We start from the raw sequence: 56375 nt of genomic DNA, 5'->3' as shown, positions 1-56375 counted from the left end.
TCGCCATCACGGCGCGCGACGGTCTCTGGCTGATCGCCTCGATCCTCGTCGGCATCGCCTCGACGATCTTCCTTCTCAGCGTCTACGGCGCCGCGGCCCTGGCCGTGATGGGGCTGTTCTAGCCGCTCCACGCCGCGCCGGCCGCCGTGGCCGGGCCGCATCAGGACGCCTGTCCCCGCGCCCCGCGCCCCGCGCGCCCGATGTCGCAAACGGCATCGCGGCCCGTCGCGCCCGGCATATCCGCACCGTTTCCACCGGACCACAGTGGGGTCATCGGAGGTGGCGGATGGCAGAACTGCAGATCGTCTACTGGCGTGACATTCCCGCCCAGATCGTGGTGCGGCAGGGTCGCAAATCCGCCCGCCGCGAACTTCCTCCCCGCTTCATCGAGGCCATCGACCGCTGCGCCATGCGCGTCGGCGCGAAGGACAGCGACGCCTATCTCGCCGAATGGCGGCGGGGCTCGTCTCCGGCCGAGGTGAGCGACCTCGAAGCCGAAGCCGAACGGCTGACCCGCGATATCGAACAGAGCTACGACGGCGACCGTCTCAAGGCGCTCGTCGCGAACGAGGGGCGCGAACCATGAAGCCGATCGGATACGACATGCATGCCGGCCGCACGGCCATGCCCGCCTCCATCGAGATCGCCCCGCGCCAGGCGCTGGAATCGCGCGACCTGCCGGGGCTCTTTCCGCCTGGCACGAAGACCTATCTCTGCGATGTCGGCGTCGATGCGGTGAAGGATTTCGTCCGCGCCGTCCGGCGGGTCCGCGACCTCGGCTACGAACCGGTGCCGCACATTCCGGCGCGCCGCATGCGCAGCCATGCCGAATTGCGCGACCGCGTCCAGGCCTATGCCGAGGAAGGCGGCGCCAGCGACGTGCTGGTAATCGGCGGCGGGCTGACGCGACCGGCCGGGCCCTACAGCTCGACCATGGAGGTCCTCTCGACGGGCATCCTCGACCGCCACGGCTTTCGCGACATCGGGGTCGCCGGCCACCCGGAGGGCACGCCGGACTTTTCCGCCGCCACCGCCTCGGAAGCGCTGCGGCTGAAACGCGATTTCGCCCGGCGCAGCGATGCAAGGCTGCGGATCGTCACGCAGTTCGGCTTCGACGCGGCGGTCTATCTGAACTGGGCGGAGTCCGTCCGCGCGGCGGGCATCGACCTGCCGATCCATCTCGGCGTCGCCGGCCCCGCGAAGATCGCGACGCTGATCCGCTTCGCGGCCCTCTGCGGCATCGGCAATTCCGTGTCCGTCCTGAAGAAACGGCCGAGCGCCCTCACCGCGCTCGCCACCTCCCATTCGCCCGAATCCGTCGCCGGGCCGATCGAGCGCCACTGGGCCGAGACGCCAGATACCCCGGTCAGGCAGCTTCACGTCTTTCCCTTCGGCGGGCTCGCGGCCTCGGCGCAATGGCTCTACGGCCGCGGCTCCTGGATGGACGCGACGGCGATCCAGACGGCGGCGGGCGCCCGCCAGCACGCCTGACGCCACGTAGCGCGCGACGCCTTCACCGACCGGAGTTCGGCCATGACCCGCACCATCGTCGCATCCGCCAGCCGCGAGGTCGTGATCGGCTTCGACCAGCCCTTCTGCGTCATCGGCGAACGCATAAATCCGACCGGCCGCAAGATCCTCGCCGCCGAGATGGTCGCAGGCAATTTCGAGACGGTGACGCGCGATGTCCTCGCCCAGGTCGCCGCCGGCGCCACCATGCTCGACGTCAATGCCGGCGTCACCGCCGTCGACCCGAACATCTCCGAACCGCCGCTGCTGGTCGAGACCATCCGCCTCGTCCAGAGCCTCACCGACCTGCCGATCTCGATCGATTCCTCCGTCTCCCCGGCGCTGAGCGCCGCGCTGGCCGTCGCCAAGGGACGGCCGCTGGTCAATTCGGTCACCGGCGAGGTGGAAAAGCTCGAGGCGATCCTGCCGCTGATCAAGAAATACGACGTGCCGGTCGTTGCCATCTCCAACGACGAGACCGGCATCTCAGAGGACCCGGATGTGCGCTTCGAGGTGGCGAGGCGCATCGTTCGCCATGCCGCCGATTACGGCATCAGCGCCGCCGACATCGTCGTCGATCCGCTGGTCATGCCGATCGGCGCGATGGGCACCGCCGGCCGGCAGGTCTTCGCGCTGGTCCGCCGGCTGCGCGAGGAGCTCGGCGTGAACACCACCTGCGGTGCGTCGAACATCTCCTTCGGCCTGCCCCACCGTCACGCCGTCAACGCCGCCTTCCTGCCCATGGCGATTGCCGCCGGCATGACCTCGGCCATCATGAACCCCTGCCGCCCCCAGGAGATGGAGGCGGTGCGCGCAGCCAACGTGCTGATGGGCAACGATCCCTCCTGCGGCGAGTGGATCCGCCACTATCGCGACGTGGCGCCGGCAGGCGGCGCATCCGCTGCGGCCGCTGCTCCTGCTGCCGGAGCCGGCGGGCGGCGGCGTGGCGGGCGCGAAGGCCGGAGGGCGGCGTCGTGACAGGCCGGCCGTTTAAACTGCGGATCGTGTCGTTGCGGCGCTTTTTGCCGGTGCGAAATAAAGCTACGGATCGGGAGACCATTTCGCCATCTGGCGCGTTTGGTAGCAACTACCGAACAAGGAACACCCCGCATGAGCCGCAATCCGAACCCCGCGTCCTTCTTCCACGCACCCAAGACGGCGGCGGAACTCACGACGCTGATGCTGATGTCGCCCTTTGTCATCGGCACGCGCCTGACCCAGTTCTCGATGGCCGCCGCGTCGCCGCAGGCCAAGGATCGCGACGAAGTCTCCCGCATGCTGAGCGAAAAGTTGCAGGCGGCCGGCGAATCCATCGTGGCGATGAACCTCGCCACCATCGAGGCGATGACCTCTGTCGCCATGGCAACGGTGACCGGCACCGGTCGCGGCAGCAACCACGGCGACACGATCCTCTCGGCCGGTCTGAAGCCCTATTCCCAGCGCGTGCGCGCCAACCGCAAGCGTCTCGCCCAGTAAGCCTCAGCCAGAACGCGGCGCGCCGATGACGACGGCCGCCGATCCCCTCGTCCTGTTCATGCCGTCCGGCCGCCGCGGTCGCTTTCCCCGCGGCACGCCCGTCATTGATGCGGCGCGCACGCTCGGGGTCTATGTCGAAAGCGTCTGCGGCGGGCGCGGCATCTGCGGGCGTTGCCAGATCGAGGTCGCCGAAGGCGTCTTCGCCAAGCACAAGATCGTCTCGGCCGCCGACCATCTCTCCGCCTGGTCGGCGAAAGAAGCCCGCTACGCGGCCAAGCGGCCGTTCCCGCCGGGGCGCCGCCTGTCCTGCTCGGCGACCATCGAAGGCGATCTCGTCGTCGACCTGCCCACCGGCATGGCGGTCAATTCCGCCGTCGTGCGCAAGGCCGTCGATACCCGCGACTTTCCTCGCGATCCGGCCATCCGCCTCCTCTATATCGAGGTCGCCGAGCCCGACATGCACGCGCCGCTCGGCGATCTCGACCGGATCTTCGCGGCGCTGGAACGCGACTGGGACGTGGCGGCGCCGATCGTCGATCCGGCGATCCTGCCCGAGGTCCAGGCGATCCTGCGCCGTGGCGGCTGGAAGGTGACCTGCGCCATCGCGCTGGACCGCGACGACGAGCGTCCACGCCTCATGGGCCTCTATCCGGGTCTGAAGAACGAGGCCTATGGCATCGCGGTCGACATCGGCTCGACGACCATCGCGCTGCATCTCTCCTCGCTGCTGTCCGGCGCGACCATCGCCTCGGCCGGGGCCCCCAATCCGCAGATCCGCTTCGGCGAGGATCTGATGAGCCGGGTGTCCTACGTGATGATGAACCCGCAGGGCCGGCCGCAGATGACCGTGGCGGTCCGCGCGGCGATCCAGGCCCTGATCGAAGAGGTCGCGGCGGAGGCGCACATTGCCACCGCCGATATCATGGACTGCGTTTTCGTCGGCAATCCGATCATGCATCATCTGTTTCTCGGCATCGACCCGACCGAGCTCGGCCAGGCGCCCTTCGCGCTGGCGGTCTCGGGCGCCGTCGCCGTGCCGGCCAGCGACCTCGACCTGACGCTGCATCCGGCGGCGCGCGCCTATCTGCTGCCCTGCATCGCCGGCCATGTCGGCGCCGATGCTGCCGCCGTGACCCTGTCGGAGGGGCCGCACCGGCAGGACGAGACCATGCTGATCGTCGATGTGGGCACCAATGCCGAGATCGTCCTGGGCAACCGCAGCCGGCTGCTGGCGGCCTCCTCGCCCACCGGCCCGGCCTTCGAGGGCGCCGAGATTTCCAGCGGCCAGCGCGCGGCACCCGGCGCGATCGAACGCGTGCGGATCGATCCCGAGACGCTGGAGCCGCGCTTCAAGGTGATCGGCGTCGATACATGGTCGCACGAGCCGGGCTTCGCCGAGGCCGCGCAGGCCGTCGGCGTCACCGGCATCTGCGGCTCGGGCATCATCGAGGTCATCGCCGAGATGTTTCTTGCCGGGATCGTCACCGAGGACGGCGTCATCGACGGCGCGCTGGCCGCGCGTTCGCCGCGGATCGTGCGGGAGGGCCGCACCTTCGCCTATGTGCTGCACGAGACGGCCGACCAGACGATCCGCGTCCTGCAGACCGACATCCGCGCGATCCAGCTCGGCAAGGCGGCCCTTTACGCCGGCATCAAGCTGCTGATGGACCGGTTCGCGGTTCCGCCTGCACCCGCCGCGCCGGCGCCGCCCCCCGCACCCGCCGCCGCTTCGGACGATCTGCCGCTCGACCTCGACCCGGCCGAGGCCCGGCCCTCGCCGACGCGCTGTTTGCCGCGCAGGCCGGCCGGGCCGCCGAACCGGCCATCCCCCTGCCGCCGCCCCTTCCCGTGCCAGAGACCGCCGCGACGGCCGCGCCGATCCGCATCGACCGGATCGCGCTGGCCGGCGCCTTCGGCTCCTTCATCGAGCCGCGCTATGCGATGATCCTGGGACTGGTGCCCGATTGCGATCTTGCCAAATGCGGCTCCATCGGCAACGCCGCGGGCGCCGGCGCCCGCATGGCGCTGCTCAACCGCGCCTATCGCCGCGAGATCGAGGCGACGGTCACCCGCATCACCAAGATCGAGACCGCGCTGGAGCCCGACTTCCAGCGCCACTTCGTCGCCGCCATGGCCTTTCCCAACAAGCTCGACGCCTATCCCGAGCTCTGCCGGGTGCAGCCGCTGCCCAATCGCGGCGCGGACGGCAGCGTCGTCTCGAAGCGCCCCGACATTGGCGGCAGTCCCGTCGGCGACGGGCGCCGGCGCCGGGCTGGATCGCGGGCGCGCGAACGCCAGGCGTGAGCGCGAACGCGGCGGTGCTTTGCAACACAGGCTGCAGATTCGGCCCGTCAGGCCCAGAATTTCCGCCGAATCGGCGAGAAACGGTCGAAGTTTTGCCCGCCAACCGTTGCGCCGGGACGCGCGGAGGCCTATCCAACAGCATCCATAGCGATGACAGGCGACCCCGAAATCCGCGCAGGCATTGCGCGGCGCCGTACCGACGACCACTGGTGATGATTTGAAGCCCAAGGATACCGATTTCGCCGAACGCCGTAATGCGGCCCGCGACGCCAAGATGGCGCTGCTGCAGAAGGCCAAGGAGCGGCTGGACAGCCCCGAGGCCGAAAAGGCCCGGCAGGAACGCGCGGAGATCGCAGCGGCCCGTGAGGAGCGCCTCGCCAAGAAGCGTGCCGAGGACGAGGTGAAGGCCCGCGAGAAAGCCGAGCGCGACGCCGAGGCGGAAGCCGAGCGGCTCGCCGAGGAAGAGGCCCGCAAGGCCGAGAAGAACCGGCCGCTGGCGCAGATGGTCGCCGACGAGGCCGCCAAGAAGGCCGAGCGCGACGCCCGCTACGCCGCCCGCAAGGCGCGCAAGGGCAAGAAGTAATCCGCACCCGCCGATCGCCGCCGACTGTCTGACATCGGCGGCCGTTCCCGGCTTGCGAAACCCGTCATTCCACTCCACCTTGGGCCGCGCACGCGATGCGTGAATGGCCCTTGATGCGGAGCGGGCGGTATGGGTCCAGGAAATGCGGGCGGCCTGATCGACAAGCCCCGGCCCGGCGCGAGCGAGGGTCCGGGCTCCGGCCCGAAGCGGACCATCGTCTTCCTGCTCGTTCCGAATTTCTCGATGATCGCCTTCGCGACCGCCATCGAGCCATTGCGGATCGCCAATCGCGTCGTCGGCCGCGAAATCTATCGCTGGCGCCTCGCCTCGCCGAACGGCCAGCCGGTCCGCGCCTCCAATGGCGTCGAAGTGGCCGTCACCAGCTCGGTGGAGGCCGAACGCAAGGCGCTGCCGTCCGAGCACCGGCCCTCGATGGTGTTTGCCTGTTCCGGCGTCTTCGTCGAGGATTTCACCGACAAGACCAGCTTCTCCTATCTGCGCGAGAGCCACCAGCGCGGCATCAGCGTCGGCGGCCTCTGCACCGGGGCGTGGATTCTCGCCCGCGCCGGGCTTCTGGCCGACCGGCGCTGCGCCATCCATTGGGAGAACCTGCCGGGCTTCTCGGAAGCCTTCCCGCGGGTCGACGCCTATGCCGATCTCTACGAGATCGACCACAACATCTACACCTGCGCCGGCGGCACCGCCGCCCTCGACATGATGCTGACGCTGATCGGCGACGATCTCGGCGAGGACGTGGTGAACCGGGTCTGCGAGCAGGCTTTGACCGACCGGGTCCGCAGTTCACAGGATCGCCAGCGCCTGCCGCTGCGCGCCCGGCTCGGCGTGCAGCACTCCAAGGTGCTGCGGGTGATCGAGATCATGGAGGCCAATCTTGCCGACCCGCTGTCGCTGGTCGAGATCGCCGAGGATGTCGGCCTGTCACGCCGGCAGGTGGAGCGGCTGTTCCACCGGGAAATGGGCCGCTCGCCGGCGCGCTATTATCTGGAGATCCGGCTCGACCGGGCCCGCCACCTGCTGCTGCAGTCGCAATTGCCGATCGTCGAGATCGCGGTGGCCAGCGGCTTCGTCTCGGCCTCGCATTTTTCCAAATGCTACCGCGAACTCTATTCGCGCTCGCCCCAGCAGGAGCGCGCCACGCGTTCGGTCCTCGCCCCGGCCTGACGGGCGGCGCGTCACGGGCCTCTCCGAAGCCGCGGAGCTAGAAATCCTCCATCCAGCGGCGCTGCCGCTCCTGCCACTGACGCTCGCCGATCAGGCAGTCGCTGCTGGCCGTCTCCTGCACCGGCACCACGGCAGGCGCCTGCGGGGCGGGGTCGGGCCAGGCATCGGCCAGTTCCATCACCAGCTTGCGGCGGACGGCGGCCGGGAACTGGTCCCATTCGTTGACCGGGATCATGAACGCGCCGGGGCCGCCGATGACGCATTCGGCGTAGTAGCGGTCGAGATCGGGGATCGAGCCCCATGAGCTGAAGCCGCCGGTGGTCATCAGCGGCAGGCCGTTGATGACGATGCCGCGGGCGACCGCCGCATCGCGCGCTTCGGTCACTATCCGGCCCTGGTTGTTCGGCCCGTCGCCGGAAATATCGATGACCCGCCGCAGGCCGGCATAGCCATTGTCGTCGAAGAGGGTCGCGGCATAGTCGATGGCCGAGGAGATCGAGGTGCGCCGCTCGCGATCCGGCTCCTCCGTCTGCAGGCGATAGGCGAAGCCATCGGCGGCCTCGCGGGAATCGATCAGCGTCCAGGACACCACGACTGCCTGCGACAGGGTGCCGGCCCATTCGATATAGGCGACGGCGACCCGGCCATGCGGGCCACCGAGGATCGCCTTCTGCACATCCTCGCTGCGAAAGGCGGCGGCGTAGCCGGCCCGCTGGATCTCCTGCTCGCCGCGATCCATCGACCAGGAGACGTCGACGGCGAGAACCAGTTCGGCGTCGACCCTCATGCCGTCGTCGGGGCCGGCTCCGAGAGCGGAGCCAAGGTCGCGCAGGCCGCGCTGCTGGGCGCCGGCCGCCGCATGTCCGGTCAGCGCCGGCAGAAGCGCCAGCGCCGCCGACAGGAAGGCGAGGATCAGGGTGCGTTGTCCCATTATGGAAGCGTCACGCCGGATGGCCGGCCGCGCAATTCACAAAGGCGTCACCTCGACCCTCGCCTGCCAGCCAGGCCGATCAGGCCGCCAGTTCACCGCGGGTCGGGTAGCCCTTGTCGACGACGAAGCTCAGCCCGCCGAGGAGATCGTCGAGGCTCGGCCGCGTGAACGGCACCGTCTGCAGCCACATGGCGTAGATCGTGCCATCCGGGCGAACCGCCACCAGACCCGGCTCCGCAAAGCGGGCCGGCTCGGAATCCTGCGCCTTGGAGGAGATGTAGAGGCCCCATTCGCGGGCGCTCTCCTCGCTGAGGCCGTAGCCCACCGGCATGCCGGCGAGGTCCCATTCGGCCTTCTGGCGCTGGACGCGTGCCTCGTCGTCCATCGAGACGGCGTGGACGTTGAAGCCCTTGGCGCGGAATTCCTCGCGACGCTTCGCCAGTTCACCGATCTGCTTCTTGCAGATCGGGCAGTGAACGCCGCGATAGAAGAAGACCAGCGAGAAGTTCTCGGGATTGTCGTTTGCCAGATCGAGCTGGCCGCCGTCGCTCATCGCGACCTTGAGGGCCGGCGCCTTGTCGCCGGGCATGGGCGTCGTATGGGGCATGGGATCGTCCTTTCGATGATGAAAAACGCCGCCGGCGGCATGCGCGGGCGGCGGAAGCTGCGCCAGCAACGGGTGGCCGGGCGGCCCGTTCCATGTCAGCCGCGCAGGCGGACATTCTCCGGGTCGAAGGGACTTTCGCCGATCACCGTGGCCTCGTGGAGCGTGCCGAGGATGCGGATCGTCAGCCGCGTCCCCTCGCCGGCATGGGCCGGATCGAGCATCGCCAGGGCCAGGCTCTTGCCGACCCGCCAGCCGAAGCCGCCATTGGTGGCGCGGCCGACCAACACGCCGTCGGCATAGACCGGTTCGGAGCCGCGGGCGTCTGCGTCGGTGACGCCGTGCACCTCGAGGGTCGCAAACTGCCAGCGCGGGCCGTTCTCGCGCGCCGCTACCACCGCATCCCGTCCGACGAAATCGCCCTTGTTGGGATGAACGAACCTCTCAAGGCCCGACTCGAAGGCATTGTATTCGATCGACAGTTCGCGCGGGATCTGGCGGTAGGACTTCTCCAGCGCCATCGCCCCCATGGCGCGAATGCCGAAGGGGCGGATGCCGAATTCGGCGCCGGCCTCCATCAGGAGGTCGTAGAGCGCGTTCTGCATCTCGATCGGGTGGTGCAGTTCCCAGCCGAGTTCGCCGACGAAATTGACCCGAAGCGCGGTGCAGGCCACCGGGCCGACCGACAGGCGCTGTCCGGTCAGCCAGGGAAACGCTGCGTTCGACAGGTCCGTGCGGGTGAGCTTCGCCAGCACGTCGCGCGATTTCGGGCCGGCGACGACGAGGACGCCGAGCGCGTGGGTCACGGGCTGCATCGCCACGCTGCCGTCGCCCGGCAGCGCCTTCTGCAGGATGTCGTGGTCGATGCCCTCATAGGCACCGCCGGAGACCATATAGTAGCTCTCCGCGCCGGCCTTGTAGACGGTGAACTCCGAGCGCACGCCGCCGGCCGGGGTCAAGAGATGGCAGAGCGCCACGCGGCCCGGCGTTTTCGGAATACGGTTGGCGAGGAGGCCATCGAGCCAGGCGGCAGCGTTCGGCCCGCTGACATAGGCCTTGGCGAAGGGCGTCATGTCGAGGAGGCCGACGGCCTCGTGCACCGCCCGCACCTCGGCGCCGACATGCTCGAAATAGTTGGAGCGGCGGAAGGACCAGCGCTCGCGGATGCGGCCGGTGTGATCGGCCGGCGCATGGTTGTGCTTCATCAGGACGTCGGCGCCGACATCGAGTTCGGCTTCGGGCACCGCATAGCCATCGGGCGCGAACCAGTTGGCCCGCTCCCAGCCATAGACGGAGCCGAAAACGGCACCGAGCGCCTTCTGCCGCTCATAGGAGGGCGAGGTCTTCAGCGGGCGGGCGGCGGCGCGCTCCTCGTCGGGATAATGCACCGAGAAGACATTGGCATAGGCCTCCTCGTTCTTGGCGCGCAGATAGCCCTCGCCGGCATAGGGGCCGAAGCGGCGCGGATCGACGCCGGCCAGATCGACGGTGGGCTCGCCGTCGACGATCCATTCGGCGAGCTGCCAGCCGGCCCCGCCGGCCGCGGTGATGCCGAAGGAATGGCCCTCGTTGAGCCAGAAATTGGTGCGGCTCGGCGCCGGGCCGACAATGGGCGAGCCGTCGGGCGTATAGGCGATGGCGCCGTTATAGACCTTCTTGATGCCGACCTCGCCGAAGGCCGGCACGCGGGCGATGGCGGTCTCGATATGCGGCATCAGCCGGTCGAGATCCTCTTGGAAGAGCTCGTATTCGCTGTCTGCGTCCGGCCCGTCGAGATAGCAGCAGGGCGCGCCGATCTCGTAGGGGCCAAGCAGCAGGCCGCCATTCTCCTCGCGCATGTACCAGGAGGAGTCGCTTTCCCGCAGCACCCCCATTTCCGGCAGGCCCTGGCGGCGGCGCTCGACGATCGCCGGATGCGGTTCGGTGACGATGTACTGGTGCTCGACCGGGATCACCGGCACGTCCAGCCCGACCATCCGGCCGGTCCGCCGGGCGAAATTGCCGGTGGCCGAGACGACGTGGTCGCAGACGATCTCGCCCTTGTCGGTGACGATCTTCCACTCGCCGGAGGCGAGCTGCTCGATGGCGCTGACGGTGGTGTTGCGGTGGATGGTGGCGCCGCGATCGCGGGCGCCGCGGGCCAGCGCCTGGGTCAGGTCGGCGGGCTGAATGTAGCCGTCCTCGGGATGCTGGATCGCGCCGAGAATGCCGTCGGTCTCGCAGAGCGGCCAGATCTCCTTCAGCTCGGCAGGCGTCAGGAGCTTGACCGGCACGCCGATCGTCTCGGCGACGCCGGCATAATACATGTACTCGTCCCAGCGGTCCCTGGTGCGCGCCAGCCGGATGTTGGTGACGTTGGAGAAGCCGACATTCATGCCGGTCTCCTCCTGCAGCTCGCGATAGAAGCGCACGGAATAGCGGTGCAGCTGGCCGACGGCGTAGCTCATGTTGAACAGCGGCAGAAGGCCGGCGGCGTGCCAGGTGGAGCCGGAGGTGAGTTCGCGCCGCTCGATCAGGACGCTGTCGGTCCAGCCCTTGCGGGCCAGATGATAGAGCGTCGACACGCCGACCACGCCGCCGCCGATGACCACTGCCTGCGCCCGATCCTGCATGACCACCCCTCGTCTGCCAGACTGCCGTAGCGGCGTGTCGAGCCTAGTGGAGCGTTTGGCGCACGCGCAGTCTCTTTGCGACATCGGCTGTCGGGCGAACGGCGCAGCCTGGCCGCCGGCAGACCGGACCAACCTGCCGGGAGGGTTTTGTTAACCATGTTCGGGGAGGATACCGTTCCGAGACAGATCGCGATGGGACGGATCCGTGACGCTCATTTCCTCCGTTGACCGACAGGATGCCGGAACGGTGAAATCCGCCCTCACCTCGCCGCTCATCCTCCTCGCGCTGGTCTGCGCCGTCCTCGCCGCCCTCCTGACCCTGAAGCTGACGCTGCCGATCGGCGCCTTCTACTGGGACCTGTTCATCTATTTCGACGCGGCGAACCGCATCTGGAGCGGTCAGCTTCCCGGCGTCGACTTCTTCACGCCGGTCGGGCCGCTGGGCTACTGGCTCTTCGCCCTGTTCGTGAAGCTGTTTCCCGACGGCCAGCCGCTGCTGATCGCGCAATGGTCGCTGATGGCGGTCACCGCGCCGCTGCTGGCCTTGGTGCTGGCCGATGTCGACGGCCGTTCGCGGCTCGTCGCCCTGGCGCTGCTGGTGCCGTTCCTGGTCTTCCAGATCCTGCCGATCAATGTCGAGACCTATTACAGCTTTCCCGGCGTGGATGGCTTCGGCATCTACAACCGGCAGATGTGCCTGCTGCTCTACGTGCTGACGGCCGGGCTGGTCTTCGCCAAGGGCCGCACGACGCTGCTCATCACGATCACCGGCACGATGCTGGGGCTGTTTCTCGTCAAGATCACCGGTTTTGCTGGCGGCGCGCTGATCTGCGCCTTCGCCTTCGCCGCCGGACGCGTGTCCCTGCGTACCGCGATCGGGGCGCTTCTCGGCTTCCTCGCCGTGCTGGCGCTCCTGGAACTGACGACCGGTGTGGTCAGCGCCTATGTCGGCGACATCGCCGCGCTGGTGGCGCTGAACGAAGGCAGCATCCTGCCGCGCTTCCTGCAGGCGGCCTCGATCCATTTCATGGCCTTCGGGCCGCTGGCGATCCTGATCGCGGCGCTGGGGCTCATCGGGCTGCCCGACATTCTGCAAGCAACGACCACGCTTGTCCGCTCGCGGCGCGTCGCCGCTCTGGCGGCGCTCATCGACCGCGACGTCTTCTGGCTTGGCGTGGTGAGCTTCGCGGCGCTGTTCGTGGAAACCCAGAACACCGGCGGTCTCGCCTTCATCTTCGTCTGGCCGGTGCTCTTGCGCATCCTCGTGCGGGCCGGCGGCGCGCCGACATGGCGGCTGGCGCTGATCCTCAGCCTCGTCGCCGCCAGCGCCCTGCCGACCTTCGTGCAGGTGATCCATCGCGGCGCCCGCGCCCTTGTCGGGCAGATCGCCTATGTCGATCTCGACGCGCCCCGCCTCGGCACGCTCGCCGCCGTCTCGCAGCGGCCGGAGCTGATCCGCCGCGCCACGGTGATGCTGGACACCTACCAGCGCTTTCCCGAAGCCTTCGACCATCTGGCGGACGAGGAGCAGCTGCCGAGCTTCACCCTCTACAGCGAACCGGATTTCCACCTGACCTGGCTGATGGGGGTCGAGGAGGCGGTCGAGGCGATCGAGGCGCTGGAAGCGGCACGCGACGTGCGCTTCGAGACGATCATGAACCTCAATTTCGTCAATCCCTTCCCGTGGCTGCTCGACCGGCAGGCGCCGCGCGGCATCGCCATCGGCGCCGATCCGTTCCGCGCCGTGCCGGACCCGGACCAAGCCGTGCTGGCCTCGGTGAAGGAAACGGACCTGCTGCTCTACCCGCTCTGCCCGGTCACCGTGGCCAACCGCCTGCTGCGCGACCTCTACGCGCCGGGTCTGGCCGGTCACAGCCGCATCCAGCTCTCGCCCTGCTGGGACGCCTATGTCCGCAACGAGCTGCTGCCACCACAGTAGCAGCGGGAGCGCCGCGGCGGTCGCCGCCCGCAATCTGGACGTGGTTCTGACGCACACCCGATCGTGCGTTGAACGGGATCTTGTATCGAGACCGAACGGGTTTCGATAAGACGTCCGGATCTGCCGCTTTCACGCGTTGAGGAACAAGACATGATGGCAGGAAAGCCCAGCCTCGATATTGGAGAGCAGATGGCGACAGCCCTTTCTCATCGGACGCCCCATTGATCACGCGCGCCGAAACCGCAGACCATGAGCTGCTTTCCGCCCTTGGCTGGAGTTCGTTCTTTGCCGAACAGATCACGCCGGACGATGCGGATCTGCAGCCTGTTCGTATCGCGAGGGTCCACCGCTCGCGGCTCACGGCCCTGTCGCCACATGGGCCGGTCGAACCGGTCCTGACGTCCGACGTCACGACGAGCCATTTCGCCGTCGGCGACTTCGTTCTCATCGACCCCGCCACCCTCCTTCTCCAGCGCCGCCTCGAGCGACGCTCCGTCATCCAGCGTCGCGTTTCCGGCGGCACGGTTCCGCAGCTTGCCGGGGCCAACATCGACACGCTGTTCATCGTGACATCCTGCAACCTGGATTTCAGTCCGGCCCGGCTCGAACGCTATCTTGCCTGGGCCAACCAGGCAGGAATGGAGCCGGTCATCTTGTTGACGAAGGCCGATCTCACAGACGATCTCGCCTCATACGAGCATCAGGCCCGCGCACTGCAGCGCGGGCTCGAGGTGGTGATCGTCAATCCAAAATCGAGCGATGCGACAGCTTCCCTGGCGCAATGGTGCAAGCCCGGGCAAACGGTCGCGCTGGTCGGCTCATCCGGCGTCGGCAAATCGACCCTGGTGAACACGCTGGTCGGCGCGACCGAGGAACTGCAGCAGGAGACCGGCTCCATTCGGGAAGACGATGCGAAGGGGCGTCACACCACGACGGCCCGCTCCCTTCACCCGATTGCAGGCGGCGGTTGGGTGATCGACACGCCGGGGATCCGGACCTTGCAGGTCAGCGACGTCGCCGACGGCCTCGACATCTTGTTCGCCGAGATCACGGAACAGGCGGCGCAGTGCCGCTTTCGCGACTGCACTCACGCGCATGAGCCGGGATGCGCCGTCCAGGCGGCGGTGGCCGCAGGCGCCATCGATCGCGAAAGGCTCGAGCGCTGGCGCAAGCTGCAGGACGAGAACGCCGAGAGCGACCTCGCCAAGACCCCCTGGGCCGGCGGCACAGGCGGAAGGCGCAACAAGACGCGCTAGGACCAGGTTGCGCTAAGCCATCTGTGGAGAGAGCGAACCTCCACCGGCCGATCGCGAACAGGCCGTTTTCGACCCCGGGACAACGAAAGCTGCCGTTCCGTCGGCGACCGAATTCAATCCTATCAATACCGTGAAGCGTCCACCAAGCGGCGACTTTCCGTCGGGCGTGCTTCTCAAGGTTCGTGCCGAGCCGGATGCGGCACTCGTTCGGCGCGCAGGCCTTCGGCCATGACGCGAAAGGCCTCGATCGCCTTTGGCAGGACAGCATGGGATTCGTCGCTCGCGGCAACCCACAATGCGGCGTTCAAAGCGGCTCCGTTCAAGAGACGCGCCGCGGCCTCAACATCCACATGCTTGAGCGTGCCAGCGGCCATCAACTTGGAAACGATCTGTTTCGTCGCGCCCAGACAGGCGTTTTGGCTCGGCCAAAGCGAGGGGTCGCCGAGGAAGGCGGGACCGTCCAGGAGAACGATCCGCCGCACCTCTGGGTCGAGAGCCATCTCGATATAGGCAGTGCCTTCCGCGACGAGGCCCTCCCAATCATCGGTGGCGGTCGCAGCAGCCTCTTGTGCCCGCGCAGCCATCTCCCCGTCGATCTCGCTTACGACGGCGGCGAGCAGTCCCCTCTTGTCACCGAAGTTGTGATAAAGCGCGCCGCGCGTCAATCCGACTTCAGCCGTCAGATCGTCCATCGAGGAAGCGGCAAAGCCGTTCAGAGCGAAGGCTCGACGGCCAGCCGAAATAAGTTTGGCGCGGTTCTCCTCCATAGTCTGAGCACGGCGTTTGGCCTGCATGACAATCTCCCGCTCGACATACGTGCCGTATCTGTTTGAAATACGCTTCGTATGTGATATGTCTCACATACACTGCGTATACCTCTCTCGGAAGCGTGGATAAAGCCCGGTCGCAATCCGGTGCGTTCGACGCCGGTCCGGCAACAGGAGTCCAATCATGGCCAAACGCGACGCGATCTTCCCGACCAACCGCCATGCCCTTTACGAAGCCCACGGATATTCCGCCGCCATCCGCTCGGGCGATCTTCTGTTCGTGTCCGGTCAGGTAGGCAGTCATCCCGACGGTTCGACAGAGCCCGATCTTGCCAGGCAGGTGAGTCTGGCCTTCTCCAATCTCGAGAAGACCCTCGCTGCAGGCGGCTGCACCTTCGACGACATTGTAGACGTGACCACGTTCCACACGGATCCGGAAAGCCAGTTTCCTGCCGTGATGGAGGCGAAGAGCAAAGCTTTCCCCGAAGCGCCCTATCCGAACTGGACGGCAATCGGCGTCAATTGGCTTGCCGGGTTCGACTTCGAGATCAAGGTTATCGCTCGCATTCCGACAGGAAACGCACCGTCCCATTGATAGGCATCTGCCGTTCAAAGGGCGGCTTTCTCGCAAAACCAGTTGGAAAGCTGCCATTCCGCTCCAAACCCGACCTCGCTATTTCCCTGCGGCCCCAACCTCGCCCGTTCGGAAGCTCTTGCCACCTGAAGGTGCTTTGCTGCGTTCCCCGTCCGAAACGCATAAAGGCCGGGCGACTGCCCGGCCTTTTCGTGTTGGTCGCCCGGGGGGTGCCCGGCGGTCAGCCCATCTGGGAGCGGATGAAGTCCTTGACGATGGAGACGATGCCGCGGCCGAGCAGCGCGTCCAGCGCGTCGCAGAACTGGTCGACATGGCCCTCGTCGCAGATCAGCGGCGGCTCCAGCCGGATGACGTTGCGATTGTACTCGGTAAAGGCCACCAGCACGTCGTGATCGCGCAGCAGGAGCGCGCCGACGAAGCCGGACAGCGAGCCCTTCAGCTTGTCGTCGAGGATCGCCACCATCGGACGCAGCGCCATCGGCAGGGTCCGCGAGAAGTCGTGGAACTCGAGGCCGACCATTAGCCCCTGGCCGCGCACGTCCTTGACGATGGACGGGTATTTCGCCTGGATCGCCTGCAGGCGCTCCAGGAGATAGGCCCCGACCTCGGCGGAATTGCCGATCAGATCGTCGTCATAGAGGACGTTGAGGCCCTCGATGGCGGTGACGCAGGCCTCGCCGATGCCGCCGAAGGTCGCCTGGGCATGGATCATCGCCGTCTTCGGCGTGCCATATGCCTTCATGTAGACCTCGCGCCGGGCGATCATCGCCCCGACGGCGGCCTTGCCGGCGCCCAGCGATTTCGCCAGCGCGGTGACGTCCGGCACCACGCCGTGATGCTCGAAGGCGTAGAAGCGGCCGGTGCGCCCGTAGCCGCACTGCACCTCGTCGGCGACCCACAGCACGTTGTGCTTGTCGCAGAGCGCGCGCACGCCCTGCCAGTAATCCGTCGAGGCGGTGATGATGCCGCCGCCGCCCTGCACCGTCTCCAGCACCACGACGCCGATCTCCGGATCGCTGCGGATGGCATTGGTGAGAGCCTCGAGATCGCCGAAGGGCACCTTGCAGGTGTTGCCGACCAGCTTGAACTCGCCCTGATAGAGCGGCGAATCCGTCAGCGACAGGACGCCCTTGGTCTTGCCATGGAAGGAGTTCTCGGCATGGACGATCTTGCAGTTCTTGCGGCCGGAGGCACGCTCGGCGACCTTGATCGCCGCTTCCATGGCTTCCGAGCCGGAGGAGCCGAGAAAGACCATGTCGAGATCGCCGGGCGAGCAGGCCGCCAGGTTCTTGGCCAGCGCCGAGGCATATTGCGACAGGAAGGCGATGGCGATCTCGTGCCGGCGCTCGTCCTGGAAGCGCTGGCGCGCCTCGATGATGCGCGGATGGTTGTGGCCGAAGGCCAGCGAGCCGAAGCCGCCGAAGAAATCGAGGATCTTCCGGCCGTTCTGGTCGATGTAATACATCCCCTCGGCGCGTTCGACCTTCACCTTGTGAAAGCCGAGCAGCTTCATGAAATGAAACTGGCCGGGGTTGATGTAGTCCTTGAACAGGTCCGCCGTCGTCTTGACGTCGAGCGCCTTGGCGTCCTCGACGGTCAAAAGGTTCGGCTTGGCCGGCCCGCGACGATGGGTCGGGGCGAGGTCGGGGTTCGCAGCCATGGGACGGTCGAGCATCGTGTCTCTCCTCGCTAAGGGTCGGCTCACTCGGCCGGCTGCGGGTACGAACCGGCGGCGGGGGCATGGCCCTCGCGCTTGGCCCGGTATTCGGAATAGGCGGCGATCAGCATGTCCCCGTCACGGTACCGGGGCACCCAGCCGAGGTCGCGCTCGCCCTTGCCGACGTCCAGCACGCACATCTCGTCGGCGATGAGATATTGCTCGGGATCCATCAGCGGCATGTTGATCAGGTCGAGGAAGTCGAGCGTGCGCTTGACCGCCCAGCCGGGCGTCGGGATCAACAGCGACTTCGAGCCGGCATGTTTGACCAGGTCGCCGAGCAGCTTCTTCACCGGCGGCGGGTTCAAGGAGCCGAGATTGTAGGCCTCGTTGGGCACGCCCGCCTTCCAGGCCAGCCGCGCCGCCTCGGCGCAGTCGAAGACCGAGATGAACTGATACGGGTTGCGGCCCGAGCCGATCATCGGCACCGGCAGATTGGCGTCGATCAGCTTGAACAGCTTCTCCAGGATGCCGAGACGGCCGGGGCCGATGATCAGGCGGGGCCGGAACAGGGTGATGTCCATGCCGCGCTCGCGCCATTCGGCCGCCAGATGCTCGGTGTCGAGCTTGGACTGGCCGTATTCGCCGAGCGGCGAGACCGGGTGCTCCTCGGTCATCGGATAGACCTTGGTGTGGCCGTAGATCATGTCGGTGGTGAAGTGGACGAGCTTCGTCGCCCCCGCCTCGCCCATCGCTTCCATGATGTGCTTGGTGCCGTGATAGTTCACCGGATAGAAGAAATCGTGGCGCTTGGCCCGCGGCATGATCGGCGACAGCATCTTGGCCGACAGATTGTAGACCATGTCGTCCGCCGCGATCGGCACGGCGCGCACCGCGGCCGGATCGGTGACGTCGGTGTGCAGGAACTCGCACTGGGCGTAATGAGGCAGGTCGCTCTTGACGATGTCGGCGACGAGGACGCTCTCGCCGTCGGCGACGAGCTTCTGGGCCAGATGGCGGCCGACGAAACCGTCGCCGCCGAAGAGAACGTGCTTCATCGGGAAACCTCGTTTGCAGGAGCCTGGGCGACGTCGAGCGCGGGCTCCTCGCCGTGGATCGTGGTGCCGCCCTGGGCGATCAGGATCGTGCCGACGCAGATCAGTCCGATGCCGGCGATGCGCAGGGCGTTGAGGTCCTCGCGGAAGACGAAATAGGCGAAGACCGCCACCGCCACATAGGCCAGCGACAGGAAGGGATAGGCGAAGGAGAGTTCGACCTTGGACAGGACGTAGAGATGCGAGGCCATGGAGATCACGAAGGTGCAGAGCCCGAGGAACACCCAGGGGCTGAACACGATCTGCAGGATCTTCAGGATCGGATTGACGCCGGCAAAGCTCAGCGGCCCGAGCTGCATCATGCCGTATTTCAGCATCACCTGCGCCGCGGCGTTGGTGAACACCGTGAACAGGATGAAGGGAAGGAATTTCGCCATCGGCACTGCCTCGTTCCAACGTCCGGACCGGCCGGATCTGCTGAAGCTGATCTAAGGGAAACCCGTGTGATATGTTTTAAGATCGGCGTATTCGCGCCGCCGGGCGAGCGACGCTTCATGTCACGGTAAACAAACCCTTTGCCGCAACCTGACGGCTTTACAGTTGCTTGGGCGTCTTCGTTGATGTCGTGTCGAGCCGCAGCGCCGTCCGCTTCCAGAAATCGGAAACGATGGCCGGGTCGCGCAACGCTTCCAGTTCGCGCCAGCGTGGAAAGCCCGCCGCGAAGGTGTCGGGCGACATGCGGGCATCCTTGTAGGGATTGACCGCGCCGCCGGCCGCCACGGTGATTCGATCGAGCTCGACCAGCAGTTTCAAGGTGATCTCGCCGCGATGGGGGAAGTCGAGGGTCAGCGTGTAGCCCGGTCGCGGAAAGCTGGTGAGGCCGGGGCTCGGTCTGTCGCCGAAGCGCTTCAGCACGGTGAGGAACGAGCCCTGCTTGTGGCTGCGGGCGCATTCGATGAGGGCACGCACGGCCTCCGGCCCGGTGGTCGCCGGCACGACGCTCTGGTGCTGGTGCAGGCCGCGCGGGCCGTAGAGCCGGTTCCACCGGCCGACCCGGTCGAGCGGATAGAAGAACTGGTCGAAGGAGACCAGTCTTTGCGTCGTGCCGGGGCGGGCCTTGCGATAATGAGCCTCGTTGAAGGCGCGCAGGGCAAGGCCCCGCAGCGGGCTGATCGGCGGCGTGATGGGCACCGCCGCGAGCGGCGCGCGGGCGATGCCGGTCCGTTCGCCGTCGGAGGCATGGTCGCCGGCGATCAGATGGCCGCGGCCCAGCGCCCGGCCCGTGGCCAGCGAGTCGATCCAGGCAACGGCATATTCATGGTGCTCGTCCGCCGCCTCGGCCAGTTCGAAATAGTCGGCCAGCCTGTCGAAGCGGGTCGTCGTCTCGGCGATCGTCAGCGACGGCACCTTCAGAAGCCGGATCGTCGCCTCGCGGATCAGCCCGCTCAGCCCCATGCCGGAGATCGTCGCGGCGAAGAGTTCGGGATGGGCGTCCCGGCTGCAATGCAGACGCTCGGCGTCGGAGCGGTCGAGCACGATCGACTCCACCCAGGCGCCGAAGGTGCCGCGGCGATGGTGGTTCTTGCCGTGGATGTCGTTGGCGATGGCGCCGCCCAGCGTGACGAACTGGGTGCCCGGCGTCACCGGCAGGAACCAGCCAGCCGGCGCGACATGGCGGGTGATCTGGCTGAACAGCACGCCGGCATCGGCGGTAAGCAGTCCGGTCTGCGGATCGAAGGCGTGGATGCGGGCGCCTGGCCGGCTGTCGATCAGCGTGCCGGCATCGTCATGGCAACTGTCGCCATAGGAGCGGCCATTGCCGAAGGGCAGGAAGGTGCCGTCGCCGCTCCCTGCCCGCCCTTGCACCTCGGCGGGCGACAATCGCGGCAGGTCGCAGCCGGCGATCGCCCGGCGCGGCGTGCGGGCCGGCCGTCCCCAGCTCTCGTAGCGGGGCTCAGACAATGGCGGCCAGGAGGAACAGGAGGCCGCCGCCGGCGATCATCACCTGGCTGCGCCAGTCGCTCATGATGAAGACGACCGGGTCCTCGTGCATCTGGTTGCGGCGGGCCAGAATCCAGATCCGCACGATGATGTAGAGAACCAGCGGGCACAGCGGCCAGACGAGGAAGGGCTCGGTATATTGCTCGGCGCCCTCCATGCTGTCGATATAGAGGGCGAGGACCAGCACCGAGGCGAAGCCCGAGGCCATGCCGGCCTGGCCGAGCGTTTCCAGGTCGGCGTCCACATAGCCGCGCCCGGTCGTCTCGCGCCCGGCGCCGATGCCGAAATCCTGCAGCTCGGTGAAGCGCTTCACCAGCGCCAGCGACAGGAAGAAGAACAGCGAGAAGGCGAGCAGCCAGAACGAGGTCTCGACGCCCGAGGCTTCCGATCCCGCGACGATGCGCATGGTGTAGAGGCCGGCGAGCGTCAAGACGTCGATCAGCAGCATGCGCTTCAGGGCGAAGGAATAGGCCGTCGTGGTCACGAGGTAGAGGCCTAAGACGAGGAGATAATAGTCGGGCAGGAACAGGCCGATGCCCAGCGAGGTGCCGAGAAGGACGGCGGCGAGCGTGATGCCGGTGGGGATCGCCAGCGCGCCGCTGGCAAAGGGCCGGTTGCGCTTGGAGCGATGCCGGCGGTCGGCGGTCAGGTCGAGCAGGTCGTTGAGGATATAGACGGCGGAGGCCGCGAAAGAGAAGCTGATGAAGGCGAGCATGGCGCCGACCAGCATCTCGATATTGAAGAATTCGTGGGTCAGGACCATCGGCACGAAGATCAGGACGTTCTTCAGCCATTGGTGCGGCCGCATGGCCTTCAGCGCCGGGCGCAGCCGGCTGCCGGCATCGTCGATCCGTTCGGCGCCCGAGCGTTTCTGCCAGCGCGCGGCGGCCCGGTCGGGCGCCACCACCAGGGCCTCGGCCGCCTTGTCCAGAAGGCAAATGTCCTCGTGGGAATTGCCGACATAGTCGAAGCCGTCCTCGCCGCATTCGTCGAGGATGCGGTCGAGCTTGCGATGCGCGGTCAGATTGACCTTGTCGCAGGAGCACATGACCGCGTCGAACAGGCCGAGATGGTCGGCCACCGCATGGGCGAGTTTCTCGTTGGCGCCGGTGGCCAGCACGATACGGCGGCCATCGGCCCGCGCGCGCCGTAGCCGTTCGACGACCTCCTCGCGATAGGGCAGCAGCGCCGGGTCGAAATCGACGGCACGGGCGAGTTCGGCCTTCAGGCGCGCCTTGCCGGCGGCGATCCAGCCGGGCACCTGCAGCATGACCTGCGGCTTCTGGCGCGCCGCCAGGAACAGGGTTTCCCAGAGAAGATCGCTGTGGATCAGCGTGCCGTCGAGATCGACGAAGATGGTCTTCTCGGTCTGCGGAGATCTGGCGTCCAACGCTTGGCTCCTCCTGCCGTCTCCTCTGCCGGGAGATCGCGAAGCTGGAGGTCGGTTGTGGCGCAGACGGGTTTCGGCCCGGTGAATTTCCGGTCCTTGCCGACCGAAAATCAAGGGCAAGCTGCGGACGTGGTGAAGAGATCGCAAAGATCGCGCGCGGTCGCACGGCAGAACTAGGCTGGGCGCGCCGGCAGACGCAGAGCTGCGTCGCGATGCCTCCGCCTGCCCTCGCCGGCCCTTGGCCCCGCTTCGGCTCCGGGCCCTTCTGCTTGCTGCTCCGGGCCCGGCGCGCGTCGCCGGCTCAGTCGTTGAGCGCCATCAGGGCATCCCGGTCCTCGAGGACGACATGGCGGGTGGACGGCAGGGTGATCAGATGGTCGCGTTCGAACTGCGACAGGGTGCGCGACACCGTCTCGATGGTCAGGCCGAGATAGTCGGCAATGTCCTGGCGGGTCATGGCGAGATGCACCGTTGCCGGCTCCTCGTCGTCGGCCATCTCGACCAGAAAGGCGGCGACGCGCTGGGCGGCGCTGCGCCGTCCCAGCAGCAGCGCATGCTGCTGAGCGCGTTGCAGGCACTGCATGGCGAAGTGGAAGACCTGCGGCGCCATCTGTTCGTTCCGCGCTGCCGCCGCGCTCAGGCCGCGCCAGCGATAGGCGACGATCGTGCAGTCCGAGACCGCCTCGGCCGACATGCCATGGCTGTCGCCGAGTTCCAGGCCGAAGATGTCGCCGGCCGAATGGAAGCCCTCGATCTGGCGCCGGCCGTCACTCAGGAACTTGCAGGTGCGCACGACGCCGCTGACGACCTTGTAGAAGGAACGGACTTCGCTGCATTCGGCGTAGATTTCGCTGTCCTGGGCAAAGTTCAGGACCTGCCCGGCGATCGCCGCGCCGCCGGTCTCGGGCCGCGGTGCCGCCAGCGGACGGGCACGAAACGCCTCTGCCGCCAGATGTCCTGCCGTGGAGGCCCGCTCGCTTACCGTTGCCAGAGCCGTCGTCATGGGAACCTCCTGATGCCGTCCAAGTCGATGACCTGTTGTAGCGGCGGCGGCAGAGGCGCTGAATTCGGTTTGCTCCTAAGGGAATCTACGTAGGCCGGCCTTTGCATGACGCGCCGGCGGCCGGCGACAGGTCGTACGGGATGGCAGGCGCGCGTCGATCGCCCGCCTGCCTCCGCACAGGACCGGCTGCGGTCAGGCGAAGTAGTAGTCGTCGGCGGTCAGGGGCGTGCCGTCATGGCCGGCGAGGATGAACTGCTGCACGGTCAGGCCGTCGGCGCTCGCCACCTCGAAGCTGGTCTGGCTGAGCTGCTTGACCGTGGCCCCAGCGCCGAAGCCGCCGAAGGACAGGCGGTCACCGCCGGCCACACCGGCCCCGGTGAAGTCGCCGATCACGTCCACCGTGCCGGTTTCGGCCGTGATGACGAAGATGTCGTCACCGCCGCCGCCCAGCATGTAGTCGGACCCACCACGGCCATAGAGGACGTTGACCTGGTCGTTGCCGAAGATCTGGTTGTCGTCGTCGCTGCCGAAGCCGCGCACCGCCGTGCCGGTCAGGATCAGCGTCTCGACATGGGCGTCCAACTGATGGTCGACCGAGGCATAGACGGTGTCGTCGCCATTGCCCGCGGTTGCCACGATCCGGTCGAAGATGTTGTCCACCGCATAGCGGTCGTTGCCGGCGCCGCCGGCCATGACGTCGGTGCCCACCCCGCCATCGATGGCGTTGTTGCCGGCATTGCCGGTGATGGTGTTGGCCAGCGCGTTGCCGCGTGCCTCCAGATCGTCGGTGCCGGTCATGATCAGGAACTCGACATGGTCGTGCATATTATAGTTGACCGAGGTCTGGACCGTGTCGTCGCCCTCGCCGGCCAGTTCGCTCACCACATCGTCGACATGGTCGACGATATAGGTGTCGTTGCCGGCGCTGCCGATCATCACGTCGGCGCCGCCGCCGCCATCGATGACATTGGCGAAGGCATTGCCGAAGATGTAGTTGGCCGCGCCATTGCCGGTGCCGTTGATCGAGCCGTTGCCATAGAGGACGAGGCTCTCGATATTGGCCGCCAGGACATAGCTGGCATTGGCATAGACGACGTCCTGCCCCTCGCCGGCATTCTCGACCACCACGTCGCCGGCGTCGTCCACGATATAGGTGTCGTCGCCGGTGCCGCCGATCATCGTGTCGGCGCCGATGCCGCCATTGAGGACGTCGTTGCCGGCGCTGCCGGTGACGAGATCGCCGGCGCTGTCGACGCCGGTGATCGTCACCGTTGCCAGCGCACTCGACGTGCCGCCCTGCCCGTCGGAAATCTCGTAGCCGAAGCTGTCCGTCGCGCTCAGGCCGCTCGCCGCACCGGAACCGGCCGCCGCCAGGGCATTGAAGGCGCCGTTCGGATCGTAGCTGAAGGTGCCGTTGGCATTCAGCGTCAGCAGCGCGCCCGAGGCGAGCGCGATCTGCTGGCCGACACTGACCGCAACGCCGTTCACCGCGGTTACGGCCAGCGTGCCGCCATCGATATCGATGTCGACGCCATTGCCATTGTCGGCGAAGACGCTGCCGGTCACGACGGCGTTCTCCAGCGTGCCGAGCGCATCGTCGCGCGCCGTCGGGTCGTCATTGACCGCGGTCACCGTCACCGTCGCGCCGATCGCCAGCGAGGTCGTGTCGACGCCGCCGCTGGCCGTTCCGCCGCTGTCGGTCACAGAGGCCAGTGTCACCGTGCGGGTGCCGGCCGTCGGATCGTCCGAGCTGTTGCGATAGGCCAGCGCATCGACCAGCGTCTGCAGCTGCGCCGCCGACAGGGCGCCGCCGCTCAGCGTCAGCGTCGCCGTGCCGGCGACCACGCTCACCGCGAAGCTCAGGCTATTGGTGACCGTCGTGCCGGAATTGCCGTTGGTCAAACCGACCGACGTGCCGTCGACCGTCAGGAGCTCCGCCGCGCCGTCCGTGACATTGCTCACCGTCAGGGTCAGTCCCGAGAAGGTCTGCCCGGTCTCCACCGTCGAAGCGGAGATGCCGGAGAACAGATCGGCCGCCGATCCCCCTTCCGTGAAGCTCGCCGTCGCGCCCGTCGCCGTCAGGGTCGGGGCGTCGTTGACCGCGGCCGCGAGCAGGTCCATCGGCGTGGCGCTGTGCGGCTGCGCAGTCATCGTTTCGGTGGCCATTGCCGGCCAGCCCCCCGGCGCAACCGAGGAAGAGATGATGACGGCACAGAACGACGGGCCCCGAAACGTCATGCCGCCGCCGCGCGCCGATTTCGAGGAGGGGCAGGAACAGCTAATCCGCCGCGAATTCGACCTGACCCTCGCCAAGGGCAGCGACGACGCCCTGCGCCAGTTCGCGGCCCGCTTTCCCGGACACCCCTTGGCGCTTCGCGCAGAGGCCATGCTGAAGCAGCGCGCCGAGGCCGATCCGCAGCCCCCGCCTTCCCGGAACTGATGGCTGCATCCCCGCGTCCGCAATACCGGTTGCCGGCGGGCCACACATAACTCCCCCGCCTGACGCGCCGCCCCTACTCCGCCTGCGGCGGCGCGACGGGCCCTCCGTTCCGCCGGTCGCGGCGCAGGGCGTGGGCGAGGCGGCGGATGCGGATGGCACGGTTGAGTTCGCCGCCGAAGATCAGCACCAGGGCGGCCAGATACAGGAAGTACAGTGCCGCGATGATACCGGCGAGGCCGGCATAGTAGCTGGCGTAATTGGCGAACTGGCCGATATAGACCGAAAAGGCCGCCACCAGCGCCGACCAGGCGCAGAGCGTGAACAGGATGCCCGGCCACATGTTGCTGAAGCGCGAGCGCCGCGCCGGCAGGAAGACATGGGCGACGAACAGAGCCGTCGTCAGGATCGCCGCGGTCGCGGGGTAGCGCACCAGGCTCGGCGTCACCGAGGACGGCTGGAAGCCCGGCATCAGTTGGTGCAGGAACGATCCGGCGCGCGGCGCCAGGACCAGCAGATAGCCGACGACGACGAGCACCAGCCCGGTCAGGACGACGGTCAACACCTGCAGGAGATAGAGGACGATGGTCGAGCGGGTCTCGCGGATGTCATAGGCGCGGTTCAGGCCGACACGGACGCCGTCGACGCCGCCGATGGCGAACCAGATCGTCAGAAGAACGCCGACGCTGAGCACACCGCCCCGCCGTATGGTGACGATGTTCATCACCTCCGAGACCAGCGGCTCGGCCAGCGCCGGCGGGACGATGGCGATCAGGAAGGTGACGAGGCCGTCGGCCATTTCGCGATTGCCGATGAAGGCGGTGAGCGAACTGGCGAAGATCAGGAACGGAAAGATGGCGAGAACGGCGCGGAAGGCGATGTTGCCGGCCAGCCCCATGGCGTCGTCGTTCCACAGGCGCAGGATGGCTTCCCGCAGCACCGCCCAGACCGCCCGCCAGCCCGAGCCGAAGAGGAGATCCTCGGGATGCTCGCTCAGGACTCCGTTTGGCCGGCGCTTGTCGCGCGCGGTTTCGTTTTCGGCCTTTGCGTCCATTCAGCCGCTCTCGCACAGGCTTGCGTCCGCCGCAATCTCTCCTGCGGGGTCGGGCGGCACAACGCGGGACGCTGCCTTTGGCTCCGCGACCGCAGACCGGTCACAGCCCGGTGGGCGGATCAGCGCGACCAGCGGGGCAGATGGCGCTTCCAGCGTTCGCCGGCGCGCAGACCACCGGTCCGCTGGCGACGGCGGCCGGCCGGGCGTGCCTCGGTCGCGGCCGTCTCGATCTCCGCAAGGCTGGTTTCCGCCGTCTGCAGATCGACCGCCGGGGTGCGGCTCCAGTCGCGTTCGATCTGCGGCTGCGGCTGCGGCTCGCCCTCGGGCTCCGCAATTGCCGGACGCTGCGGTGTCTCGGCGACGACCTTGCGCGGCCGGCCGCGGCGGCGCACCGGACGTTCGACCGGCTCCGGGTCGGCTTCCGGCTCGGCCATGACGGGTTCGCTGGGGCGGCTCTGGAGAATGCGCGGCTGACGGGCCGGTGCCGCGTCGCTCTTGCCCGCCGACGGCTCAGCCTTCGCCGGCGTCTTGGCGGCAGCAGCGGGCGCTTCGTCCTCGTCGAGGGCCAGGTCGCTCTCGGCCGCGGCGATCAGATGCGAAACATCCGACCAGACGGACTTCTTCTTGCCCTCTGGCGAAAGCTTGCGCCGTTTCACGGCGACGGTGAACGGTTTCGACTGTGGTTTCATCGTGCCCGGAGCTGTGTGCATGGAGGCCGGCCGCAGCCGGCGGAAAATGCGAGGAATCAGGTGAATCACGGCCGCAACGGCCATCTTCCCATCAGATATGTGCTGACAGGCGGCTTGCCAATAAGGTTTGGCCGAATAAGCGCGGGAAAACTGTCGCAGCGGAGATAATGACGCGGCTTTCCTTGCCGCCATCATGCGGTGTCTTGTCCTGAGCGCGCCAACCGACAGATCGGAATGCACGGCGGCAAGTGTCCGCAACGAAACGGCAAATGGCCGGCGCTGCCGGATTGGCAGGACGCGCGGCGCGGCCGCCCTAGAATGGCAGGGATGGAACGGATCGCCGACGCAGGATCACCGGACATCGACACATCGCACCGGCGCGCGATCCTCCGCGCCTGGCCGGCGGCGCTCGGCATCGCCATTCTGGCGGGCCTGTGGCTCAGTCCGCTGGTCGAGATGAGCCGGCGGGCCTTTTCCGCCCACATGATCCTGCATCTGGGCATCGTCACCCTGGCCGCGCCGATGATCGTCATCGGCCTGCGGCGGGTCGGCATCGGCCTGCACGTCATCCGCCCCGGCATCGGCTCGGCGATCGCCGCCTCCGCCTTCGACATGTTCGTCATCTGGGGCTGGCACACGCCGGTGCTGCACGAGGCCGCGGCGCGGGACGGGGGCGTCTTCGTGGTGCAGCAGGTCAGCTTCCTCGCCGCAGGCTTCCTCGTCTGGGCGGTCAGCTTCGCCGGCCGCCATTCCGGCGACGCGGCCATCGGCGCCTTCGCCATGCTGGCGACCTTCATTCACATGACCATGCTGGGCGTTCTTCTCGCGCTGGCCCCGGTCCTCGTCTACGCACCCGATGTCTGCGTCGGCGCCTTCGGCTTCGAACGCCTCGACGACCAGCGTCTTGGCGGCATCCTGATGGCGGTGTTCGGCGGCCTTCCCTGCCTCGTCGGGGGCCTCGTGCTGGTGCAGCGGCTGCTCGGGTCCGACACCGCCGCGGCGGGCCGTACGGACGGACCCGTCCGGGGCTGACCGCGACATGATGTCAGGGTGCCGTGCCGCACTGTTTACGCCGGTTTGATAGCCGGCGACCTTTCACGCCGCGGTCGTGGCCCTATCCTGCTGACCCTCGCTGCCTGCAACGCCGGCGGTCGCGGCCAGAAACAGGATCGAGGAGCAGGGTTTGCATCGCAGTATTGCCGACTACGCCATGATCGGGGACTGCGAAAGCGCAGCCCTCGTCTCCAAGGACGGCTCGATCGACTGGCTCTGCCTGCCGCGCTTCGATTCCCGCGCCTGCTTCGCCTCGCTGATCGGCACGCCGGAGAACGGCCGCTGGCGCATCGCGCCCAGCGATCTGGAGTTCACCTCCTCGCGGCGCTATCGCGACGGCACGCTGATCCTAGAGACGACCTTCAGGACGGCGACCGGCAGCGCCATGCTCATCGACTTCATGCCGCCCCGCGACGGCATCGCCAATGTGATGCGCATCGTCGTCGGCCTCGAGGGCAGCGTCGATCTCGATTTCGACCTCGTCATGCGCTTCGACTACGGCCGGACCGTCCCCTGGGTGACGCGCATCGACCGCGACACGATGACGGCTGTCGCCGGTCCGGAGATGCTGGTGATGCGCGCGCCGGTCAATCTGCATGGCGAGGACATGCACACCAAGGGCCGCTTCACCGTCTCGGCGGGCGAGCGCCTAGCCTTCACCCTCCTGCACCAGCCGTCAAACCAGGAGCCGCTGGCGGGCACCGACCCCGAGGCGGCTCTCGCCGATACCGAAGCCTTCTGGACCGCCTTCTCCTCCCGCTGCCCGGAAGTCGGCAACTGGACCGAGGAGGTGCGCCGTTCGCTGATCACCCTGAAGGCGCTCACCTTCCGTCCGACCGGCGGCATCGTCGCGGCCGCGACGACGTCGCTGCCCGAGGAGATCGGCGGCAGCCGCAACTGGGACTACCGCTATTGCTGGCTGCGGGACGCCACGCTGACGCTGATGGCCTTCATGGATCTCGGCTATTACGAGGAAGCCGAAGCCTGGCGCGAATGGCTGATGCGGTCGGTCGCGGGCGATCCGGCGCAGATGCAGATCATGTACGGCGTCGCCGGCGAGCGGCATCTCCTGGAATGGAAGGTGCCGTGGCTCGAAGGCTTCCGCGAGTCGCAGCCGGTGCGGGTCGGCAATGCCGCGTCCGAGCAGTTCCAGCTCGACATCTATGGCGAGGTCGCCGACCTTCTGGCCCAGGCGCGCACGGGCGGCCTCGCCCCGCATCCGCGCTCGGCCGCGCTGGCCCATTCGGTCATGCCGTTCCTGGAAAAGGCCTGGCGCCGGCCCGACGACGGAATCTGGGAAATCCGCGGCGAACACCGGCATTTCGTCCACTCCAAGGTCATGGCATGGGTGGCTTTCGACCGCGCGTCGAAAATGGCCGCCGACATCGACGGCGGCGAGAACTACGCCAAGCACTGGCGGCGGGTGGCCGACGACATCCATGAGGACGTCTGCAGGAACGGCTATGACGCGGCGCTCGGCTCCTTCGTTCAGGCCTATGGCTCGACGGCGCTGGACGCCAGCCTGCTCCACATCCCGCTGACCGGCTTCCTGCCGGCCGACGATCCGCGGGTGAAGGGCACGGTCGCGGCGATCGAGCAGCGCCTTTTGCGCGACGGTCTGGTGATCCGCTACGACAATGGCGAGACCGGCGATGGCCTGGAGGGCGAGGAAGGCGCGTTCCTGGCCTGCTCGTTCTGGCTGGCCGACGTCTATGCCCTCCTCGGACGGTTCGACGACGCCGTGGCGCTCTACGAGCGTCTCTGCGGCCTGAAGAACGATGTCGGCCTGCTCGCCGAGGAATACGATCCGGTGGGCGACGAGATGCTCGGCAATTTCCCCCAGGCCTTCAGCCATGTCGGGGTGATCATCACGGCGCTGAATCTGGCACGGGCCAAGGGTCCGGCCAAGGAGCGCACCGATACGAATGGCCAGCCCGTCGCCTGACCGGCCTCCGCGGGTCGCCCGACCCCGGCGCGGATCAGGGGGCACGGGCCGCTCGCCAGGGTATCGGCGACGGCCGTTCATCAACCATTGCGTGATCGGCCGCATCGTTCAGGAGCCATTCAGCTTCCCGGACGTTCAATGGAACAGGATGGAATCTGTCGCCCGGAGGTCGGTATGAAATTGTTCAAGTCGTTTGCGGTCAGGTCAATGGCCGTTGCTCTCGCGCTGGCGGTGGCGCCGGCGACCCTGCCGGCGGGGGCCCCGCTCGGCATCGCCCAGGCACAGGCCGAGCCCTTTGTCGGCGCCGGCGTTCACCTCGTGGGCGGGCGCCATTACGGCCGTCGCCATTATCGCGGCGGACGGCACTATCGCGGCGGGCGCCGCCATTATCGCCGCCATCGCGGCATCGATTCCGGTGGCGCGGCCGTGCTCGGCGGCATCATCGGCCTCGGCATCGGCGCCGCCATTGCCAGCCAGCCCCGCTATTACGACGCGCCGCGGCCGCTCTACCGCGTGGCGCCACGTGGCTACGCACCCGCCTATGGCACCGGCGAATGGTATCGCTACTGCGCCGACAAGTACCGGTCGTTCGACCCGCGCAGCGGCACCTACCAGCCCTATCACGGCCCGCGTCGCGTCTGCCGCTGATCGGCCGCAACGACCCGGCCCTCCCCGCGCGTCCAGCGGGCAAGGCCTGAAACCGGAAGACCCGCCGCAATCCCTGCGGCGGGTCTTTTTCGTCTACGGCGCCGTCAGGCGACGACCGGCCGTCCGACCGGACGCGTCGCAGCCTCCAGCCAGTCGCGGTCGGCCGCGTCGAGCCGCTCGCCGAGCGCCGCGCGCACCCGCCGATGATAATGATCCAGCCAGGCGATCTCGTCCGCCGTCATCAGCTCCGGCGCGACCAGCCGCGTGTCGATCGGGGCGAGCGTCAGCGTCTCGAAGCCGTGCATGGCGATGTCGCCGCCGCTGATCTCCGCCGCCGGTTCGGTCAGGATGAGATTCTCGATGCGAATGCCGAAGGCGCCTTCACGGTAATAGCCCGGCTCGTTCGACAGGATCATGCCGGCCTCGATCACCGCCATGCCACGCCGCGAGATCGACTGCGGCCCCTCATGGACGGCGAGATAGGAGCCGATGCCGTGGCCGGTGCCATGGGCGAAGTCGCAGCCCGCCTTCCACAAAGCGATGCGGGCCAGCGGATCGAGATCGATGCCGCGCGTGCCCTTGGGAAACCGCGCCGTCGCAATGGCGATCATGCCCTTCAGCACCAGCGTGAACTTGCGGCGCATCTCGCTGGTCGGCTCGCCCACCGGCAGGGTGCGGGTGATGTCCGTCGTGCCGTCCTGATACTGGGCGCCCGAATCCAAGAGGAACAGTTCACCCTCGCGCAACAGCCGGTCGGAATCGCGGTTCACCCTGTAATGCACGATCGCGCCGTTCGGGCCGGAGCCGGCGATGGTGTCGAAAGAGATGTCCTTCAGCGGAAAACCGTCCTCCTGCGCATGTTCGGCGCGCATCTCTTCCAGCTTTTCGGCGGCGGCAATCTCGGTGACCGTGCCGGGCTCCTGCCGGTCGAACCAGGCAAGGAAACGCGTCACCGCGACGCCGTCGCGCAGATGCGCAGCCCGCGCCCCGGCGATCTCGCCGTCATTCTTGATCGCCCGCGGCAGCCGCGCCGGGTCCGGCATCTCGGCCACCGTGCCGCCGGCGGCCTCGACGATGGTCGACAGGCGCGCCGCGGCAAGCTGCGGATCGAGACCGATGGTGCGCCCGGAGGCCTCCCGCCGGACCGCCGGCTCGAAGGCCTCCGGTGTGTCGATGTCGGCCAGCGCCGCAAGGTGGTCCTGCACTGCGTCATCCAGCTTGGCCGGATCGACGAAGAGCGTCGGGCGCCCGTCGGCCCGCAGGATGGCGAAGCCCAGCATCAGCGGCGTGTGCGACACGTCCGAGCCGCGGATGTTGAAGGCCCAGGCGATGGAGGACGGGTCGGTCAGGATCGTCGCATCGGCCTTCGCCTCGAAGATCATTTTTGCCAGTTCGGCGAGCTTGTCGCCCGCCGGCTTGCCGGCGAAGCTCTCCGGATGGATGACGGCGCGACCGGCCGGCGGCGCGGGACGGTCGTTCCAGATCCGGTCGATCAGATTGGCGGCCAAAGCGACGAGTTCGCCGCCGACAGATTCCAGCGCCGTGCGCAGGCGTTTCGCCTCGCCCGCCGTGTGCAGCCAGGGATCGAAGCCGATGCGCTTGCCCGCGGCTTCATTCTTCAGGAAATCGGCCAGCGAGGTCTCGGCCGAGGCGACCGGTTCGAAGACGGCGAGATCGACCTGCTGGCGCACCTGCAGCGTATAGCGACCGTCGACGAGAATCGCCGCGCTGCCCGCGAGCACGACCGCGACGCCGGCCGAGCCGGAAAAGCCGGTCAGCCATTCCAGCCGCGCCGCCGAGGGCGGAATGTATTCGCCCTGATGCTCGTCGGCGCGCGGCACGATGAAGCCGTCGACGCCGTCGGCGCGCAGGCCGTCCCGCAGGCGGGCGACCCGGGCCGCGCTCTGGGAGAAGTCGGCGATCTCGTCGAAGCTCTGGAACATCGGATGGCTCTTGAAAAAGGAGGAGGCCGCGCTGCGGTGCGCGGCGATTGTCTGCGGGGCCGGAACATATGCATTTGGCAAGGAAGCGCAAAGGTTACCGGATTATGACGGGAGCGCCGATGTTGCACTGCAAAAACGGGACGGACCTATGCAGTGCGGACTCTACCTGACAGGGACGCGGCAACGCATATTGGGGTCACCGGGAGGCCACGAGCCGAACAGGAGACTTTCCATGGCGACTTCCACCTATACCGACGTATCCCTGCGCAATTCCGCCCGCTCCAGGGGCTTCATGCGCAACATGCTCGACCGGGTGATCGAGGCCCGCGAGCGCGAGGCCCGTCGCTATGTCGACAACCACTTCACGATGATGGGCCGCGAGGAATTCGGCTCCAACGCACGCGAGTCGCTCTTCGAGGGCCGCGCGCCCGAGCGGGGCTGAACAGCCCGGCCGCTTCACGGCGGCCATTCCCGACCGAAACAGACGCCGGCCGCAGCCCCCTGCGCGCCGGCATTTTCGTGTCCGGTCCGGTGCTGTAGGCTCGGCGTCACCTGTTCGCCGCGTGAGGCTGCCATGTGCCTGCAGTGCCTGAAGCCCGATGTGGTGTTCGTCGTGCCGGACGCCGTCTGGCGCGACTACGACGCCCTGCGCGCGCGCTGCGATCCGATGACCCTGCGGTTTCACCACGCATGCGAGCGCGAGGTGCGGGCGGCCGTCCGGCGGCGTGACCTGATGGCGGCCCTGCACTGGCGCGCCTTCGATCGTCTCGCCCTCGAATACGGCCGGTCGCCGGTCAGCGCGTTGGAGGTCGGCGGGGTGCGGTTTCGCGAGACCGAGAAGCAATCCTTCCTGCGCTATCCCGACGATGCCGATTTGCGGCCGGTTCCGATCGGTGTCGCGCCGGCCGCCTGCCACGCCTGACGCCTAGCGCAGATGCAGGGTGACCCATTCGCCGCGCACCAGCGTGGCGACATGGTAGAGGCCCTGGTTACGGAAGGCGGCGAGAACCGCGTTGCGCTGGGTGGTCAGGATGCCCGACAGGACGATGTCGCCGCCCTGGGCCAGATGCCGGTGGAACTCCGGCGCGAGCTTCATCAGCGGCCCGGCCAGGATGTTGGCGACGATCAGATCGTAGGGCGCGCGCTCGCGGATCGCCTCGGCGCCGAAGCCGATGGCCGTGGCGCAATCGACGAAATTCGCCACGCCATTGGCCTCGACATTCGCCCGCGCCACGCGGACGGCCACCGGGTCGATGTCGGTCGCCAGCACCGGCACCCGGGCGAGCTTGGCGAGGCCGATGGCCAGAACCGCGCTGCCGGTGCCCAGATCCAGCGCGTTGCGCGGCTTGCGGCGGGTCGCCAGCCGGGCGATCGTCTCCAGACAGCCGGCCGTCGTGCCGTGATGGCCCGTGCCGAAGGCCTGCCCGGCCTCGATCTCAATCGCCAGGTCGTTGGTCTTCACCTTGTCGCGGTCATGGGCGCCATGCACCAGGAAGCGTCCGGCCCGCACCGGCCTCAGCGCCGCCAGGACATCGGCCATCCAGTCCTTGTCGGGCAGGTCCTCGCGGCAGATCTCGCCGCCACCGGCCTCGGCGATGGCGCCGGCGAACAGGCGCTCCGCCTCCTCGCCATCGGGCGCATCGACATAGGCCGAGACCTCGAAGATCGCCTTCGCCTCGTCGATCTCGGCCAGCGACACCGGCGTACCGAGATCCTCGAAGGCGGTTTCGACGGCGGCGTAGCAGGCGTCGGCCGCGGCCTTGTCCGCGGTGACGTAGAAACGGATCTGCGGCATTCCTGCTAGCCCTCTTTCGGCTTCACGGCTTCGCTGGTCATGCGGGCCTTCTCGGCCCGCGCCTCGCGCTCGGTGGTCGTCGCCTTGACGATCTTTTCCTGGTCGCGCTGGGGCGGCTTGGGTCCGAAGGAGATGATCGTGTCCCCCTCGCCCGGCTCGCCGGAGCCCTCGTTCGACGCGAAGAGGAGATTGCCGGAGGGGCGAATCCACAGGATCACATGGGTGCCTTCCGGGCGCGTCGCCGAAAAGCGCTCATAGTCGAACTCCTCGGTCAGCCGGGTCGCCTGGAAGTTCCAGCCGTCGACCACCAGATCGCGCAGTTCCGTGAAGGTCTTGGGCGGCTGGAATAGCGGCTGGCCGCCGATGGTGAAGTTCATCGAGCGCCGGTCGGAGCCCTCGATCTTGCCGATCTGGAAAACCTCGGAGCGGCCGATCTCGGGACCGAAATCGGTACAGACGAGCGCGTTGTAGGCGTCATTGTCGGTGGCAGCGACCATGTGGTCGAAGCGCGACAAATTGAGGTTATGGTGGGCCGCCTCGGACAGGATCTCGCCGTACCAGACCTCGAGTTCGGCTAGCCGCGCCTCGGAGATGCGCGACCAGTTGGCGTCCGCGATAAGCACCGGCACGTCCTGCGCCTTCAGCCGACGCGCAAAGGCGATGGTGAAGCGCGAGGCGCCGACGAACAGGATGCCGGGCCGGTCGGCGGACCGCAGGTCCAGCGCCCGGGCGAGCGGTCCCAGCGTGAAGCCGTGCAGGAGGATGGTCACCGCCACCAGCGCGAAGGTGTAGGCGATCATGCGGTCGGCATCGGCAACCCCGAGGCCGCTGAGGGTCGCGCCGAACAGGCCGGCAACCGCCACGGCGACGATGCCGCGCGGCGCGATCCAGCCGACCAGCAGGCGCTCCCGCCAGGTCAGGCCGGCGCCGAGTGTGCTGACGAACACGGCCACCGGCCGCACCACGAAGAGCACCGCCGCGAGGAAGCCGATGACGCGCCATTCGAGGCTCGCCAGCACCTCGCGCTGCAGCGAGGCGGTGAGGATGATGAACAGGCCCGAGACGAGCAGCAGCGTGATCGTCTCCTTGAACCGCCGCAGATCGCTGAGGCTGGCGATCCGCGTGTTCGCCATGGTGATGCCCATGACGGTCACGGTCAGCAGGCCGCCCTCCTCCAGCACCAGATTGGTCAGCGAATTCATGCCGACCACGGCCACCAGCAGGATCGGCGCCTTCAGATATTCGGGCGCCTCGCCGCGGGCGAAGACCCAGCTCAGGAAGCGCCCGGCCAGGAAGCCGCCGGGAATGGCGATGATGATCGCCAGGATGACGTTCAGGATCAGATTCTCGGCTTCATGGCCGGCGTTCAGGACCAGATAGGTCTCGAAGGCGATCACCGCGAAGAGCGCGCCGATCGGATCGTTGACGATGGCCTCCCAGCGCAGGATCGAGGCCGGCCGGTTCTTCAGCTTGGCGTGGCGCAGCAGCGGCGTGATGACGGTCGGGCCGGTGACCACCAGGATCGCACCGAGGATGATCGCGGTCGGCCAGCTCAGATTGCCGATGTAATGGCCGGCGAGCGCCGTCATCACCCAGACCAGCGGCCCGCCGATGATGACCATGCGGCGCACCGCCGTCGAAGTCTCGCGGATGTCGCGGAAATTCAGCGTCATCCCGCCTTCGAACAGGATGATCGCGACGGCGGTCGAGACCAGCGGCGTATAGAGGTCGCCGAAATCCTCGCGCGGATTCATGAAGCCGGTGATCGGCCCGAACAACAGGCCGACGCCGAGCAGGAGGATGATGGCCGGCACCTGGACGCGCCACGCCAGCCACTGGGCCGCGATGCCGGCGACGCCAATGAGAGCGAGCTGAAGGGCAAGATCATGCATGAAGGAGATTCCCGGGGCCGGGCGACACGGCCAATGCGGCCTTCACGACCACGCCCGTTCCGACCAATGTTCTGCGATGAGCCGAAACTAGTCCAGCGTGCCGGATCGGAAACCCCTGCATGCCGGTATTCGCGCGGGTTGCGTCAGACGCCGACGAGGCGCTCCAGCTTGGCCAGCGCGGTATCGGGGTTCTCGCCATAGGCCAGCGTGCCGGCGAGCTCCCCCGTCTCGTCGATCAGGAAGGTCGTGGCGGTGTGGTCCATGTTGTAGTCGTCGCCCTCGCCGATCTTCGCCGAATAGACGCCCCAGCCCTTCAGCATCGCGGCGATCTTCTCGGGCGAGCCGCTCAGCGCCGTGATGTCCGGCGAGACCGCCTCGACATAGTTCTTCATCACCTCGGGCGTGTCGCGCTCGGGATCGACGGTCACGAAGACCACCTGCAGATCACCGCCCTTTTCCGCCAGCTGCTTCTGGTAGCCGGCCAGCTCGTAGAGCGTCGTCGGGCAGACCTCGGGGCAATGGGTGAAGCCGAAGAACACCGCCGTCGGCTTTGCCCGCAGATCGGCCTGGGTGAAGGGCTGGCCGGTCTCGTCGATCAGCGAGAAGTCTGAGCCGTAGGGCTCGCCGCTGCGGCCGGGACCGCCTTGGGCGTAGATCAGCGCCAGGGCCACCGCGGCGCCGGCAATCAGCGCCACGATCGTCCAGAGCGCGGCCCGGAACATCTTCACTCCACTCATGTCGTCCAGCGGGCGCCGCATGCGGCCTCGCCCGTCCCCTGCTCGTGCATCTGTCGGTCTGTGTTGCAGTGCCGATAGCACGGCGGGAGGCCGCTGCGCGACAGGCACGGTGCCGATCGCCGTTCATGATGGCGCCAATCGCCGCGGCGCCCGTGCCGACCTCGCGTCCTGTCAGAAACAGGCAGCCCAGCCGGCCTCCAGGAGATGCAGGAAGATCGCCTCGCCATGCTGCGCCCAGCCGGCGACGGCGCCGCCCGACAGGAGCGCCAGCGCGACGACCGCCAGGGCGAACAGCAGCGCAGTCCGGCGGCCGTGTGTGGTGGCGCCCTGCCGTGGTTCCTCGATCGTCGGGACTTCCTGCGTCATCGGCCCGTCCTGCGCACGCCTTCGCTCCGGTGATCATAGCGCCGATCGGCCGGCCACGCACCTGTCGCCCGGCAACGCTCGACGAACCGGTGCCGCGTGCCGTTCAGGCCGCGGCGCTCGCCCCCTCACCGCGGTCGGCGGCAAGATAGTAGAGGAGCGCCGCCCCCGGCATGGCGATGCCGATGACGCAGATGCCGGTCCAGCCGAAGGTCTCCAGCACCGGGCTGGTCAGGGCCGAGCCCAGCGCGCCGCCGAGGAAGAAGGTCGTCATGTAGACGGCGTTCAGCCGGTTCCGGATGCTGGCATCGAGCTGGTAGATCTCGCGCTGGCCGAAGACCAGATTGGCCTGGACGCCGAGGTCGATGAGGATGCCGGCCGCAACCAGCGCGACGAGCGAGGTCTCGCCGAACAGGGCGGCGACGAAGGCAATGACGACGGTGGCGATGGCCGCGATGGTGCCGATGCGGGTATAGCCGCGATCGGCCAGCCGCCCGGCGACCGGCGCGGCGAAGACGCCGAGAACGCCGGCCAGCGCGAACAGCGCGACGCCGCTCGGCGAAAAGCCGTAGGGCTCGCGCAGCAGGATGATCGGCGCCGCCGTCCAGAACAGCGAGAACGCCCCGAACATCGCCGCATGGTAGAGGCCGCGCCGGCGTAGCACTTTCTGGTGCACGAACAGCTTGCCGAGCGAGGCGATCAGCGCGCCATAGCCGCGCGTGCCCTCCGGGCGCCGCTGCGGCAGCAGCACCAGCCCGGCGACCATCAGCACCGCCACCAGCCCACCGGACAGGCCGAAGACGCCGCGCCAGCCGACATAATCGGCCAGGAAGCTCGCCGCCGGCCGGGCAAGCAGGATGCCGGCCAGAAGCCCGCTCATGACATTGCCGACGACGGCGCCGCGCTCGTCCGGCGGAGCCAGATTGGCGGCGAGCGGCACCAGCATCTGCGCGGCGGTCGACGAGACGCCGACGAACAGCATCGCCGCGAACAGCGCCGTCAGCCCCGGCGCCAGCGCCAGGCCGGCCAGCGCTACCAGATTCGCCGCCATGGTGATCAGGATCAGCCGGCGGTTCTCGACGACGTCGCCGAGCGGCACCAGCAGCACGAGGCCGATGGCGTAGCCGATCTGCGCCACGGTGACGATGGCGCTTTCGGCGGCCACCGACAGGCCGGTATCGGCGCCGATCAGCGCGACGAGGGGCTGGGCGTAATAGAGATTGGCCGCCAGCGCGCCGCAGGCAAAGGCGAAGAAGACGGTCAGCACCGGGCCGAGGCCGGCCGGCCGCGCGTCTGTCTGCACCATCTCCTCTGGCGCGCCTGCGATGGCGGAAGCCTGTGTCATCGTCTGATCCTGTCGGTAGGGGCCGCGGCGGGTTCGGCGGCATGACGGAGACCGCCGCCGTTTCGCAGTTGCGAGATAGGGCGGCGCCTGGCGGCGATCAGCCCCGTTTGACGGTGCGTTCGGCAAAGACATCTGCTGCGGCTTGCAAGTGCCCGGCCGGCCCTTATGGTTCCCGCGATTGCGAAGACGACGAACAGGATGACGCGCATGCGCTTTACCGGGACCGACGCCTATGTGGCCGGCAAGGACCTCACCATCGCGGTCAACGCGGCGATCACGCTGGAGCGGCCGCTGCTGGTGAAGGGCGAGCCCGGCACCGGCAAGACCGAGCTCGCCTTCCAGATCGCCGAGGCGCTGGGGCTGCGGCTGATCCAGTGGACGGTGAAGTCGACGACGCGCGCGGCGCAGGGCCTTTACGAATACGACGCCGTCTCACGGCTGCGCGACAGCCAGCTCGGCGACGAGAAGGTCAACGACATCCGCAACTACATCCGCCGCGGCAAGCTCTGGGAGGCCTTCGCTTCGGAAGAGCGCGTGGTGCTTCTGATCGACGAGATCGACAAGGCCGACATCGAGTTTCCCAACGATCTGTTGCAGGAACTCGACCGGATGGAGTTCGACGTCTACGAAACCGACGAGACGATCCGCGCGAAGCACCGGCCGATCGTCATCATCACCTCCAACAACGAGAAGGAGCTGCCGGACGCCTTCCTGCGCCGCTGCTTCTTCCACTACATCCAGTTCCCCGACCCGGAGACGCTGGCGCGGATCGTCGACGTCCATCATCCGAACATCAAGCAGGATCTGGTGCGCGCGGCGCTGACCCAGTTCTACGAGATCCGCGAACAGCCCGGCATCAAGAAGAAGCCCTCGACCTCCGAGGCGCTGGACTGGATCCGGCTCTTGGTCGCCGAGGACATCGAGGCCAAGGATCTGCGCGAAAGCCCGACCAAGGCCCTGCCCAAGCTCGCCGGCGCGCTCCTGAAGAACGAGCAGGACGTGCATCTCTTCGAGCGGCTGGCCTTCCTGGCGCGGCGGCACGGGTGACGGGCGGCCGCGCCCATCGAACGGGACGAACAGGAGCCAGCATGAACGACGCGGTACGGATTCGCCCGATCGGACCGGACGACGAGGCCGAATGGCGCCGGCTGTGGACCGACTATCTGACCTTCTACGAGGCGAGCGTGTCGGAGGAGGTCTATGCCACGACCTTAGCGCGCCTCCTGTCCGGCGACGACAACGAGTTCCGCGGCCTGATCGCGGAAGCGGGCGGCAAACCCGTCGGCCTCGTGCATTTCCTGTTCCACCGCCATTGCTGGCGGGTCGAGGATGTCTGCTATCTGCAGGACCTCTATGCCGATCCGGAGGTGCGCGGCACCGGTGTCGGGCGCAGGCTGATCGAGGCGGTCTATGCGGCGGCAGACGCGGCGGGCTCACCGACCGTCTACTGGATGACGCAGGACTTCAACACCACTGCGCGCAAGCTCTACGACCGCATTGCGGCGGTGACGCCCTTCATCAAGTACCAGCGAAAGCTCCCGTAATGACCACCCTGCCGATCTACCAGGTCGATGCCTTCACCGACCGGCTGTTCGCCGGCAATCCGGCGGCCGTCGTGCCGCTCGAAGCCTGGCTGCCGGACGCCGACATGCTGGCGATCGCGGCCGAGAACAATCTGGCCGAGACGGCCTTCTTCCTGCCGGCCGGCCCGGCGCGCTGGGAATTGCGCTGGTTCACCCCGGCGATCGAGGTGCCGCTCTGCGGCCACGCGACTTTGGCCACCGCCTTTGTCCTCACCGAATGCCTCGGCGAGAGCGCGGCGACGCTGACCTTCGTGACGCGGGAGTCCGGCGAGCTCACTGTCACCCGCGGCGAGGACGGCTGGTTCGTCATGCGCTTCCCGCGCCGGCACGAGGCCGGCACCGTGGATGCCGCCGAGATCGAGCAGCTGGCCGAGGCTCTGGGCGCGCAGCCCAAGGCCGTGATCTCCTATGCGGTGCCGAACGACACGTCCTGGCTGGCGGTGATGGACAGCGCCGCCGAGGTGGAGGCGCTCGCTCCCGACATCCGGGCAATCGCCGCTTTGCCGCCACGCAACGTCATCGCCACGGCACAGGGCGCGCCGGGCTCCGGCCTCGACTTCGTTTCGCGCATGTTCGCGCCCAAGGCCGGCATCGACGAGGACCCGGTCACCGGTTCGGCCCATTGCTCGCTGGTGCCCTATTGGGCCGGCGAGCTTGGCGGAAGCGCGTTCACCGCGCGGCAGGTGTCGGAGCGCGGCGGCGATCTGCGCTGCCGGCTGGAGGGCGAAACCGTCGTCGTGGCCGGCCAGGCGGTGCTCTATCTGACCGGCGAGATCGCCGTTCCCGGCTGAGTGGGCATCAAGCGGTCAGGCCGAAGCGCCCTATTCCGCCGCTTCGACGGTCTGGGCGGCGTCGATGGCTTCCATCACCAGTTCCGGCCGCCGGGCCAGCACGTTGAGCAGCACCCGGGCCGGGCCAGTCGGATAGCGCCGCCCCTGCTCCCAATTGCGCAACGTCGCGATCGGCACGCCGATCTTCAGCGCGAAATCCGCCTGGGTCAGCTTCAGCTTGCGCCGCAGCCGGGCGACGTCCGGCACCTCGATCTTGTAGCGATGGACGGTGACCTGCGAATCGTCGCCCTGAAACCATTTCAGCGCCTGCTCCAGCGACTCGAGCATATGGGCGTCGGCTTCTTCCTGGGTCTTTCTTGCCTTCATCACGCGCTCACAATCCGAACAGTCGCTTGATTGCATTGATCCGGTCGATCACGGCGAACATCTGCTCCAGAGGCTGCCGCTGCCGAACCGACTGGGGCCGCAACTCGAGAAGCACCAGCTTCGAAAAATCGCCGCTGATCGCATAGATCAGGTCGAACTCGCCAAAACTCCATTGCCAAAGCGCCGCGTTTTCCACATGGGGGCGCCCGATCGCCGGGTCGTTCCCTAAAATATCCAGCGCGCGTTCCTTGGCCGCGCCGCCGAACTGGTAAAGCGCGCAGTCGAGTTCGAAACGCCGCGTCTCGGCGATCTGGATTTCCAGGCTCGAAGCCAATTGCCCCTCATATATACGCCGCTGGCGTAGCGCATTCAACTGTGGCAATGATAGGTTGCGCTTGTCGTCCAGACAATGACTTCCCGCCCCTGCTGCCCTATTCTCGCGGCCATGTTGCTGACCTTCTTCCTCAAGCTCAAGGCCGCCGGCGTGCCGGTCACGCTGCGCGAGCATCTCGCCCTGCTCGACGCCATGCGGGCCGATCTCGTCACCTACGATGTCGAGGGCTTCTACTATCTGGCCCGCGCGACACTGGTGAAGGACGAGCGCTTCATCGACCGCTTCGACCGGGTCTTCGGCGACGTCTTCAAGGGCGTGGAGGCCGTATCCGGCGAGGCCGGCGACGGCGTCGACGCGCGCGAACTGCCGGAGGAATGGCTGCGGCGGCTGGCCGAGAAGCACCTCACCGACGAGGAGAAGAAGCTGGTCGAATCCCTTGGCGGCTTTGACAAACTCATGGAGACGCTCAAACAACGGCTGGAGGAGCAGAAGGAGCGCCACCAGGGCGGCTCGAAATGGATAGGCACCGGCGGCACCTCCCCCTTCGGCGCCTATGGCTACAATCCGGAAGGCGTGCGCATCGGCCAGAAGGAAAGCAGCCACCGTCGGGCCGTGAAGGTCTGGGACCGGCGCGAGTTCCGCGACCTCGACGACAGCATCGAGCTGGGCACCCGCAACATCAAGGTGGCGCTGAAGCGGCTGCGCCGCTGGGTGCGCGACGGCGCCGAACAGGAGTTCGACCTCTCCGGCACGATCCGCGCTACGGCCGAGCACGGCTATCTCGACGTCAAGACGCGGCCCGAGCGGCGCAACGCTGTCAAGGTGCTGCTCTTCCTCGATATCGGCGGCTCGATGGACGATCATGTCCGCGAGGTCGAGGAGCTGTTCTCCGCCGCCCGCTCGGAGCTCAAGCACCTCGAATTTTTCTACTTCCACAACTGCCCCTATGAGCGGCTGTGGCAGAGCAATCACCGCCGCCATGCCGAGGCAATCCCGACCATGGACGTCCTCAACCGCTTCGGGCCGGACTACCGCGCCGTCTTCGTCGGCGACGCCTCGATGAGCCCCTACGAGATCGCCATGCCCGGCGGCTCGGTCGAACACTGGAACGCCGAGCCCGGCGCCGTCTGGCTCGATCGCTTCACGCGGCAATGGCCGAAATCGGTCTGGCTCAACCCGGTGCCGCGCCAGCACTGGGACTGGACCCAGTCCATCGCCATGATCCGCGAGGCCATGGAGGACCGGATGTTCCCGATGACCCTGAAGGGCATCGAGGCGGCAACGAAGACGCTGTCGCGCTGAATCGGTGGCGGACTGCCCGGTTTCCACCCGTTCTGCATGCATAATTTTCAGGCAGGCATAGCGCTGCGATCCGGCATTCCCCATATTGGGCGGGACGCAACCAGACGGGAACCGACATGGCCAACCGCCTTCGCCTCGGCTCGCTTTTCGCGAGCCTTCTCTTTGTCTTCTCCTTCGTCGCGGTCGACTATGCCGACGCGCGGCGTGGCGGCAGCTTCGGCAGCCGGGGCTTTCGCACCTATCAGAGCGCACCGGCGACCAGGACGGCCCCGAGCGCCGCGCCCGTGCAGCGTTCGATGACGCCCGGCCAGGCGACGCAGCCCGGCGGCAGCGCGGCGCAGAGCGCCGCCGGCGCCCGGCGTCCGGGCCTCTTCGGCGGCATCGGCGGCGGCCTTCTCGGCGGCCTCATGCTGGGCGGCCTGTTCGGCATGCTGATGGGCACCGGCTTCGGCGGCATGGGCGGCTTCCTCGCCCTTCTGGTCCAGGGCCTGCTCATCGGTCTTGGCGCGATGCTGCTGATCCGCTTCTTCCGCAGCCGCAATCCGAGCCCGGTCCGTGCCAACGGTTCCAGCCCCACCGAGCGCCGCGCCTATGAGGAACCGGTGCAGCCGGCCGGCAATGGCAGCTTCCGCATTCCCTCGATAGGCTCGGGCGCGGCTCTGGGCGGCGGCGCTGCGAGCGCTGCGGCGCCCGAACCGTCCGACGAGATCGGCATCACCGACGCCGACCTCGACACCTTCGAGCAGAAGCTGCACGAGGTTCAGGCGGCGTTCTCGCGCGAGGATTATGCCGCGCTGCGGACGATCACCACGCCGGAGATCATGTCCTATCTCGCCGAGGAACTGTCGGAGAACGCCACGTCCGGCCGCAAGAACGACGTGCTCGACGTCAAGCTCGAGCAGGGCGACATCGCCGAGGCATGGCGCGAGGGCGACACCGAGTATGCCAGCCTCGCCATGCGCTATTCGTCGATCGACGTGATGCGCGACCGGACCACCGGCGAGGTCGTCGAAGGCGATCCCGACACCCCGACCGAGACGACGGAATTGTGGACCTTCGTGCGCGACAAGGGCGGCGAGTGGAAACTCTCCGCCATCCAGGAAACCTGATCTCTCACGGGCCGGCTCTGCCGGCCCGTTTTCTTGTGGGGCTTCAGAAACCGGCGGCGCGGGCGAAGGCGACCATCGCCGTGCCGATCGCCACGGTAACGATCAGCGGCAGCCGCAGCGCCAGGACGGTGCAGATCAGGATGGCGATGCGCTCGGGCCAGCCGCCGGAGACCAGCGCCGGAGTGACGATGGTCGTCAGCACCGCCGCCGGCACGGCATTCAGCGCCGCATCGAGACGCGGCGGAATGCTGCCGATGCGGGCCAGCAGCAGGTGCCCGCCGGTGCGCGTCAGATAGGTCAGGCCGCCGGCCAGCAGGATGATCCACCAGATCTCATCCATGACGGTCATCCCCTTGCGCGGGTGCGGCCGCCGGCTTCGGCGGCATGAGGGCGGCGACCGCGATACCGGCGAGGCCGCCCAGTGTCACATGCCAGGGCGGCCCGAGGCTCAGATAGACCACGATGGACGCCGCCGCGCTGGTCAGGGCCACCGGATAGAAGCCGCTGCGGGCGCGAAACGTCATCAGCAGCGTCAGGAAATAGACCGGCAGGATGAAATCCAGCCCGTAACGCGCCGGATCGTCGATCAGTGACCCGAACACCGCACCGAGCGCCGACGAGGCGAGCCAGCCGACATAGAGCACGCAGCCATAGGCGAAGTAGAAGGTCTTGGTCAGCGGCTGGACGCTCGCCCGCGCCTCGGCCGCGCCGAACACCGGATCGACCAGGAAGAAGAAGGCCATCGCCTTCTGCAGGCCGGAGAAGCGATGCAGGTGCCGCCCGACCGAGGCCGAATAGAGCACGTGCCGGAAGTTCAGCGCCACTACCGCCAGCAACACCGACCAGACTGGCGCGCCCAGCCCGATGAGCTGCAGCGCCGCAAGCTGCGAGGCCCCGGCATAGACGGTCGCCGAAAAGCCCATGGTCTGGGCAAAGCTCAGCCCTTCCGCCGTCGCGATCGTGCCGTAGACCATGCCGAAGGGCACGACGGCGAGAAGCACGGGCAGAAGCTCGCGCAACGCCGCGCGGATCTCCGATCGGGTGGTCTCGGTCACTGGACACTCGGGGTTTGTGGATGGGCGCGCGCCGATTACTCAGCCCGGCTTATGCTTCTTCGATGCGCCGCACACAAGCCGTGCCCGGATGAACGGCGCGTTGCGCCGCCCTCGGCTCAGAGCGACGGGTCGAGAATCTGCGCCTCGAACTCGGCCAGCGCGATGGTCCAGCGGTCGAAGGCGTCGTTCAGCTGCGTACGGGTGACCCCGCCGCGCAGCGACAGGTTCAGCTCGACCACCGGGTACTGGTCCTCGGTCTGATACGCCTTGTGAAACGGATGCGTGCGGTTCCAGGCGTTCAGCGCGTCGAGCGCCACGTCGGGCCGGTCCCATATGGCGTAGAAATTGGCGACCTCGCAGTCCGTCCCGTCGGTGCAGTCGAGGAAGAACAGCTGGTAGGCGACGCCGTTGATGATGCCGGTGATCACCGGATCGCCCGTCTCGGTCGTCACGAGCTCGGCCTCGCCATAGCCTTGCGCGATGTCGAGGATGGTGTCGGTGTCGTCGGCGCGCAGGATGTCGGCGGTCATTTCGGCCGCCTCGGTGCCCGATTTCGCCGCCAGCGACCGCGACAGCAGGCCCGGCTCCTCCTCGACGGCCGGCGGCGTCGAAACGGCGGTGGCCGAGACGGCTCCCGCGGAGATGGTGATCAGGGCGACGGCAAGACCGGTGCGCAGGAGGCGCGGCGGGCAGAGGAGCATAAGGATTCCTTGTTCGGACGCCGCCAATCTCTGCCTTGTATCAAGGACCTGCAAGCCGCGATCGGCTCCGCCCTGCGGTTCTGGCGGCGACCGTGGCGGGGATACATCGTGCCCGCCCGGCGGCCCCGACGTCAGGTGCTCCGCGCAGAAGGAGACGGTGACGGTCCGCCGACGCCGGCCCGGCCATCACGCCGGCGCTCGAGCCCGAACCGGAGATTGTCGCGGCGAATCGCCGTCAGGCGTCGCGGCCGATCCGCACGAACCAGGCATCCTCGTCGATCACCTCGACGCCAAGCTCGGCGGCCTTCTTCAGCTTCGAGCCGGCGCCCGGCCCGGCGACGACGAGATCTGTCTTCTTCGACACCGAGCCGGCGACCTTCGCCCCCAGCCCCTCGGCCATCGCCTTGGCCTCGTCCCGCGTCATCTTCTCCAGCGAACCGGTGAAGACGATGGTCTGGCCCGAGACGGGGGACGTTGCCGCCGGCTGTTCGGCCGGCTGCACGTCGAGCTCGGCGACGAGGTCCTCGACCAGCTTCAGATTGTGGTCCTCGGAGAAGAACCGCGCCGTCGCGGTGATCACGGCGCCGCCGATGTCGTCGAGCGCGTCCATCTCGCCGCTCGCTTCCTCGTCGCCAGCCGCCACCTTCAGGGCGGCCTCGTGGAAGGCCTCGAAGGTGCCGTAGGCCCGCGCCAGCGTCTTTGCCGTCGTCTCCCCGACATGGCGAATGCCGAGGGAGAAGATCAGCCGGTCGAGCGGGATTGTCCGCCGCGCCTCGATCGCCGCGAAGAGGTTCTTCGCCGAGACCTCGCCGAACCCCTCCTTGTCCTTCAGCTTCTTCAGCCCCTCCTGATTGCGGCCGTGCATGCGGAAGATGTCGGCCGGCGTGCGGACCTGGAAATCGGGATCGTCGTAGAACAGGTCGATCTGCTTGTCGCCGAGCCCCTCGATATCGAAGGCCTTGCGCGAGACGAAGAGCTTCAGATGCTCGCGGCGCTGGAAGGGGCAGGCGAACTCGCCGGTGCAGCGGCGCACGACGCTCTGGGCGCCCGAGGCGGTTTCCTCGCGCACCACGTCGGTCTTCAGCTCGCAGGGACAGGTCGTGGGAAAGGCGAAGGGCTCGGCATCCTGCGGGCGCTTGTCCGCGACGATGCCGAGCACCTGCGGGATGACGTCGCCGGCCCGCTGGATCTGCACCGTGTCGCCGACGCGCACATCCAGCCGCTCGATCTCCTCGGCATTGTGCAGCGTCGCGTTGGCGACCATGACGCCGCCGACATTGACCGGGTCGAGCTTGGCCACCGGGGTCAGGGCACCCGTGCGGCCGACCTGGATCTCGATTGCCCGCAGCACCGTCGTCGCCTGCTCGGCCGGGAATTTGTGGGCGATCGCCCAGCGCGGCGAGCGCGAGACGAAGGCAAGGCGCTTCTGCAGCGCCAGGTCGTCGACCTTGTAGACGACGCCGTCGATGTCGTAGCCGAGCCCGGCCCGGTTCTCCTCGATCGCGTGGTAGTGCGCGATCAGCCCCTCGATGGTCTCGAAGCGCTTCATCTGCGCGTTCACCGGAAAGCCGAAGCCTTCGATCGCCGCGACGACCTCGGTCTGGGTCTCGCCCGGCACATCGCTCGCCTCGCCCCAGGCATAGGCGAAGAACTGCAGCTTGCGGGCGCGGGTGATCCCCGCGTCGAGCTGGCGCAGCGATCCGGCGGCGGCGTTGCGCGGATTGGCGTAGACCGGCTTGCCCTCCTCGGCCTGGCGGGCATTGAGGTCGGTGAAGGCGGCATGGCTCATATAGACCTCGCCGCGCACCTCGAAGACCTCCGGCGCCCTGCCCTTCAGCCGGTTCGGGATGTCGCCGATGGTCCGGGCGTTGCGGGTCACGTCCTCGCCGGTGGCGCCGTCGCCGCGGGTCGCGGCCGAGACCAGCTCGCCCTTCTCGTAGCGCAGCGACAGCGACAGGCCGTCGATCTTCGGCTCGGCGGTAATGGCCAGCGGCGCGTCGTCGTCGAGCTTCAGGAAGCGGCGCACGCGTTTGGCGAAGTCGGCGACGTCCTCGTCGGAAAACGCATTGTCGAGCGACAGCATCGGCACGGCATGGCGGATCTTTCCGAATTTCTCCGAGACCTCGGTCCCCACCCGCGCGGACGGGGAATCCTCGCGGATCAGTTCGGGAAAGCGCGCCTCGATGGCGGCGTTGCGCCGGCGCAGCGCGTCGTATTCGGCGTCGGTGACGGTCGGCGCGTCCTCGCGGTAATACGCCCGGTCATGTTCGGCGATCTCGCCGGCCAGCCGTTCCAGTTCGGCCGCCGCCTCGTCCCTGTCCAGCGTCTCGACCGCCTTGTCGCTCATCGCCCGTCCGAATCCCTGCTGTTTGTCCGGCCCGTCATAGCCATTCGGGCTGCGGCAGGTCGAGGCCGAGAATGCGGTCCGCGATCCGCCCGCGCAGCCATGGGGTCCACGCCGCCAGCGGCATCAGATAGCGCATCGCCAGGAGCGCGGCCGGCGGCGGCGCCGCGATGAAGTCGGTGCCCCTGCGAGTCGCCTCCATGACGGAGCGCACGGAGGGCAGCCGACGCATCTCGTATTCGGTTTCGCGCGCCTCGCTGGCCAAGAAGGCCAGGGTCGCCGCGTCCCAGATGCCGAGATTCATGCCGCGCCCGCCGACCGGCGAATGGACATGGGAGGCATCGCCGGCGAGGAACACCCGGCCCTTGGCCATGCGCTCGGCATGGCGGAAGCTGACATGGAAGCGTGAGGCCCAGGTCACGGATTCGATGCCGGGCACATTGCCGATCAGCGCTTCGGTCGACGGCGCGATGCCGACATAGCGGCCGCGCCGGGCGCCCAGCGGCAGCATGGCGACGGCGCCGCCGGGATCGGCCGATCCGCTGCGCAGATCGATGCGTCCGACAGCGGGATCGACCGGCTTGTCGAAGACCACGTCGGCCAGCGCGAACTCCGCCGGATAGCCCGCGCCGCTCCACGGAATGCCGACATCCTCGCGCACCGCCGAATGGGCGCCGTCGGCGCCGACGACGATGTCCGCCGGGACAATCTCACCGGTAGAGAGGGTGACACGCGGCGCGTGGGTGTCGGCGACCGTGTGGAAGGCGACGCCCCATTCAACATCGACGTCATGGGCGGCCAGCCATGCGATCATCAGCCGCTCGGTGCGCCCCTGCGGCAGGGTCAGGATGAAGGGATGCGCCGTATGCGCCGGCGCCGCGATCATCTCGAACAGCCGCTTGCCGTTGTCGGCGACGGCCATGCGCGAGATCCGGTTGCCCTCGGCCAGCAGGCGATCGGTGATGCCCGAGGCCGCGAGGATGTCGAGCGTGCGCGGCAAGACGCCGAGCGCCCGCGACTGGTCCTCCGGCGTCGGCCCCTCGCCGGCATCGACGATGCGCGGCGCAAAGCCCCGGCGGCGAAACTCGACCGCGGCGGCCAGTCCGACCGGCCCGGCGCCTGCGATCAGGACGCGGCGGGCCGTCACGCTCAAGCCCCCGCGCCGATGAGCCGGGCGGCGGCGGCGCGGGCCTCGTCTGTCACCGTCTCGCCGGCCAGCATGCGGGCGATCTCTTCGCGGCGGCCATCTTCGCCGATGGGCGCGACGCGGGTGGCCACGCGGTCCTCGCCGGAGGCGGCGCTGCCCTTGGAAATCAGGAGATGGGTCGTGGCGCGCGCGGCAACCTGCGGGGCATGGGTGACGGCGAGCACCTGCACGTTGCGCCCCAGCCGGCCGAGACGGCGGCCGATGGCGTCGGCCACGGCGCCGCCAACGCCGGTGTCGATCTCGTCGAAGACCAGTGTCGGCGCCGAGCCGCGATCGGCCAGCGCCACCTTGAGCGCCAAGAGGAAGCGCGACAGCTCGCCGCCCGAGGCGACCTTCATCATCGAGCCGGCGCGGGTGCCGGGGTTGGTCTGGACGTAGAATTCGATCTGGTCGATGCCGGCGGCGGACGGGCTTTCGGGGTCGCTCGTCTGTTCGACGAGGAAGGTCGCGCGGTCGAGCTTCAGATCCGGCAGTTCGGCCATCACCGCGCCTTCCAGGAGCCGCGCGGTGGTACGGCGCTTCTCCGACAGTTCGGCGGCGGCGCGGTCGAAACGCTGACGCTTTTCGGCCAGTTCGGCCTCCAGCTTGCCCATCCGCTCCTCGCCGGCATCGAGATCCGCCAGGTCGCCGATCATCCGGGCGGTCAGTTCCGGCAGATCGTCGACCGGCACCGAATATTTGCGGCCAGCCGCGCGCAGCGCGAACAGCCGTTCCTCGGTCTCCTCCAATGCCCGCGGATCGAACTCCAGCGAGCGCAGCGCCGTCTGCAGCGCCATCTGCGCGTCGGACAGCGCGTCGAGCGCCGTGTCCAGCCGGTCGATCGGCTCGTCCAGAAGGCCGGGCAGCTCGTCGCGCTTGCGGTCGAGCCGCTTCAGGAGGCCGGCGAGCTGCGGGATCGGCGAGGACGAACCGGACAGCTCCTCATGGGCGTCGTTGACGTCGGTGGCGATCTTCTCGGACCGCATCATCACCTGCCGGCGCTCGGCCAGTTCCTCCTCCTCGCCGGCGATCGGTGCCAGGTCGGAGAGTTCGTCGACCGAAGAGCGCAGATAGTCCGCCTCGCGGGCCGCCGCCTCGACGCGGGCGCGGTGGGTGCGCAGCTCGTGCTCGGTGGCGCGCCAGTCGGCATGGGCGCGGGCGACGAAGGCCGCCTCCTGCTGCAGCCCGCCATACTGGTCGAGCAGCGTGCGGTGGGCCTGCGGGTCGATCAGCGCGCGGTCGTCGTGCTGGCCGTGGATCTCGACCAGCGCCTGGCCGACGCTGCGCATCAGGGAGACGCTGGCGGGACGATCGTTGATGAAGCCGCGGGTGCGGCCGTCGGCGGTCTGGATGCGGCGCAGGATCAGGTCGCCTTCGCTGAGATCCTGCTCGTCGAAACCGTTGTCGAGGAGGATCGCCCGTACGCCGGCGCCGGACGGCAGGTCGAAGGCCGCCGTCACCTCGCCCTGCTTGGCGCCATGGCGCACCAGGCCGCCATCGCCGCGCCCGCCGAGGGCGAGCGACAGCGAGTCGAGCAGGATCGACTTGCCCGCGCCGGTCTCGCCCGTGAGCACGGAGAGACCCTCGTCGAGGGCAATGTCGAGCCGTTCGATGAGAACGATGTCGCGGATCGAAAGATGAACGAGCATGACCGGGATCGTCGGTACTGAACCGCCACCGAAATGGCAATGGCTCGTCAAGATAGTGCGGATCGGAGCCAAGCGCACCGGCAATCGGCGAAAACCGCCGGAGCCGTCACCGCGTCCGTGCGCGCGGCCTGCCGCGCCTGCCCGGCGACCTGATGACGCAGGCCCCGCAGCCCGGCGGGACGCATGCCCGCCTCAAGCGTCGTCAGGAATGCGGACCGGGACGGACCCCGGCCCGGTCTGTCTCAGGCGCCGGTGATCTTGCGCGCCGCCACGCCGAACCACGACGTCGCACTGCCTTCACGCGGCGACAGGCCGTTGGTCTGCAGGAGCTGGTAGGAATCGCGGTACCACTGCGAATCCGGGAAGTTCTGGCCGAGCACCGATGCCGCCGCCTGGGCCTCGCGGGTCAGCCCCATGGCGTAATAGGCTTCGGTCAGGCGGGCCAGCGCCTCTTCCACGTGCCGGCTGTCTGAATAGACGTCGACGACGTTCTTGAAGCGGTTGATCGCCGCGACGTATTCGCGCCGCTCCAGATAGTACCGGCCGACCTGCATCTCCTTGCCGGCGAGCTGGTCGCGGGCAATGCGCAGCTTGGCGCGCGCGTCATCGGCATATTCGGAATCGGGGTATTTCTCGAACACCTCGCGCATGGCCGCAGCCGCGCGGGCCGCTTCCTTCTGGTCGCGGGTGACGTCCGGGATCTGGCGGTAATAGGCCAGGCCCATGATGTACTGGGCGTAGGCCGCCTCCTCGCTGCCGGGATACAGCGACAGGTAACGCTTGGAGGAGTTGATCGCCGTGTCGTAGTCGCCGCTGCGATAGCTGGCGAAGGCGCTCATCACCAGTGCCTTGCGGGCCCATTCCGAATAGGGATGCTGGCGGTCGATGGCCTCGAACTTCTTGGACGCCTCGCTGAGACGGCCGCCTTCGAGATTGGCGAGCCCCTGATTGTACAGGACGTCCGGCGGATCGGTCTGGGCGGCGAGCGCAAGCGCCTCGACGTCGCTGGTGTCCGAACTCATGCAGCCCGACAGGCCGGCGGATGCGAGACCCAGCGCCAGAGCGCCGGTGAGTTTCGCCACCCGCAGTCGGCGCAAGGCCGGATGGTCGTGCGGATTGCTCATTCGTGCTGATCCCCCTGCTTTCAAAAGCCCGGCTGTCTTACGCCGCGCCTTCGTCGTCAGCAACGCTCAAGCCGGTTCAACCCGTCTTTTTTGTGACGCAGCGTCCCGATCAAGCGCACGTCATCGTGTGCGACACCGGTTTTGTCGACCGGACGAGGCGGTTGCGTAATGCTGATGTCAGAGAGTCTGCGGACCGTAGGCGGGCGCCGCGACGGCGACCAGCGGCGCATGACGGACCGGATCGACCCGGCGCGACGGTGCCTCGACGATCTCGTAGGCCCGGCGGTCGGCAAGAAGCGCCTGCAGCGCGAGACCGTTGAGCTTGTGGCCGCCGCGATAGGAGCGGTAGCAGCCAAGCACGCGGGCACCGGCCAGCGCTTGGTCACCCACCGCGTCCAGCGCCTTGTGGCGGACGAATTCGTCGTGGTAGCGCAGGCCGTCCGGATTGATCACCCGGCCGTCGTCGCCGATGACCACGGAATTGTCGAGCGAGGAGCCCAGCGCAGAGCCGGCGGCCCACAGGCGCTCGACATCCTTCATGAAGCCGAAGGTGCGGGCGCGGGACAGATCGCGGGCGAAGCGCTCGGCGGTGAGATCCGCCTTGTAGACCTGCCGGCCGATGGCCGGGGTGGCGAAGTCGATCTCGATCTCGAAGCGGGTGCCGTTGTGCGGCAGATATTCGGCGCGGGCGCCGTTCATCTCGACCGAGACGGGCTTCAGGACGCGCACATAGCGGGCCCGGGCCGACTGGCCGACGACGTCGGCCTCGCGGATGCCCTTGATGAAGGCGGCGGCACAGCCGTCCATGATCGGCGTCTCATGCGCATCGAGCTGCACGACGACATTGTCGACGCCCATGGCGTAGAGCGCGGCCATCAGATGTTCGATCGTCGCGACATGGGCGCCGCGCGGATCGCCGACGACGGTCGCCAGATCCATCGGCGCGGCATTGCCGGTCACGGCCTTGATCTCGTGCAGGTAGCCCTGCTTGTCGCACAGGTGGAAGACGATGCCGGTGTTGACCTCGGCCGGAAGCAGGGTGAGCTGGACCGGGAGACCGCTATGGACGCCAATGCCCTCGAAATAGACCCTGGATCCAATCGTCTGCTGGAACATTCGCACTATCGGCAACCTTTCCCGCCAGCATCGGCGCGGTGCTCCGCGTCTCAGATACCGGCATCCCCGCTCGGGAGCTTCGTCGTCAGTGCTGGCCCGCCCCCTGTCCCCCTATAGAGGAATCGGGCCATCCCGCACTCTGCAATTCGTGACAAATTCCCTAGAACGAACAGGCCCTTCGACAAAATCACGGTTCGTTACCCGTTGTTACCGCCGGAACAGGGCCGAAAACACGGATGTCAGCGATTTCATACGCTTGTCGTAAAAAAGGCCCGCCGAACGTGCCGGCGGGCCTTGTGTCAAACCTGCAACGTTGACGGTCAGTTCGCCTGACGACGCAGGAAGGCAGGGATTTCGAGCTGGTCTTCCTCGCTGACGGCGCGCGGCTGCGGGGCCGGACGGGCCGCCGATTCCGCCGCCTGGCGGCGCGGTGCGTAGGGGTTCGGCTCGACCACGGCGCGACGCGGCTGCTCGGCCGGTGCGTGACGTGCCTCGTGCGGTGCGACCTCGTCCTCCTCGCGGCGCGACAGGCCGGTCGTCAGGCGACGCAGCAGGCCCATCGGGCCCCGCTCGTCATGGGCGTCGGCCGCCGCACGGCTCTCGATCTCGGCCCGCACATTCGGCGGGAAGTCCTCGACCTGGGGCATGCGCGGTGCGGCTGCACGCGGCGCCGGCTCGGCGGCCGGGCTGACCTGAGCGATCTCGGCCTCGAGGGCGGCGGTGAAGTCGTCCTCCATCTCGGCCTGGGGCGCCGGGGCTGCTTCGGCATGGACCGGAGCTTCCTGGACGGGGGCAGCGGCCGGAGCCGGCTGCTGGGCCGCCGGACGCACGGCCGCGGCCTGCGTTTCGGGCAGCGCACGCGGTGCCGGAGCCGCCGTCGGACGGACCTGGTAGGCCGCGGTGTGCTCGGCCGCTTCCATCTCGGCCTTGTCGATGCCGGTAGCCACGACCGACACGCGGATCACGCCTTCCAGGTTCTCGTCGAAGGTCGCACCGAGAATGATGTTGGCGTCGTGGTCGACTTCCTCGCGGATGCGGGTCGCCGCCTCGTCCACCTCGAACAGGGTCAGGTCACGGCCGCCGGTGATCGAGATCAAGAGGCCACGGGCACCCTTCATCGAGGTCTCGTCGAGCAGCGGGTTGGCGATCGCCGCCTCGGCGGCGGCCATGGCGCGGCCCTCGCCCGACGCTTCGCCGGTGCCCATCATCGCCTTGCCCATCTCGCGCATCACCGAACGCACGTCGGCGAAGTCGAGGTTGATCAGGCCTTCCTTGACCATCAGGTCGGTGATGCAGGCAACGCCCGAATACAGAACCTGGTCGGCCATGCCGAAGGCATCGGCGAAGGTGGTCTTGTCATTGGCGATCCGGAACAGGTTCTGGTTCGGAATGACGATCAGCGTGTCGACGTTCTTCTGCAGTTCCTCGATGCCCTGGTCGGCAATGCGCAGACGGCGCTGGCCCTCGAAGTGGAACGGCTTGGTGACCACGCCGACCGTGAGGATGCCCTTTTCGCGCGCCGCACGGGCAACGACGGGAGCCGCACCGGTGCCGGTGCCGCCGCCCATGCCGGCAGTGACGAAGCACATGTGCGAGCCCAAGAGGTGATCGCAGATCTCGTCGATGGATTCCTCGGCGGCGGCGCTGCCGACTTCCGGCTGCGAGCCGGCGCCAAGACCCTCGGTGACGGCGACGCCCATCTGGATGATGCGTTCGGCGCGCGAGGACCGCAGGGCCTGCGCGTCGGTGTTCGCGATGACGAACTCGACGCCTTCCAGCCCGGCATTGATCATGTTGTTGACCGCGTTGCAGCCACCGCCGCCGACGCCGAAGACGGTGATGCGGGGCTTCAGCTCGGTGATGTCGGGCTTCTTCAGGGTAACGCTCATGGTTCGATCCTCTTTCACGCAGTTCTGGCCGGTTCGCCGCGCGGCCGTTCGTTGGTGACTCTTCAGCGGCGCGCGGCGCGCACCGATCTCGTTGTTCGCCCGGCCGTCCGCGCGGCCGGGGGCGTTGTCAAAGGCTGCGTCTCAGCCAGGATCCGATCCGGCCGGCGCGGGTGTTCTCGTTGAAGGCGACCGTCGCGATGGACGGCGCCGAGACGTTCTCGCGGTGTGCGACCTGCGGGTAGATCAGCAGGCCGACGGCCGTCGCGAAGGCCGGGCCCTTGCTCGACGGATTCAGTCCCGACACGCCCATCGGCCGGCCGAGCCGGACGTTGCGCTGCAGGATGGTGCGAGCCGTGTCGCCGAGACCGGCCAGCTGGCTGGCACCGCCGGTCAGGACGATGCGCTTGCCGATGACGTGACCGAGGCCGGACGAGGCCAGCCGGTCGCGGACCAGCTCCAGCGTCTCCTCGACGCGCGGCCGGATGATCCGCGCGACCAGCGAGCGGGCCACGGTGACCGGCGCGTCGTGGCCGTCCTCGCCGAGGGCGGCGACCTGCACGGTCTCGCCGTCCTGCATCAGCTCGGTCAGCGTGCAGCCATGCATGACCTTCAGCCGTTCGGCATCGGCCAGCGGAATGGACAGGCCGCGGGCCAGATCCATGGTGATGTGCCGGCCGCCCATGGCGACCTGGTCTGCATAGACGAAGCGACCGTTCTGGAAGATCGCGATGGTGGTCGCACCGCCGCCCATGTCGATGCAGGCCGAGCCCATGGCGGCCTCGTCCTCGACGAGGGTCGACAGCGCGCTGGCATAGGGCGTGGCGACGAAGGCCTCGACCATCAGCTGGGCGCGGTTGACCACCGCCTCGAGATTGCGCAGCGGCGTTTCCTCGGCCGACAGGACATGCATCGAGGCGCCGAGCCGCGAGCCGGTCATGCCGACCGGATTGTCGAGCCCGCCCTCGCCGTCCAGCGCCAGATCGTAGGCCATGGAATGCAGCGCCACGCGGCGCTCGTCGAGCGGCACGCGGGCGGCCATGCCGAGGACGCGCTCGACGTCC

General features: G+C 67.9%; 53 protein-coding genes and 1 pseudogene (2 of these 54 running past the window's edge). 23 read left to right on the top strand and 31 right to left on the bottom strand.

Features of this window, described 5'->3' with window-relative positions; genetic code table 11:
* From H9Q09_RS08030 to H9Q09_RS07995, 9 genes and pseudogenes are all read left to right on the top strand, one after another.
* On the top strand, positions 1–122 hold the final stretch of the coding sequence (locus tag H9Q09_RS08030) for an exopolysaccharide biosynthesis protein (RefSeq protein ID WP_187390594.1). 523 nt of this gene lie to the left of the window's left edge; 122 of the gene's 645 nt are visible here — the last part of the coding sequence; its start codon lies off the left edge, out of view; its stop codon occupies positions 120–122.
* A 164-nt stretch (positions 123–286) separates the two neighbouring features.
* Entirely contained in the window at positions 287–586 is a 300-nt protein-coding gene (locus H9Q09_RS08025) for a virulence factor (protein ID WP_187390593.1), read from the top strand.
* Positions 583–1491, top strand: a complete 909-nt coding sequence (locus H9Q09_RS08020; protein ID WP_187390592.1) for a methylenetetrahydrofolate reductase — start codon at positions 583–585, stop codon at positions 1489–1491. The genes H9Q09_RS08025 and H9Q09_RS08020 overlap by 4 nt, the downstream gene beginning before the upstream one ends.
* Before the next feature lie 42 nt (positions 1492–1533).
* The gene (locus H9Q09_RS08015) at positions 1534–2487 is read left to right on the top strand and encodes a methyltetrahydrofolate cobalamin methyltransferase (protein WP_187390591.1); all 954 of its coding nucleotides are present in this window, start codon (positions 1534–1536) and stop codon (positions 2485–2487) included.
* 132 nt (positions 2488–2619) lie between these two features.
* Complete coding sequence (locus H9Q09_RS08010) at positions 2620–2985, top strand: hypothetical protein (RefSeq protein ID WP_187390590.1); 366 nt, start codon at positions 2620–2622, stop codon at positions 2983–2985.
* A gap of 25 nt (positions 2986–3010) precedes the next feature.
* Positions 3011–4930 carry an ASKHA domain-containing protein gene (locus H9Q09_RS22440; RefSeq protein ID WP_246716052.1) on the top strand — a complete coding sequence of 640 codons (1920 nt, stop codon included), beginning with the start codon at positions 3011–3013 and terminating at the stop codon, positions 4928–4930.
* Positions 4870–5289 (top strand): annotated as a pseudogene (locus H9Q09_RS22435) (ASKHA domain-containing protein); the annotation flags it as partial. The gene H9Q09_RS22440 and the pseudogene H9Q09_RS22435, both read left to right, overlap by 61 nt.
* A 217-nt stretch (positions 5290–5506) precedes the next feature.
* Entirely contained in the window at positions 5507–5872 is a 366-nt protein-coding gene (locus H9Q09_RS08000; protein ID WP_228241586.1) for a DUF6481 family protein, read from the top strand.
* 243 nt (positions 5873–6115) lie between these two features.
* The gene (locus tag H9Q09_RS07995) at positions 6116–7054 is read left to right on the top strand and encodes a GlxA family transcriptional regulator (RefSeq protein ID WP_246716065.1); all 939 of its coding nucleotides are present in this window, start codon (positions 6116–6118) and stop codon (positions 7052–7054) included.
* A 37-nt stretch (positions 7055–7091) separates the two neighbouring features.
* Here H9Q09_RS07995 and H9Q09_RS07990 read toward each other — a convergent pair whose 3' ends face one another.
* The 3 genes from H9Q09_RS07990 to H9Q09_RS07980 form a co-directional block, all read right to left on the bottom strand.
* The gene (locus H9Q09_RS07990; protein WP_187390588.1) at positions 7092–7985 is read right to left on the bottom strand and encodes a DUF1194 domain-containing protein; all 894 of its coding nucleotides are present in this window, start codon (positions 7983–7985) and stop codon (positions 7092–7094) included.
* A 79-nt stretch (positions 7986–8064) separates the two neighbouring features.
* A complete protein-coding gene (locus H9Q09_RS07985) occupies positions 8065–8592 on the bottom strand; it encodes a peroxiredoxin-like family protein (protein ID WP_187390587.1) in 528 nt (175 codons plus the stop codon).
* Positions 8593–8687: 95 nt separating this feature from the next.
* Positions 8688–11201 carry an FAD-dependent oxidoreductase gene (locus H9Q09_RS07980; protein WP_187390586.1) on the bottom strand — a complete coding sequence of 838 codons (2514 nt, stop codon included), beginning with the start codon at positions 11199–11201 and terminating at the stop codon, positions 8688–8690.
* A 247-nt stretch (positions 11202–11448) separates the two neighbouring features.
* Between H9Q09_RS07980 and H9Q09_RS07975 the strand changes: the two genes are divergently transcribed.
* Together H9Q09_RS07975 and rsgA are read left to right on the top strand one after the other, a co-directional pair.
* Positions 11449–13140, top strand: a complete 1692-nt coding sequence (locus H9Q09_RS07975) for a hypothetical protein (protein WP_348646288.1) — start codon at positions 11449–11451, stop codon at positions 13138–13140.
* A gap of 221 nt (positions 13141–13361) precedes the next feature.
* Positions 13362–14396, top strand: coding sequence for a ribosome small subunit-dependent GTPase A (rsgA, locus tag H9Q09_RS07970; RefSeq protein WP_187390584.1), 1035 nt, complete (start codon positions 13362–13364; stop codon positions 14394–14396).
* Between the two features lie 173 nt (positions 14397–14569).
* Here rsgA and H9Q09_RS07965 read toward each other — a convergent pair whose 3' ends face one another.
* Positions 14570–15190: a TetR/AcrR family transcriptional regulator gene (locus tag H9Q09_RS07965; protein WP_187390583.1), complete on the bottom strand. Its 621-nt coding sequence runs from the start codon at positions 15188–15190 to the stop codon at positions 14570–14572.
* Positions 15191–15347: 157 nt separating this feature from the next.
* Between H9Q09_RS07965 and H9Q09_RS07960 the strand changes: the two genes are divergently transcribed.
* Positions 15348–15758 (top strand): RidA family protein, encoded by a 411-nt coding sequence (locus tag H9Q09_RS07960; protein WP_187390582.1) that lies wholly within the window; start codon positions 15348–15350, stop codon positions 15756–15758.
* A 220-nt stretch (positions 15759–15978) separates the two neighbouring features.
* On the opposite strand, the gene H9Q09_RS07955 is transcribed toward H9Q09_RS07960, so the two are convergent.
* The 7 genes from H9Q09_RS07955 to H9Q09_RS07925 form a co-directional block, all read right to left on the bottom strand.
* The gene (locus H9Q09_RS07955) at positions 15979–17418 is read right to left on the bottom strand and encodes an aspartate aminotransferase family protein (protein WP_246716063.1); all 1440 of its coding nucleotides are present in this window, start codon (positions 17416–17418) and stop codon (positions 15979–15981) included.
* 41 nt (positions 17419–17459) lie between these two features.
* On the bottom strand, positions 17460–18473 hold the full coding sequence (locus tag H9Q09_RS07950; protein ID WP_187390580.1) for an NAD(P)-dependent oxidoreductase: 1014 nt from the start codon (positions 18471–18473) through the stop codon (positions 17460–17462).
* Positions 18470–18907, bottom strand: a complete 438-nt coding sequence (locus H9Q09_RS07945) for an EamA family transporter (RefSeq protein ID WP_024351380.1) — start codon at positions 18905–18907, stop codon at positions 18470–18472. The genes H9Q09_RS07950 and H9Q09_RS07945 overlap by 4 nt, the downstream gene beginning before the upstream one ends.
* Positions 18908–19064: 157 nt before the next feature.
* Complete coding sequence (locus H9Q09_RS07940) at positions 19065–20432, bottom strand: FAD-binding oxidoreductase (protein WP_187390579.1); 1368 nt, start codon at positions 20430–20432, stop codon at positions 19065–19067.
* Complete coding sequence (locus tag H9Q09_RS07935; RefSeq protein WP_187390578.1) at positions 20425–21861, bottom strand: UbiA family prenyltransferase; 1437 nt, start codon at positions 21859–21861, stop codon at positions 20425–20427. The genes H9Q09_RS07940 and H9Q09_RS07935 overlap by 8 nt, the downstream gene beginning before the upstream one ends.
* Before the next feature lie 301 nt (positions 21862–22162).
* The gene (locus tag H9Q09_RS07930) at positions 22163–22864 is read right to left on the bottom strand and encodes a helix-turn-helix domain-containing protein (protein ID WP_187390577.1); all 702 of its coding nucleotides are present in this window, start codon (positions 22862–22864) and stop codon (positions 22163–22165) included.
* A 192-nt stretch (positions 22865–23056) separates the two neighbouring features.
* The gene (locus H9Q09_RS07925) at positions 23057–25015 is read right to left on the bottom strand and encodes an Ig-like domain-containing protein (RefSeq protein ID WP_187390576.1); all 1959 of its coding nucleotides are present in this window, start codon (positions 25013–25015) and stop codon (positions 23057–23059) included.
* Here H9Q09_RS07925 and H9Q09_RS07920 point away from each other — a divergent pair.
* Positions 24990–25304, top strand: coding sequence for a hypothetical protein (locus H9Q09_RS07920; RefSeq protein ID WP_187390575.1), 315 nt, complete (start codon positions 24990–24992; stop codon positions 25302–25304). The genes H9Q09_RS07925 and H9Q09_RS07920 overlap by 26 nt on opposite strands.
* Before the next feature lie 73 nt (positions 25305–25377).
* Here the strand turns inward: H9Q09_RS07920 and H9Q09_RS07915 are convergent, their stop codons facing one another.
* Both H9Q09_RS07915 and H9Q09_RS07910 read right to left on the bottom strand, forming a co-directional pair.
* Positions 25378–26355 (bottom strand): YihY/virulence factor BrkB family protein, encoded by a 978-nt coding sequence (locus H9Q09_RS07915; protein ID WP_187390574.1) that lies wholly within the window; start codon positions 26353–26355, stop codon positions 25378–25380.
* A gap of 119 nt (positions 26356–26474) precedes the next feature.
* On the bottom strand, positions 26475–27065 hold the full coding sequence (locus tag H9Q09_RS07910) for a hypothetical protein (protein WP_210315262.1): 591 nt from the start codon (positions 27063–27065) through the stop codon (positions 26475–26477).
* A 306-nt stretch (positions 27066–27371) separates the two neighbouring features.
* Between H9Q09_RS07910 and H9Q09_RS07905 the strand changes: the two genes are divergently transcribed.
* The 3 genes from H9Q09_RS07905 (at position 27372) to H9Q09_RS07895 (ending at position 30690) form a co-directional block, all read left to right on the top strand.
* Positions 27372–28076, top strand: coding sequence for a cytochrome c oxidase assembly protein (locus H9Q09_RS07905; RefSeq protein WP_246716051.1), 705 nt, complete (start codon positions 27372–27374; stop codon positions 28074–28076).
* A 151-nt stretch (positions 28077–28227) separates the two neighbouring features.
* Complete coding sequence (locus H9Q09_RS07900; protein ID WP_210315261.1) at positions 28228–30042, top strand: glycoside hydrolase family 15 protein; 1815 nt, start codon at positions 28228–28230, stop codon at positions 30040–30042.
* Between the two features lie 207 nt (positions 30043–30249).
* Positions 30250–30690 carry a BA14K family protein gene (locus tag H9Q09_RS07895; protein WP_040325767.1) on the top strand — a complete coding sequence of 147 codons (441 nt, stop codon included), beginning with the start codon at positions 30250–30252 and terminating at the stop codon, positions 30688–30690.
* A 104-nt stretch (positions 30691–30794) separates the two neighbouring features.
* Here the strand turns inward: H9Q09_RS07895 and H9Q09_RS07890 are convergent, their stop codons facing one another.
* Complete coding sequence (locus tag H9Q09_RS07890; protein WP_187390571.1) at positions 30795–32633, bottom strand: aminopeptidase P family protein; 1839 nt, start codon at positions 32631–32633, stop codon at positions 30795–30797.
* A gap of 232 nt (positions 32634–32865) precedes the next feature.
* On the opposite strand from H9Q09_RS07890, the gene H9Q09_RS07885 reads away from it, so the two are divergent.
* The gene (locus H9Q09_RS07885) at positions 32866–33075 is read left to right on the top strand and encodes a hypothetical protein (protein WP_024351970.1); all 210 of its coding nucleotides are present in this window, start codon (positions 32866–32868) and stop codon (positions 33073–33075) included.
* Positions 33076–33207: 132 nt separating this feature from the next.
* Positions 33208–33555, top strand: coding sequence for a hypothetical protein (locus tag H9Q09_RS07880; protein ID WP_187390570.1), 348 nt, complete (start codon positions 33208–33210; stop codon positions 33553–33555).
* Between the two features lie 3 nt (positions 33556–33558).
* Here H9Q09_RS07880 and H9Q09_RS07875 read toward each other — a convergent pair whose 3' ends face one another.
* The 5 genes from H9Q09_RS07875 to H9Q09_RS07855 all read right to left on the bottom strand — a co-directional run bounded on the left by H9Q09_RS07875 (position 33559) and on the right by H9Q09_RS07855 (position 38765).
* Positions 33559–34428 (bottom strand): 50S ribosomal protein L11 methyltransferase, encoded by an 870-nt coding sequence (locus H9Q09_RS07875; RefSeq protein ID WP_187390569.1) that lies wholly within the window; start codon positions 34426–34428, stop codon positions 33559–33561.
* Positions 34429–34433: 5 nt separating this feature from the next.
* Entirely contained in the window at positions 34434–36320 is a 1887-nt protein-coding gene (locus tag H9Q09_RS07870) for a sodium:proton antiporter (protein WP_024351973.1), read from the bottom strand.
* Between the two features lie 143 nt (positions 36321–36463).
* Positions 36464–37048 (bottom strand): SCO family protein, encoded by a 585-nt coding sequence (locus H9Q09_RS07865; protein ID WP_024351974.1) that lies wholly within the window; start codon positions 37046–37048, stop codon positions 36464–36466.
* A gap of 180 nt (positions 37049–37228) precedes the next feature.
* Complete coding sequence (locus H9Q09_RS07860) at positions 37229–37423, bottom strand: hypothetical protein (protein ID WP_187390681.1); 195 nt, start codon at positions 37421–37423, stop codon at positions 37229–37231.
* A 103-nt stretch (positions 37424–37526) separates the two neighbouring features.
* Entirely contained in the window at positions 37527–38765 is a 1239-nt protein-coding gene (locus tag H9Q09_RS07855; RefSeq protein ID WP_246716050.1) for an MFS transporter, read from the bottom strand.
* Between the two features lie 207 nt (positions 38766–38972).
* On the opposite strand from H9Q09_RS07855, the gene H9Q09_RS07850 reads away from it, so the two are divergent.
* From H9Q09_RS07850 to H9Q09_RS07840, 3 genes are read left to right on the top strand one after another with little or no spacing between them, the layout of a single operon-like run.
* A complete protein-coding gene (locus H9Q09_RS07850; protein WP_187390568.1) occupies positions 38973–39812 on the top strand; it encodes a MoxR family ATPase in 840 nt (279 codons plus the stop codon).
* Between the two features lie 41 nt (positions 39813–39853).
* Positions 39854–40309 carry a GNAT family N-acetyltransferase gene (locus H9Q09_RS07845; RefSeq protein ID WP_187390567.1) on the top strand — a complete coding sequence of 152 codons (456 nt, stop codon included), beginning with the start codon at positions 39854–39856 and terminating at the stop codon, positions 40307–40309.
* Positions 40309–41139, top strand: coding sequence for a PhzF family phenazine biosynthesis protein (locus H9Q09_RS07840; protein WP_187390566.1), 831 nt, complete (start codon positions 40309–40311; stop codon positions 41137–41139). The genes H9Q09_RS07845 and H9Q09_RS07840 overlap by 1 nt, the downstream gene beginning before the upstream one ends.
* A 30-nt stretch (positions 41140–41169) precedes the next feature.
* Here the strand turns inward: H9Q09_RS07840 and H9Q09_RS07835 are convergent, their stop codons facing one another.
* Entirely contained in the window at positions 41170–41505 is a 336-nt protein-coding gene (locus H9Q09_RS07835) for a helix-turn-helix domain-containing protein (RefSeq protein ID WP_024351980.1), read from the bottom strand.
* A gap of 7 nt (positions 41506–41512) precedes the next feature.
* Complete coding sequence (locus tag H9Q09_RS07830; RefSeq protein ID WP_187390565.1) at positions 41513–41839, bottom strand: hypothetical protein; 327 nt, start codon at positions 41837–41839, stop codon at positions 41513–41515.
* 111 nt (positions 41840–41950) lie between these two features.
* Here H9Q09_RS07830 and H9Q09_RS07825 point away from each other — a divergent pair, with 111 nt between their 5' ends.
* Both H9Q09_RS07825 and H9Q09_RS07820 read left to right on the top strand, forming a co-directional pair.
* Positions 41951–43141: a VWA domain-containing protein gene (locus H9Q09_RS07825; RefSeq protein WP_187390564.1), complete on the top strand. Its 1191-nt coding sequence runs from the start codon at positions 41951–41953 to the stop codon at positions 43139–43141.
* Positions 43142–43257: 116 nt separating this feature from the next.
* The gene (locus H9Q09_RS07820; protein WP_187390563.1) at positions 43258–44250 is read left to right on the top strand and encodes a Tim44 domain-containing protein; all 993 of its coding nucleotides are present in this window, start codon (positions 43258–43260) and stop codon (positions 44248–44250) included.
* A 43-nt stretch (positions 44251–44293) separates the two neighbouring features.
* Here H9Q09_RS07820 and H9Q09_RS07815 read toward each other — a convergent pair whose 3' ends face one another.
* The 10 genes from H9Q09_RS07815 to ftsA form a co-directional block, all read right to left on the bottom strand.
* Entirely contained in the window at positions 44294–44590 is a 297-nt protein-coding gene (locus H9Q09_RS07815) for an AzlD domain-containing protein (RefSeq protein WP_187390562.1), read from the bottom strand.
* Positions 44583–45305, bottom strand: a complete 723-nt coding sequence (locus tag H9Q09_RS07810; RefSeq protein ID WP_187390561.1) for an AzlC family ABC transporter permease — start codon at positions 45303–45305, stop codon at positions 44583–44585. Before H9Q09_RS07810 ends, H9Q09_RS07815 begins: the two co-directional genes overlap by 8 nt.
* A gap of 116 nt (positions 45306–45421) precedes the next feature.
* A complete protein-coding gene (locus tag H9Q09_RS07805; RefSeq protein ID WP_187390560.1) occupies positions 45422–46006 on the bottom strand; it encodes a YbjN domain-containing protein in 585 nt (194 codons plus the stop codon).
* Between the two features lie 235 nt (positions 46007–46241).
* On the bottom strand, positions 46242–48353 hold the full coding sequence (ligA, locus tag H9Q09_RS07800) for an NAD-dependent DNA ligase LigA (protein WP_187390559.1): 2112 nt from the start codon (positions 48351–48353) through the stop codon (positions 46242–46244).
* Positions 48354–48387: 34 nt separating this feature from the next.
* Positions 48388–49497 (bottom strand): FAD-dependent monooxygenase, encoded by a 1110-nt coding sequence (locus H9Q09_RS07795; protein WP_348646289.1) that lies wholly within the window; start codon positions 49495–49497, stop codon positions 48388–48390.
* A 2-nt stretch (positions 49498–49499) separates the two neighbouring features.
* The gene (gene recN, locus H9Q09_RS07790) at positions 49500–51185 is read right to left on the bottom strand and encodes a DNA repair protein RecN (protein WP_187390557.1); all 1686 of its coding nucleotides are present in this window, start codon (positions 51183–51185) and stop codon (positions 49500–49502) included.
* Between the two features lie 242 nt (positions 51186–51427).
* Positions 51428–52309, bottom strand: coding sequence for an outer membrane protein assembly factor BamD (locus tag H9Q09_RS07785; RefSeq protein ID WP_024351990.1), 882 nt, complete (start codon positions 52307–52309; stop codon positions 51428–51430).
* Between the two features lie 177 nt (positions 52310–52486).
* Positions 52487–53425, bottom strand: a complete 939-nt coding sequence (gene lpxC / locus H9Q09_RS07780) for a UDP-3-O-acyl-N-acetylglucosamine deacetylase (RefSeq protein ID WP_035695237.1) — start codon at positions 53423–53425, stop codon at positions 52487–52489.
* Between the two features lie 320 nt (positions 53426–53745).
* Positions 53746–55314, bottom strand: a complete 1569-nt coding sequence (gene ftsZ / locus H9Q09_RS07775) for a cell division protein FtsZ (RefSeq protein WP_187390556.1) — start codon at positions 55312–55314, stop codon at positions 53746–53748.
* A gap of 127 nt (positions 55315–55441) precedes the next feature.
* On the bottom strand, positions 55442–56375 hold the 3' portion of the coding sequence (gene ftsA, locus H9Q09_RS07770) for a cell division protein FtsA (protein WP_187390555.1). Its footprint extends 392 nt past the window's final position; 934 of the gene's 1326 nt are visible here — the last part of the coding sequence; its start codon lies beyond the right edge, outside the window — the gene reads right to left on this strand; it ends in the stop codon at positions 55442–55444.

It is taken from the genome of Aurantimonas sp. DM33-3, from assembly GCF_014334315.1.
Taxonomy (GTDB): domain Bacteria; phylum Pseudomonadota; class Alphaproteobacteria; order Rhizobiales; family Rhizobiaceae; genus Aurantimonas; species Aurantimonas coralicida.
The sequence above is the reverse complement of the archived record's forward strand: the minus strand, read 5'-3'. Positions and strand labels throughout refer to the sequence as shown.

Excerpts from the sequence above, each read along its gene's own strand:
- H9Q09_RS07840 (WP_187390566.1), top strand. The coding sequence starts at position 40,309 with ATGACCACCCTGCCGATCTACCAGGTCGATGCCTTCACCGACCGGCTG.
- H9Q09_RS07925 (WP_187390576.1), bottom strand. The coding sequence starts at position 25,015 with ATGACTGCGCAGCCGCACAGCGCCACGCCGATGGACCTGCTCGCGGCC.
- H9Q09_RS07835 (WP_024351980.1), bottom strand. The coding sequence starts at position 41,505 with ATGAAGGCAAGAAAGACCCAGGAAGAAGCCGACGCCCATATGCTCGAG.
- H9Q09_RS07985 (WP_187390587.1), bottom strand. The coding sequence starts at position 8,592 with ATGCCCCATACGACGCCCATGCCCGGCGACAAGGCGCCGGCCCTCAAG.
- H9Q09_RS07955 (WP_246716063.1), bottom strand. The coding sequence starts at position 17,418 with ATGGCTGCGAACCCCGACCTCGCCCCGACCCATCGTCGCGGGCCGGCC.
- ligA (WP_187390559.1), bottom strand. The coding sequence starts at position 48,353 with ATGAGCGACAAGGCGGTCGAGACGCTGGACAGGGACGAGGCGGCGGCC.
- H9Q09_RS08015 (WP_187390591.1), top strand. The coding sequence starts at position 1,534 with ATGACCCGCACCATCGTCGCATCCGCCAGCCGCGAGGTCGTGATCGGC.
- H9Q09_RS22440 (WP_246716052.1), top strand. The coding sequence starts at position 3,011 with ATGACGACGGCCGCCGATCCCCTCGTCCTGTTCATGCCGTCCGGCCGC.
- H9Q09_RS08010 (WP_187390590.1), top strand. The coding sequence starts at position 2,620 with ATGAGCCGCAATCCGAACCCCGCGTCCTTCTTCCACGCACCCAAGACG.
- H9Q09_RS07905 (WP_246716051.1), top strand. The coding sequence starts at position 27,372 with ATGGAACGGATCGCCGACGCAGGATCACCGGACATCGACACATCGCAC.
- H9Q09_RS08025 (WP_187390593.1), top strand. The coding sequence starts at position 287 with ATGGCAGAACTGCAGATCGTCTACTGGCGTGACATTCCCGCCCAGATC.
- H9Q09_RS07965 (WP_187390583.1), bottom strand. The coding sequence starts at position 15,190 with ATGCAGGCCAAACGCCGTGCTCAGACTATGGAGGAGAACCGCGCCAAA.
- H9Q09_RS07980 (WP_187390586.1), bottom strand. The coding sequence starts at position 11,201 with ATGCAGGATCGGGCGCAGGCAGTGGTCATCGGCGGCGGCGTGGTCGGC.
- H9Q09_RS07855 (WP_246716050.1), bottom strand. The coding sequence starts at position 38,765 with ATGACACAGGCTTCCGCCATCGCAGGCGCGCCAGAGGAGATGGTGCAG.
- H9Q09_RS07870 (WP_024351973.1), bottom strand. The coding sequence starts at position 36,320 with ATGCATGATCTTGCCCTTCAGCTCGCTCTCATTGGCGTCGCCGGCATC.
- H9Q09_RS07930 (WP_187390577.1), bottom strand. The coding sequence starts at position 22,864 with ATGACGACGGCTCTGGCAACGGTAAGCGAGCGGGCCTCCACGGCAGGA.
- H9Q09_RS07785 (WP_024351990.1), bottom strand. The coding sequence starts at position 52,309 with ATGAGCAATCCGCACGACCATCCGGCCTTGCGCCGACTGCGGGTGGCG.
- H9Q09_RS07880 (WP_187390570.1), top strand. The coding sequence starts at position 33,208 with ATGTGCCTGCAGTGCCTGAAGCCCGATGTGGTGTTCGTCGTGCCGGAC.
- H9Q09_RS07885 (WP_024351970.1), top strand. The coding sequence starts at position 32,866 with ATGGCGACTTCCACCTATACCGACGTATCCCTGCGCAATTCCGCCCGC.
- H9Q09_RS07950 (WP_187390580.1), bottom strand. The coding sequence starts at position 18,473 with ATGAAGCACGTTCTCTTCGGCGGCGACGGTTTCGTCGGCCGCCATCTG.
- H9Q09_RS07850 (WP_187390568.1), top strand. The coding sequence starts at position 38,973 with ATGCGCTTTACCGGGACCGACGCCTATGTGGCCGGCAAGGACCTCACC.
- H9Q09_RS07915 (WP_187390574.1), bottom strand. The coding sequence starts at position 26,355 with ATGGACGCAAAGGCCGAAAACGAAACCGCGCGCGACAAGCGCCGGCCA.
- H9Q09_RS07820 (WP_187390563.1), top strand. The coding sequence starts at position 43,258 with ATGGCCAACCGCCTTCGCCTCGGCTCGCTTTTCGCGAGCCTTCTCTTT.
- H9Q09_RS07845 (WP_187390567.1), top strand. The coding sequence starts at position 39,854 with ATGAACGACGCGGTACGGATTCGCCCGATCGGACCGGACGACGAGGCC.
- H9Q09_RS08020 (WP_187390592.1), top strand. The coding sequence starts at position 583 with ATGAAGCCGATCGGATACGACATGCATGCCGGCCGCACGGCCATGCCC.
- H9Q09_RS07890 (WP_187390571.1), bottom strand. The coding sequence starts at position 32,633 with ATGTTCCAGAGCTTCGACGAGATCGCCGACTTCTCCCAGAGCGCGGCC.
- H9Q09_RS07825 (WP_187390564.1), top strand. The coding sequence starts at position 41,951 with ATGTTGCTGACCTTCTTCCTCAAGCTCAAGGCCGCCGGCGTGCCGGTC.
- recN (WP_187390557.1), bottom strand. The coding sequence starts at position 51,185 with ATGCTCGTTCATCTTTCGATCCGCGACATCGTTCTCATCGAACGGCTC.
- H9Q09_RS07910 (WP_210315262.1), bottom strand. The coding sequence starts at position 27,065 with ATGCACACAGCTCCGGGCACGATGAAACCACAGTCGAAACCGTTCACC.
- H9Q09_RS07995 (WP_246716065.1), top strand. The coding sequence starts at position 6,116 with ATGATCGCCTTCGCGACCGCCATCGAGCCATTGCGGATCGCCAATCGC.
- H9Q09_RS07805 (WP_187390560.1), bottom strand. The coding sequence starts at position 46,006 with ATGCTCCTCTGCCCGCCGCGCCTCCTGCGCACCGGTCTTGCCGTCGCC.
- H9Q09_RS07945 (WP_024351380.1), bottom strand. The coding sequence starts at position 18,907 with ATGGCGAAATTCCTTCCCTTCATCCTGTTCACGGTGTTCACCAACGCC.
- H9Q09_RS07860 (WP_187390681.1), bottom strand. The coding sequence starts at position 37,423 with ATGACGCAGGAAGTCCCGACGATCGAGGAACCACGGCAGGGCGCCACC.
- ftsZ (WP_187390556.1), bottom strand. The coding sequence starts at position 55,314 with ATGAGCGTTACCCTGAAGAAGCCCGACATCACCGAGCTGAAGCCCCGC.
- H9Q09_RS07990 (WP_187390588.1), bottom strand. The coding sequence starts at position 7,985 with ATGGGACAACGCACCCTGATCCTCGCCTTCCTGTCGGCGGCGCTGGCG.
- lpxC (WP_035695237.1), bottom strand. The coding sequence starts at position 53,425 with ATGTTCCAGCAGACGATTGGATCCAGGGTCTATTTCGAGGGCATTGGC.
- H9Q09_RS07895 (WP_040325767.1), top strand. The coding sequence starts at position 30,250 with ATGGCCGTTGCTCTCGCGCTGGCGGTGGCGCCGGCGACCCTGCCGGCG.
- H9Q09_RS07875 (WP_187390569.1), bottom strand. The coding sequence starts at position 34,428 with ATGCCGCAGATCCGTTTCTACGTCACCGCGGACAAGGCCGCGGCCGAC.
- H9Q09_RS07960 (WP_187390582.1), top strand. The coding sequence starts at position 15,348 with ATGGCCAAACGCGACGCGATCTTCCCGACCAACCGCCATGCCCTTTAC.
- H9Q09_RS07815 (WP_187390562.1), bottom strand. The coding sequence starts at position 44,590 with ATGGATGAGATCTGGTGGATCATCCTGCTGGCCGGCGGCCTGACCTAT.